Raw genomic sequence first — 57165 nt, 5'->3', positions numbered from 1 at the left:
GAACATCGGTGGTCAAGCATTAGTTTTGCAAACAATGACTGATAACGATGTTACTTTGGACCTCAACATTGCTCCATCAGGCGTTTCTTTGAATACAGAACTAGACGCGCAATGGAACTGGGGCTTCCAAATTGAAGGTTCTTACCATTTCAACACTGGAAACGACATTACTTTAACTTGGTATCACTTAGATACTGGTTGGAACAACCATGAATTTACTCCTGCTATTGACCCAGATACATTAATTGGTTTTGGTCATAAAAACAGATGGGATGCAGTTAACGGTGAATTCGGTCAGTTCGTTGATTTCAGCGCGAACAAGAAAATCCGTTTCCATGGCGGTTTCCAATTTGCTAGCATCAAGAGAAGCGTCCATGCATTTGGAACAGACTTCGATAATGGTGTTCCAGACTTCACAGTTGGATTTGAAGGAAACACTCAATACAATGGTTTCGGACCACGTACTGGTATCGACATGAACTATGTATTCGGTAACGGTTTTGGTATTTACGCTAAAGCAGCTGGTGCATTGTTAGTTGGTTCACAAAAACACAGCTACAATGTTGACTTCGTTGATGCTGATGGTTCTGTTCCTGTTCTTCCAAATGTGTTCACTGTTGATATCAGCGGAACCAGAACAGCAATCGTTCCAGAATTAGAAGCTAAGTTAGGTGCTAACTACACTTATGCAATGGCACAAGGTGATTTAACTCTGGATGCTGGATACATGTGGTTTAACTACATCCATGCGTTAAACACAACCGTATTGCCAGTTACAGCAACTGACTTCGCTGCTGCTGGTCCTTACTTCGGTCTGAAGTATGTTGGAAACATTTAATTTCTTAATTGATTAAGATCTTATAAAAGCCCGTCATTAGTGATGGGCTTTTTTTTTCTAATGGAGTATTCATGTTTAAGAAAGTAAGTATAGCTGTATTGGGATTGGCCGCAGGTCTAGCTACTGCTGGCAGTATGGGCCCAGTTTGTACGCCAGGTAATGTTACAGTTCCATGCGTAACAAAACTCTGGGACTTTAGCGCTCAAGCGCTCTATTTAAGATCCATCTATGGTAGTGAGAAATCGATACAATACGGTACATTACCAGTAAATAAAGAAATAAAAAATGATTGGAACTGGGGATATTTTTTAGAAGGGTCATATCATTTTAACACCGGCAATGATATTTCCGTTAATTGGATGCACTTCAGTACCTCAACAGATCCTACAGAATTTTTCGGAGTTTTGAACATACCCGTAACAAGTTTACCACCTATTCCAGCGCCATTTGAATTCATTAGCCGCAATAGAATAGACCAGGTTAACGTAGTAATGGGACAACATACTGACATAAGTATGCGTAAGAAAATGCGTTTCTATGCCGGTATGCAATATGCAAATATCCAATCTACATCTACAAATTATTATATAACAGAATTCATTCCCGCTCTTGTGACAAATCCCTTTAGTAAATTCGACAATACTGAATATAAAGGTTTTGGACCGGTAGTTGGAATTGACTATGCATACAACATTACTGACTCACTAAGTGTCACTGCGAATGGAGGCGGCTCAGTTCTCTACGGAACTAATCGATATCATGCAGGTTTTGTAGTATCCCCTACAGAAGCAATTATTGAGCAAGTATCCTTCCGTAAAAGGGGTATTGTTCCAAGCTTGGAAGCAAAACTTGGTATAAATTATGCCCATTCTACACCTATAGGTCTTGCAAATATTCAAGCAGGTTATCAAGTAGTAAATTATTTTCACGTTTTGGAAGAACAGCCATTTCCCAATTTATTTGGTCCAACTCGCCCAGTTGACTATGGCGTTTTTGGTCCATATTTTGGCCTGAAGCTAATTGGAAATGCGTAAGCTAAACTGAATTGTAAATTGCTCAATGAAACCCATAGATTTTCTATGGGTTTTTTTTTAATCAAAGCCAGTTAAGTAACAAATTTTAAGCAAATTTGTGAAAAAGAAGCTAGCCACTCCTTGTTTACCAAGCTATAATTTTCTGCCTTTCCGATGTGGAAGTAAAAATAATGAACAGGAGTACCGCATGCAATATAAAAAAATCATATTGGCCCTAGTCTGTTTGTCATCGCCACTCTATGCGGAACATGATCAGCAGTTGCAACGTCAAATAGCTCGTTTACAAAAGCAAGCACAACAATTACAAACTCAATTAGATTCGCTACAAAAAGAACTGGTGGCTCAGAAAGTAACTCATTCGAGCAAGTCGACTAAAAAGGAGTCGAAAAAGCCAGGGCCTGTTGTTCATAAAAAGCATGAGAAGAAACATGAACAGCAAAAACATGAAAAAATGGTTAAGTATCATTCCTCAACTATAACGGTACATACACCTGAGGAACATCCAGAATCAATAGGGTTTTATCCAACTGCTTTAGTGGCAGAAAATCGAGTTGTAACCTATATTGCAGGAACACCGGTTGTAACTTCTCCTTATTTAGGGGACAGACCTGCTTTTGATGGATCGGATTATATTGTGAATATTTCAAGTATTAACCGAGATATCCGTTTGATGCAACAGCGTCGGAAATTATATAGAGCCTATCGAAATATGGGGTACCCGATTCCTGAAAGGCCAATCATTGCACTTAGTGGAAAAGCAGAGCCTGTTGGCATGATCAATAGTGATTATGTCGGTGGAACAAATGTTGATTTGACTTTAGGCTCTAGTGAGGTAGATGTTGCAGCTGCATTAAATCAAAATGTCGAGGCATATATCGCACTGGCCTATGATGAAAGTCCACCTGATGTTGGCCCAAGAATTAACAATTCAGCGTTTAACCTCAATATGGGCTTCGTGAATATCGGTAACCTGGATAAAACGCCCTTTTACTTTACTGCTGGGCAGTTGTATGTTCCTTTTGGACGTTATTCAAGTTCGATGATCAGTGCTCCGCTGACTTTAAATTTAGCCCGGACTAAAACAAGGCCTTTTATTATAGGTTATAAATCACAAGAAGATACCGGACCATTTGCAGCTACATACATTTATCGAAGTGATACTACCTTGGGGCGCGCTGGCGTAGGTGGCGCGAACTTAGGATATGTCTTTGCATTTAATGAAGTCACTGGTGAAATAGGCGCAAGTTACATCAGCTCTATTGATGATTCTGCTGGAATGCAAAATACTGGCGGTAACCCAGGAACTTTTGGCGGATTTGGATCGCTACTTAACGGAAATGAGCTCGTGCGCAAGACAGAAGCTATGGATGTGTATGGCAACATGGCTTATGACCGATTTAACTTTGCTGCTGAATGGGTTGGTACAATTGAATCATTTAGAGCACAGGATTTAAGTTTTAATGGACGCGGTGCAAAGCCACAGGCATTACAAACAGAAATTGATATGACGTTTAAGGCATTTAATCGACCTGCATCTATTGGCGTTGGTTATCAAAGAACTAAAGAGGCGCTTGCGTTAAACTTGCCAGAGCACCGCTTTATTGGCGTATTTAATATTTCAATCTGGAAAGATACTGTAGAAAGTATCGAATATCGACATGAAATTGATTACGGTTCCAATGATTTTGCCAATGGTGCTTCAGCTCCAGGATTTGTAAACGCACCCACAATAGGTACCGGTGGTACTGCGGATACTGTTTCTGCACAAATCGGGGTTTATTTCTAAAAAATTATTTTTGTACCCTGGGTGAACGCAACTCAGTAACCCAGGGTTTTAGCGCATAAAGATTCTTTGGATTGGCTCGCAACGCTTATCAACCCTACACATAAATTATTATCGATTATAATCCGTTGACTTCCTTCGTGTCGCAGCAATAAATAATTCAAATTGTGCTATCTTTTAACATATAGCGTATTTCATTAGGGAAGGGAGCATGTGTAAAGCGTACATCATGCCAAAGTCCATAGTCACGCCAACGGGTCGAATAATATTGTTATTACGATACAGTGTTCTGTTTATTTTGTTACTCATTTACACTTCATGTTCCTATGCGACTAAAGTGATTGAACTTAATATAAAAGGAACAATTGGACCTGCGACAGCAGATTATATTATTCGTAGTATCGATAATTCACAACATGCAGATTTAATCCTAATTACTATTGATACTCCTGGGGGACTTGATGAAGCAACCCGAACAATAGTTCAAAAATTTCTATCCTCTAATATTCCTATAGTGACTTATGTAAGCCCAAATGGTGCACGTGCGGCAAGCGCTGGTACTTATTTGCTTTATGCCAGTACTTTGGCGGCTATGGCTCCAGGAACGCAACTGGGAGCAGCGAGTCCGGTTAATTTAGCAGCAACAGGTTTCGGCGATGTGGCCAACTCAGATAAACAAACTACGATGGATAAAAAAATTACCAATGATGCTGTAGCCACAATACGGTCATTGGCTCAATTGAGAGGGCGTAATCCAGATTTTGCACAAAAAGCGGTTTTGAATGCTGAAACACTAACCGCTACAGAAGCTTTAAAGGAAGGTGTGATTAATTTCATTGCAAATGATGAGAAGGAATTACTGACCCAGTTGAACGGCGTATCAGTAATGCAAAACAATCAAAAAATAATACTTCATACCAATAATTCACAGACTGAACTCATTAAACCTGATTGGCGTACACGGTTTTTATCGATAATTACGGATCCAACAGTAGCTTATCTTCTTCTTTTACTGGGTATATACGGTATTTTTTTCGAGTTGGTTAATCCAGGACATTTATTTCCCGGAGTGATTGGTGCGATATCAATGTGTATCGCACTTTATGCGCTGCAATTATTACCGATTAACTATGCTGGTTTCTTTCTTATTATATTGGGAATAGCATTTATTATAGGAGAAGCATTTGTTCCTGCTTACGGTTCTCTGGGAGTAGGAGGAACTATTGCATTTATTATTGGTTCTATTATGTTAATTGATGCCGATAATCAAATGTATCATATTGCTTGGTCGGCAATAGGAGCAATGGCCTTTGTGAATATTCTCTTTTTTGTGATCATTCTCGGGATGGTGGTAAAAGCAAGGCGACAAAATGTAAAACATGGGTTAAGCGTTTTGATGGGAGCCAAAGGTCATACCCTTGGCAATGTAAATCTTGAAGGACAGGCAATGATTCGCGGTGAGATTTGGAGCGTGCACTCCAAACAGCCCATTGCAGCAAACACGCCAATAAAAGTAATCGGGACTTCAGGACTTAAATTGGAAATTGAAGAAGATTTGGGTAATCAAGGAGGTTAAAATGGGACCATTTTTAACGGTGATCATCGTAGCAATTTTAATACTTTTGATCTCGGCAGTTAAAGTCTTTCGAGAGTATGAGCGCGGTGTTGTATTTATGTTAGGACGGTTCTGGAAAGTTAAAGGGCCTGGTTTAGTGCTTATTATTCCAGTGATTCAACAGGTAGTACGGGTCGATTTACGTACTATAGTTATGGACGTTCCGAGCCAAGATGTGATCTCTAAAGATAACGTTTCAGTACGGGTCAATGCGGTCTTATATTTTCGAGTGGTGGTTCCAGAAAATGCAATTATCCAAGTAGAAAATTACTATGAAGCAACCAGTCAATTGGCGCAAACAACGCTTCGTTCAGTGTTAGGACAACATGAACTGGATGAAATGCTTTCTGAACGCGAGCGCTTAAATAGTGACGTACAAAAAATACTGGATTCACAAACCGATAACTGGGGCATTAAAGTGTCTAATGTCGAAATAAAACGTGTCGATTTGGATGAAAGCATGATCCGCGCAATTGCCAGACAAGCTGAAGCTGAGCGTGAACGACGTGCTAAAGTGATTCATGCTGAAGGAGAGTTACAAGCGTCAGATAAATTACTGCAAGCATCTCAAGTTTTGGCTCAACAACCCCAGGCTATGCAATTACGTTATTTGCAAACATTAGCCGCTATAGCGGGCAATAATAACTCTACCATTGTGTTCCCAATGCCAATAGAGCTGGGTGATTTCTTGGCCAATATGGCGACAAAAAAATCATAGCTTCAATTAGAACCATCTCCTGGGTGAAGGCAAAGCCGTACCCCAGGGCCTTAGCCCAAAGGTTATGAATCATTTGGCAAATATCAATACAATCTTTCGTTTATCCGACTTTTATGATAGAACACTCCTTTTGAAGAATTCATGAGGTTTTTATTGTGTCGATTAAATCAGATAGATGGATAGAAAAGATGGCGCTTGAACATGGAATGATATCTCCATTTCAACCAGGGCAAGTGCGTGAAAATGAAAATGGAAGAATTATTTCATATGGTGTGTCAAGCTATGGATATGACGTGCGTTGTGCGAATGAATTTAAAATTTTTACGAATATAAATTCTGCTATTGTGGATCCGAAAGCTTTTGATGAAAACAGCTTTGTCGATGTGCAGTCCGACGTATGTATTATTCCTCCCAACTCGTTTGCCTTAGCAAGAACTGTAGAGTATTTTCGAATTCCACGAAATATCCTGACTATCTGTCTTGGTAAGTCGACTTACGCACGTTGTGGGATTATCGTGAATGTGACACCTTTGGAGCCCGAGTGGGAAGGTCATGTGACTCTGGAGTTTTCAAATACTACCACATTACCCGCTAAAATTTATGCACATGAGGGTGTGGCACAAATGCTGTTTCTGGAGGCCTCTGAAGTTTGCGCTGTTTCATATCGTGATCGTGGTGGAAAATATCAGGGACAAACAGGGGTTACTTTGCCTCGCACATAACCTAGCGAATAGGCAATAAATTTTGTGGCTCGAAAGGTTGGTAAGCCATCGCCACAAAGCTAAATAATAACGGTAGTTCCCATGAAGGCGCAAACCTATTTCTTGGAAGGCACAGTCCTGCTATAAGAATAGGTCCCCGCCTTCGCGGGAATGATGAAGATCATTACCTTAATGGGGCTTCCCCATCTGAGGTTTGGACATAACGCTCCTGGTCCAGTGCTCAGATTAATATAAGATATAAAACAAACTTACCTTATTCTTCATCAGGTAATTTATATTTATCACGCGAGGCATCAACACGTTCACGTAATTCTTTTCCCGGCTTAAAGTGCGGACTATATTTGGCTTTAGTCACTACTTTTTCACCCGTTTTGGGATTATGCGCATTACGTGGCGGTCTGTAATGAAGAGAAAAACTGCCAAATCCCCGAATTTCTATTCTTTGATTTTTAATGAGTGCTTCACTCATTAATTCTAATATTCTATTTATGCCATCAGCCACTTGCTTTTCAGTAAGATGCGTCATTCGAGCAGCGATGTGTTCAATGAGTTCCGATTTGATCATACCCACCTCGTGTTGTCGCGTGTATCAAAGTCTGCAACCAATACAGATTAGGTGCTGACAATTGTCCCTTGTTTTATAAGTATAGACTGGGAAAAAAATTATTCAATATTTTCAAGACGGTTAGTCAAAAGTTGTTTTTCGTGTATGAATATAGGCGAAAACTACGCCCCAGCTCATTTCAACTTTGGTACGTGCTGTTACCATAAAATGAGTACAGGATAGTGCTTTGCTGGTTGTAATTACGGTATTCAGATGCGGTAGTTGATCCAGTTTAATACAGAGGTTTTCCCATATTGGACCAAAAAAGGCAGTGGAATTAATAAAAACAAGCGTTGCATCACTCAGATTCGCTTCAAGAAAATCACCTAAAATAAACTGAATCTTCTTTGCTTGTTCGGTGTAGTCCTTCATTGCTGCCAGTTGCTCGGCACGTTTGCATGCATCGAAGTAGAGTTGGGGAAATAATTCGACTCCAGCACTTTTGCGGACGGGGAAAACCATGCTGCACGCTAATACTGCTTTGCCTACTCCCGAACCTAAGTCATAGAATACGGTGTTTTCATCTGGGTTGGTTAAGGACAATAGTGCGATAAATGATAAAAACTCAATTTCTCCGTAAGCATATTCCATCGCATCATGGTTCTGGCGAGCATTCTGAGAAAGCAGAAAGCCGTTGGCATCTGTATAAATTTGGCGAAATGCTTGGGCGTGCTTTTGTAGATTTAATGATTTTTGCCAACGGTTCACACTGCTCTGTTTGCTTTTGCACTTAAAATGAAGAAGTAACGTTAAGAGTACAAGGAGCAAACAAACAAAATAAAGTGTCGAGTGACCCAAGAGTAAATCCTTAATTAAATGTGCAGCTAATTTTAGCTATTGCTCCGGAACCTTATAGAATAATACCAGCATCAGGACGTACGAAAAATCTCAAGGTCGAGGCAAAAAATGTTTTTAATGAGGGAGTTTAGATAGACTAAATGACCGAATTAAAAACATTTTTTAACAAAGAGATTGGGGTTTTTCGTAAGTCCTGAGTATATCTTATTAGCATAGTGAGAGGCTATGTGTTTCCACTTTAAGAGTAAGCAAGACATGCAATTGATTTTTCTTTGCGCCTACATTTAATCAGTTTAAAGAAGGGAGACACCAGTTTGTGCGCATAAATTTGATATTGTGATGTATTTTCCCTCATTAATCCCATATAATCATCATGGATAAAAACGGATATATGTCTTATTGCAATATAATCGAGTAAAATTTCTGCATGTAGTATAGAATTATAGTGTTAAGTATTATTTTTGTTAAATGATTCTGTTTCTAGAAACGGGAGTAGCTGTTTAAATTATGTCTTATGATGTTTATAGTTAATATTTCCTTAATTTTGATTCATTAGAATGAAGTTATATTGAGGGGTAGGAGAGCATTATGGCTGGTTTTTTTAGTAATCGAGCTTATCTACATCATGAACCTAGGCCACGCGTAGAATATAATTTTATCAATGTTGGTAATGAACAATTTCATGCGGTTGCTGTAGCTCTGATCGACTCGTTACAAAGCATTTCCCAACGAGGCAATGATGCTACCTTGAAAAAAATTTTGGAGCGTTTTTATCTTCATTTCCCAAAATATGTTAGTAATCAACCTTATTTAACACTTTCAGAACGTATGGGTATGTTACTCAATACGTCTCGCAAGTCAGAGTTAGTGGAATGCATGGCTTATGTGCTACGCCAGCTTGCAGTGGATGAGATATATACGCATCCATTAATGTATCGTGAAGTATTTGATGGGTTAAGTGCTGACACGCCAAAAAGTTATTTGCGTGATCCAGAGGTCGAACTGCCATCAAGCGCTTTAAAGGCCTTGGCTCAGGTGCTGGGGGTTAGTATTACGCTATCTTTTAAAGAACTTGGAAAGGAACTGAGGAAAAGAGATGTATATGATGGAGAAGCATGATGTCTAATAAAATTAATTTAGTAATTCAAGTGCAAGGGGATCAGTATTTCCCCGCTGTAAAGCATAAAGCAGATTTTGCATATGTTGGTCAATTAGCCATTAATGCTCCTAAACCTGTTGAAAATACAAAAGAGCAGGGGGAAACTCTAAGCGATATTATGGCGCTGATTGCGGAGGACAATAAACAAATACTGCAGTCTTATGAACAATGGCGTAAGACTATTTTAAGCATGGTTGTTGCAGGCGAATTATCCCGTGAGCAATTAATGGGTCTCTATATTACCTTTTTACCTGCTCAAACGAACAATACACTAGCGGCTGTTCTTGAGCAATCAAACAGAAAATCTGTTATTGCTGGTGTTCCCCAAGAACGAGAACAACAAACGATCGAACTGTTAGCAAACGCTTTATCGAGTTGGATTAGCACAAAACAAGTTGAGCCTGATAGTTTATTTGAGCAAATAGAAAATCAATCTACTGTTGCATTGAGATAAATTTTTGAATATGCGAAGCAGAGTCCGGTTTATATACGCTACATTCCCTCGTCTGCTTCTAGGGTAAACATTCGTCCTTTATTCACTCAACGGCTGTATTTGGTACCTCTTAGGCGAAAATAAATCTTCGGAAGTCTCACATACGGATTTATGCTATGTTTTCTCTGAGTTATTTTCACGCAACCTGCGCTCAAATCCAACCGTTGCCTAAGATTCAAGCATCCTCCTGAACGCTTGCCTTCTAGGTTTGTGCAATTACAAAAATCCGTGCTCATTCATCCATTCATCATTAGCAAATTTAGACATATAATTACGAATTGAATCAGGCAAAATAACCAGGCATTTTTGGCCTTTACTTAAAGATTTGGCAGCCTGTAGAGCCGCCCACATTGCTGCCCCAGAAGAACCTCCTACCAGTAAGCCTTCTTCTCGAATTAAATCTCTTGCAGTTCGGAATGAATCCTGATCATTTGTTTTAATGTACTTATCAATTAAACTATTATCTAAAACTTGCGGGAAGAAATCATAACCTATCCCTTCCACATCATAGGATTTAACTTCAGTTCCACCACCAAGAATTGAACCTTCAGGATCAGCACCAATGATCTTAATCTCTGAATTATATTCTTTAAGTCGTTTTGCAATACCTGTAATTGTTCCTCCAGTGCCAACTCCCGCAACAACCATATGCAAGTCTTTGCCAAAATCATCAATAATTTCTTGTGCGGTGCCATAATAGTGGGCATTAGGATTATTGGGATTGGCATACTGATCAAGGATATAAGAATTAGGAATTTCTGCTTGCAGCCTTTTAGCTAAAGAAATATGGCTTTCCGGATCGTCATAAGCAGCTTCTGTTGGGGTACGATAAATCTTTGCTCCTAAGCGCTCAAGTACAGACTGTTTTTCCTGACTCATTTTTTCGGGCATAGTGATGATTACTTTGTAACCTAATACCGCACCTGCTAACGCAATGCCTATTCCTGTATTCCCGGATGTAGGCTCAATTAGTGTATAACCAGGCTTGATATGGCCATCTCGCTCTGCATGAATAACCATTTCATACCCAATACGATCCTTAACAGAGCCACCTGGATTAAAAAACTCACATTTTGCATACAGTTCGCAATCGAGAGCGCGTCCTAGGCGATTAATTTTTACCACAGGGGTCTGTCCAATGGTGGCAAGTATATTGGGATAAATCATATTAAGTCCTTTATTAAGAGTGGTTTGATTTTGATTATATGGTTTTTAAGTGAAAAAAAAAATTCTTGGTAGATTTGGGTGGTGATTTTGACTTTTTTAATTTATATTTATTTTTCGAACTAACAAAGCAGGGAGCTAAATATGATAAATTTAAAGTCACTTAAGTGGTGTTTGGGTATTGCTTTAACTTTGGGATTATGTGCATGCATGGATATGCAGCGTTCAGAGCAAATGAATGCCCAAGGATATGAACAAATGAATACCCAGAACAAGCCACAAACAGTAAATAAACCTAAAGCGCAAAAGACCTACGCTTCAAAAGATCCTACTCAAAAAGCAACTCCTGGGCCCAAACGCAATGCCGCACCACAAATTCCTGTAATACAATAATGTTGTGCATCTAAGTCAACTTTCCCGCTGTAAAAGCGGGAAAGCAGTGTTCCATATTTTAAAACGTACAGCTTCATCATCTCTGGCTATACGGTCCTGTTCCAGCTCTCTCTTGAATTTCCATTAAATCCAGTCCATCTTTAATCATTTCATCTCGTACAAATTGTCGAGAAGCATACTCCCCAAAGAAACTCATTTTTTTCTTATCAGCTTTTTCAATGCCTCGATGAGATGTTCTTGCATTTTTGTGATCCGGCGTTATTGTTTGAGCCGGACGAATAATTCTTTTTTCTTTCATACTTAAACCTTATTTTCCTATAAATTTTTAATAAGTCGTCCTTGAATTTTCAGAAGCAAAATCCATTTTTGCTTCAAATAATTTAATGCTTTTAATGGGGCATGATTATATAAATAAAAGAGACATACCCCAAATTAACAGAGCAACTATGCAATCGATTCACCTGGGTTTATCAGGCGAAAAGAATCACTCGGGTGCAATCATTTTTTCTGGTCTGACTAATTCCGCAAAACGTTCTGCTGTTAAAATCCCAAGTTTGACCGCTGCTTCTTGTAAGGAAGAATTGTCTTGATGCGCAGTTTTAGCAATTTTAGCTGCTTTGTCATAGCCTATGTGTTGATTGAGGGCTGTGACGAGCATTAAGGAATGATGCAGGTAATAGTCAATAACCTTGTGATTGGCTTCGATCCCTTCGGCACAAAACTCTTGGAATGAATGACACGTATCAGCCAGCAAGTTAAGTGAATGAAGTACATTAAAAATGATCACGGGTTTAAATACATTCAGTTCAAAATTACCCTGACTGTCGGCTATGCCCACAGTGGCATCATTTCCCAGAACTTGCGCACAAACCATGGTCATGGCTTCACATTGAGTGGGATTGACTTTCCCGGGCATAATGGACGATCCAGGCTCATTTTCTGGAATAACTAACTCACCAATACCACAACGTGGGCCGGAAGCTAACCAGCGAATGTCATTTGCAATTTTCATTAAGGCGCAAGCCAGTGTTTTCATCGCACCGTGAGCATTAACTAACGGTTCATGGGATGCCAGAGCAGCAAATTTATTATCTGCACTAATAAATGGTAATTGGGTAATTTGCGCGATATGTTGTGCTACTTTGGTAGCAAATTGAGGATGGGTGTTTAACCCCGTTCCTACCGCAGTGCCGCCGGCAGCCAATTCATATAATTCGGGCAATACACCTTCAAGTCGATGGAGGCAGGCATCAAGTTGGGCAACATAACCAGAAAATTCCTGCCCTAAAGTAATGGGAACCGCATCTTGTAAATGAGTGCGACCTATTTTGACTATATCCTTGAATGCAGCCATTTTGATAGCGAAGGCATCACGTAAGTTTTTTACTGCAGGGATAAGTTTCTTATTGAAGGCAATAGCAGCCGCAATATGCATGGCGGTTGGAAATGTATCATTTGAAGACTGAGACATATTCACATGATCGTTAGGGTGAACTGGTGATTTACTCCCCATGGTTCCGCCAGCCAATTCAATCGCACGATTGGAGATAACTTCATTGGCATTCATGTTGGATTGGGTACCGCTTCCTGTTTGCCATACATGCAAAGGAAAATGATCGTCTAACATCCCTTTGCTGACTTCATCGGCAGCTTGAATAATTAAATCCGCTTTATCTTTAGGTAATTTATCCAAATCCAGGTTGGTTAATGCGGCAGCCTTTTTTAAGATACCAAAGGCATGAGTGACTTCGCGTGGCATAATGTCCTTGCCTATATTAAAATGATGTAATGAGCGTTCAGTTTGTGCTCCCCAATACTTATCTGCAGGGACAGCAATTTCACCCATGCTGTCAGATTCTATGCGTGTTGTGCTCATGGTTTTTAATTTCCTTAATGCGTTTAGTGAAATAAAAAATTCTATCACATGGGGCAAAAATAAGTAATTTTTGTTATAGTATTGGCAATTATAGATACGCAGCCCGGATGCAACGACCTGCCTCTTGATCTCATCTGCACCTACGCTCCGCGACTTGTCCGCGACGTTGGAATAGATTTGGGCTGGTTCTTCAGCGATGTGTAGAAGATTCAGATGTAACGAAGTGGAACCCAGGCTACGTAAGAGAACCAATAAACACATGAGAGCCGTACGCATTTATCAATCTGGAAACTACCATCCAGGCCAGCTTTTAGAATTATCTCCTGAAGCCAGTCAGCATGTTGGTGTTGTTTTGCGCATGCAGGTTGGTGAGCATCTTACTTTATTCTGTGGTGATGATCGCGAGTTTGCAGCCACCATAGAATCAGTGAAAAAAAAGCAAGTTACTGTCCTTATTGAGTCGAGCAAACATGTAAGCCGAGAGTCGCCTTTAGCTATCCATTTAGCACAAGCTATTTCCAAGGGCGAGCGTATGGAATTTGTAATGCAAAAGGCGGTCGAACTGGGCGTAGCGAGCATTACTCCTATTATTACTGAGCGTTGTGTTGTCAAGCTGGATAAAGAACGAATGGCCAAAAAACTGCACCAGTGGCAGGCGATTGTCATTGCTGCGTGTGAACAATCCGGGCGTAATGCGGTTCCCATAGTACATGCACCAATGTCTCTAGAGGACTATATGCATAGGGCTCAAGCTGAATTAAGATTTATCCTGCATCCAGGTGAAGATAAAAACTGGAGCGATTATGCAATTGGCTCGCCTGCGATTGATTTGCTTATTGGCCCCGAAGGCGGGTTAAGCGATCATGAAGTGCAATTTGCTTGTGAGCACGGGTTTCAGCCTTTATCCTTAGGCCCAAGAATTTTACGTACGGAAACCGCTGCGATTACTGCGCTAAGTGTGTTGCAAGCCGTAGGTGGTGATCTATAATAGAACTTGTGGCGAGTTTCTCTTGTAGCAAAAATCGCGAAGAACTGAGTGTTTGAGTGTGGGTTGAATGAAAAATCTTTTGACCGTATCAAGATGATTTGAGTCGATTCAGAAGATTTCTCATTCAAGCTATGCCAAATATAGTTGACGCACAGGGCGATTTGGCAATTAACGAATTTTAAACAACAGAGGTTGAACATGAGTGATCTTATTAAAACGATAACAGATGCAAGCTTCGAACAAGATGTAATCCATGCAAATAAGCCTGTATTAGTTGACTTTTGGGCGGAGTGGTGTGGTCCATGTCGTGCATTGACACCTATATTGGAAGAAGTAGCTGCTACTCATGGTGAGCAAGTGACTTTTGCCAAAATTAATATTGATGAACATCCACAAACACCAGCAAAGTTTGGTGTGATGAGTATTCCCACATTGATTTTATTTAAAAATGGCCAAGTTGAAGCAGTTAAAATGGGCTTGCTTTCAAAATCTCAATTAAGTGCTTTTGTTGAGAGTCACGTTTAATTTTAATTTTTCTATATAAAAAATGTTGTATCTTTTACTAAAGCTGTGATAGCCTGTCTGCAATATGTGATATAATATAAATATATCACATAGGCAGCAGAATCCTTAGCTGCTATTCTTAATAATATTTTTCCCGGATACCCAATTCGATTAATCAACAAATCAAGTGAGAAGTATGAATCTTAGTGAACTTAAGCAATTGCCTATTGCCGATCTTTTTAACATCGCACAAGAGATTGGTGTCGAGAACCCTTCCCGTATGCGCAAACAAGAAATTATTTTTGCCATTCTTAAGGCTCATGCCTTAAAGGGTGAAGACATCCACGGTGACGGTGTTTTAGAAGTCCTGACAGATGGATTTGGTTTCTTGCGTTCTGCCGATGGTTCTTATTTGGCAGGCCCTGATGACATTTATGTATCACCCAGCCAAATCAGACGTTTTGGTTTGCGTTCTGGCGATACTATTTCAGGTAAAATTCGTCCTCCCAAAGACAGCGAGCGTTACTTTGCTTTGTTGAAAGTTGATGAAATCAATTATGATTCACCTGATAGTGCCAAAAGAAAAATTTTATTTGAAAACCTTACTCCTTTGTTTGCTTCAGAACGCCTGGTTATGGAGCAAGGAAATGGCAGTACTGAAGACTTGACCGCGCGGGTAGTTGATTTATGTGCTCCCTTTGGTCGAGGACAACGTGGTCTGATTGTTTCTCCTCCCAAAGCAGGTAAAACATTAATGTTGCAAAACATTGCGCGTTCTATAGAAAAAAATTATCCAGAATGTTACCTCATTGTATTGCTGATTGATGAGCGTCCTGAGGAAGTAACTGAAATGCAACGTTCTGTAAAAGGTGAGGTAGTTGCCAGTACCTTTGATGAACCCGCTAACCGCCATGTTCAAGTTGCTGAAATGGTGATTGAAAAAGCCAAGCGCTTAGTTGAACACAAACGTGACGTAGTTATTTTACTTGACTCAATTACTCGTCTAGCCCGTGCATACAACACCGTGATTCCTTCTTCCGGTAAGGTGTTGACTGGTGGTGTTGATGCGAATGCATTGCAAAGACCCAAGCGTTTATATGGTGCTGCACGTAATATTGAAGAAGGTGGTAGCCTGACTATTATTGCTACGGCGTTGGTGGATACAGGTTCTAAAATGGATGAAGTGATTTATGAAGAATTCAAGGGAACCGGTAACATGGAAATTCACTTGAGTCGTAATATTGCGGAACGTCGTGTTTTCCCTGCGATTAATATTAATCGCTCAGGTACACGTCGTGAGGATCTATTATTAAGTCCGGAAGATCTACAACGAACCTGGATATTGCGGAAAATACTACAATCTATGGATGAGTGCGATGCGATTGAGTTCTTGCTTGAGCGCATGAAAAATCATAAAACCAATGCTGAATTCTTCGATGCAATGAAACGTCAAGAGTAGCATCTGTTATAAAAATTGTAGCCTGGGTGAAGGCTGAGCCCAAACCCGGGAAGGTTTAATTCTTTTCAAAACTGTCATTTGTAACAATAAACCAGATAAAAACTGAGTTCACAAAGCAGTTTTGAGCTTTAAACGAAGGTTTATTTTTAGTTTTGCTATAAACTTTCTCCGGGTTACAGCTGTCTTTACTGCCATTATAGTTAATAAACTAAATGTTCTTCGTCCTGTGGCTTGCCCACCAGGACAAGCCAATGACAGAACAGTTGCGCCTTTACCCAGGCTACTCTAGGGGATAATTAATGAAATACTCTGATCTAAGAGATTTTATTGCACAATTGGAATCACGTAATTTATTAAAACGCATTACTTACCCTGTTTCGCCGTATCTTGAAATGACCACCGTTAGTGATCGGGTGCTACGTTCTGGTGGCCCAGCGCTTCTCTTTACTAACCTCCCACACCATCAAATGCCTGTTTTAACCAATTTGTTTGGTACGGTTGAGCGGGTAGCAATGGGAATGGGGGAAGAAAATATCAGTGCATTGAGGGAGGTAGGCAAATTATTGGCTGCTCTAAAAGAACCCGATCCCCCCAAAGGATTTAAAGATGCATTTAATAAACTTCCATTATTAAAACAGGCATTAAATATGGCACCCAAATATGTAAGCGGTGCAGAATGCCAAACTCATGTCTGGGAAAAAGATGAAGTGGATCTAACTTCCTTACCCATTCAAACGTGCTGGCCTAAAGATGCGGCACCACTAATAACTTGGGGGCTCGTAACCACCAAAGGACCTCATCAAACACGTGAAAATATGGGGATTTATCGACAGCAATTGTTGAATAAGAATCAATTAATCATGCGTTGGTTATCCCATCGAGGAGGGGCATTGGACTACCAGGCCTGGCAACAGGCTTATCCGGGAGAACGTTTTCCAGTTTCCGTGACTTTGGGTGCAGATCCTGCAACGATACTTGCAGCAGTAACGCCTGTACCTGATACCTTGTCTGAGTACGCATTTGCTGGATTATTACGAGGCCAGCGTACTCGATTAACGCGGTGCATTGGGAATGAGCTGCATGTCCCGGCGAGTGCAGAAATTGTTTTAGAAGGTTATTTAGAACCTGGAGTAGAGGCCCCCGAAGGTCCCTACGGAGATCACACAGGTTATTATAATGAAGTACAATCTTTTCCCGTGTTTACTGTGGAACGCATTACTCACCGAGATAATCCTATTTATCATAGTACGTATACTGGCCGACCACCTGATGAACCTGCTATTTTAGGGGTTGCATTAAATGAAGTATTTATTCCCTTGCTGCAAAAGCAATTCCCGGAAATTGTTGATTTCTATTTGCCACCAGAGGGATGTTCTTATCGTTTGGCTGTAGTCACAATAAAGAAGCAGTATCCTGGGCATGCTAAGCGGATTATGATGGCGGTGTGGTCGTTTTTAAGACAATTTATGTATACCAAATTTGTAATCGTCTGTGATGATGATATTGATGCGCGCAATTGGCAGGATGTGATTTGGGCAATGACTACGCGTATGGATCCTGCACGAGATACCGTTATGATGGAAAATACGCCGATTGATTATCTGGATTTTGCGTCTCCTGTTTCGGGTTTGGGTTCAAAAATAGGAATGGATGCGACCAATAAATGGCCAGGTGAGACTCAAAGAGAATGGGGTGAGCCAATTGTGATGGATGAAGAGATTTTAAAAAAGGTCAGTGGGTACTGGTCTTCTCTGGGGTTAGATGAATGAAGGAAAAAACAATTAAAGCTCTTGTAGAGGATATTTCCCCGTTGACAGACAGCATTATGCGTTTGATTTTAACTCCTGAAAAATATGTAGCCTATCAGGCGGGACAATATCTGCAGATACTCTTTGGTGAAGAAGCGTTTAGTTATTCCATTGCTAATGCTCCGTTAGGATCTCATAAATATGAGCTTCACATTCGCCATAGTTTGGAAAATCCTTACAACCAGCGATTATTTGCGCATATAAAGCAGCATGGTTCTGTAAACATCCGCTTACCTTTTGGCGAGTGTTCTATTGAACATTTGCACCCACAACGTCCGATATTGTTTATTGCTGGCGGTACCGGGTTTGCCCCAGTAAAAGCGATGATCGAGCAGTTATTATCTACTTCCGATACTCGGCCTTTTGAGTTATTTTGGGGGGCTCGCTTGCAAAATGATTTATATATGGATGAGAAAGTAACGAGCTGGCAGGAACATGTTAGCCATTTTACTTATGTTTCTTCTGTCTCAGAGGACAATGCAGTGCCTCTTGTTTCTCTTGTACTCGCGAAACATCCTCAGGATCTTGGTGAATGGCAAATAGTCATTAGTGGTCCTTTTGATATGGTATATAGTACACGTGATGCATTAGTAAATAGTGGTATTTCACCCACCCGCTTATTTTCAGATGCATTTAGTTTTGAAGCAAAATAAGGAAGAGTTTTATGGAGACTTTATATCAAATTCTAGGTCTTATTGGCGCTGGAATGATCATTTTTATTTTGTACCGTACGGTAAAAGGTAGTCCTGAACAATTTAGTAAGGAAAATCTAAATAAAAGTTTTTATACGATGGGGGTTTTGGCGCTTGTCTTAATTGGTTTTATAGCGCTTTTGGTTTTAATTTTAAAAAATACTTAGAAACATGCAGCTAAAGTGGAGCTCGGGAGCACTCAATCATTGATAACCCGGGTTTTGCTTTGCTGCATCTAGCCTAAAAATCAGTGTTAATGTGAGGGATTTGTATTCCTATAACGTCCTTCCATTTCTTTTAAATAAGATCCAATATGTGGATTATTAATTGGCATTTTGCTTGTGTCTGCAATCAGCATACACTCTTCAACATATGTAATTTGACTGCTGTCATCAACTAATAACCGATACCAAGGGTTTCGAGTGGCAAATTCGCGTTTAGGAGCTTGTGGATTATAGCGTCCCGAAGCCTGAAATAAGGGGTCAACATCCACTACAATTGCTCTGTAGCGGCTGTTTTTGTGAATCACTAAATCCCCAATGTTGAATTGTGCAATTTTATTCATATAAGCCTCTTTGTTGGGCGTCTTGAATAATATATCGGTAGAAGTTAAAGAAGCTTAACAGTGTATAGAAAGGGAAAACCATAGTGCATCAGGACTTACGAAAAAAACCAATCTCTTCGTTAAAAAATGTTTTTAATTCGATCATTTAGTCTATCTTAACTCCATCATTAAAAACATTTTTTGCCTCGACCTTGGGGTTTTTCGTAAGTCCTGTTCATATATCAAATTGAATTTTATTGAAAGTAAAAATCGTAGCCTGATTTGAAGTGAAGCATAACTAACCCGGGTAACTCCATATGGAATAATGAAGTCCCGGGCTAGGGTAATAGCACTAAAGGTTATATATTTCCTTGTATTATATTAGCCGGCTAAAAATGTACCCAGATTCTCTAGGGCTAGATCAACAGGGGCTTCTATTTCTTTCTGATCTTCAGTTTTATCAAAGAATAAAGAAGCTCTGCCGGTTCTTGCTTTTGAACAAATCAATTTACCTAGTGTAATGACGCTAAGCAGCAGATTGATAATGATGTCTGGCCATGAGGTGTGTCCACTCATAAGGTCATCGTGACTATGCAATCTTGCTTTAATTGTCAATTTAAATTTTTGATATGATTCCTTGCTTGGAAAATGTTTCGAATTTTGGCAGACAAATTGATCGACATCTCTTTTAAGAGCAGTAACAAGTTGTTTAATTACTTTTTTTTCACGCTCAGGTAGCGTGTTTGCATAAGCGTTGATTCCCTCAATTTGGGTATATATGTTTTTCATTTTTAGAGCATATTCTAGAGACTTGCCCTTTTTTCCTTCAAATAACGACAGTACTTGCTTGGCCTTTGCAGGGAGATTTTCTATTTCTACCGGTTTGGCTTCAGCTTCTATGAGCTTAACTACCATTCGGTTAAGGGTGGCTTGCATTTTGATGCCGTTAAAACTGCTTATTTCAGCGGTAATGGTATTAAGCATTTTATCAATATTGCCGGAATCTACATATTCTTTTAATAACCCGTCTTTTGCATTGACAATTTGGCCAATGAATTGTTCGCGCGCCCTTTTATCTCCGGGAAGAAATACATCTTTAATAGAATAATGTTGTTTTCGACCATCGATATACTCGATCAGCACCTTCTTAAGTTCGGCGGCGAGTGCGCCCCGTTCCTTCATTTTTTGTTCTCGTCTTTCTTGTTTCCGATGTTCTTTCTCTTGTTCTCGTTTCTCTTCTTCGCGTCGTTCTCGTTCCCGTTGTTCTTTTTCTTGTTCTCGTTTCTCTAGTTCTCGTCTTTCTCGTTCTCGTTGTTCTTTCTCTTGTTCTCGTTTCTCTTCTTCGCGTCGTTCTCGTTCCCGTTGTTCTTTCTCTTGTTCTCGTTTCTCTTCTTCGCGTCGTTCTCGTTCTCGTTTTTCTTGCTCTTGCTGTTCAAGCTCTTTAATTTGTCGCTCCAGATCTTCTGCTTGAGCTGTCAGTTCTTTAACTGTAACCGTTTCTATCTGACTTATCTGTTCCTCCAGTTGCACAATTTCCACAGAAAGTTTATCGTGTTCATCATAGTTGTTAACCAATTTTGTTTGAATTTGTTCCAATGCTTTTAAACCACTGGCCATTTCTTTTTTAGTTTGTTCGTCTACTGCAAGAGTAAAAGCTAATGCTTCAATTTTTTGGGGAACAACTTTTAGTAAGTTATCTCTATCTGTTGAGTCCAAGGTCCAAGTGTATTTGCTAGGAGGCTCTCCAAGTAGTTCCAGTAATAAGGCAAATCCAGTGTTGTCAGTATTTTTGATACTTACAATACCTGATTTATTAGTAAGATCTGTAAGTGTCTTTTTGTTATAACCCTTCTTTAGATGCTCGTGCACTTGTTCCAATAACTCATTTCTCTTCTTTGTATTCTCATGGAGTTTTTCACTGTGTTGCTTTTTCTCGCTTAGGTCGGTTAGTAGTTTTTGAATATAATCTAATACGTCTTGTTTTTTTTCCGTATTTAAATTTTCTACTGGTTGAAATTTAACTTTAGCTTCATTGAAAGCAGCAGGTACTTTATGTTCTATGATTGCCTTATTTTCTTGATTAATTGTTTCTACAGCTTTTTGCATTTCAGTTTTTAGTTGCTGTAATTGCAAACTTTTTTCTTTTTGTTCGTCAATTTGCTTTTGCGTATCTTCATGTTGACGGCTTAGTTCTTCTTTACTGTTCATTCTTACATCTCACATCTAAATGATTAAATCGGGTGCATTATAGGGCGTATTTATTAACTGATTATTAAGAAAATCTTAATATGTTTAAAATAAAGCCATAAAGATTTAAACAAAATAAATGGCTAAAATAATTCCTATTTCATAAAGAATGCAGAGGGGTAGCGCGAGCATGATTTGCGAAAAAACATCGGGTGGAGTCAGGAGCATGCCAACGATAAAAGCGCCAACAATGACATAAGGTCTGATTTTTTTTAAGGTGATTACCTCAATAATTTTTAAGCGCACCAGGACAAAACAAAGTAAGGGTATCTGGAAGCAAAATCCGAAGATCATCAGCATTCTGGTGATAAAATCCAGAGCATATGCCATGTCAGGCATATAACGCACTCCCTTAGGTAAGGCATGTGCAAAAAAATGAAACATGAATGGCAAAACCAGATAAAAGCAAAACAAAGCTCCTGCAAGAAACAGTAGAAGACTAAAAATTAGGGCAATACGTAGCGTAGTTTGTTCTCTTTGATAAAGGCCGGGACTGATAAAACGCCAAATTTGAAACAAAGTAAAGGGAGCGCTCAGTAACATGGCCGCATCAGCAGCAAGTTTAAGTGGGGTAAATATGGGAGATGTCACATGGGTAGCAATTAAACCTTCTTGAGCTGAAAGTGTATGAAGTAGTGGATTAACCAGCGCTTGGTACAAATCATTCGCGAGGAAAAAGAAAATGAAAAATAAGCAGCCAAACCAAATGAGGGTTTGTAATCCACGCCGTCGTAGTTCTAAAAGGTGATTTAACATGGGATCTGTATGAATATAAATGGAAACTTTCTTTCACCCTCTCTAGTACTGAGAGAGGGACGTTCCTAAGCTTCGGCAGCTTCTTGAATTCCTGTGTTTTTAATTCCAATCTTCTCGGGGCGAATTTCCCTTAACCGATTGAATTGATCGACAAAAACTACGGTGGGAACCAGGCTTGCGCACTCTTCTTCTAATACCTGAGTAAAGGAGGCAATAATGATTAAATCTCCGGGGGTTACCAAATGTGCTGCAGCTCCATTTACACAAATTTCAGTAGATCCTGGTCTGCCGGTAATTGCATAAGTCTCAAAGCGTGTACCTGCAGTGATATTCCAGACATTGACTGCTTCATAAGGTAATATGTTTGCTGCCTTAAGCAGCTCTGGAGAAATAGTAATGCTTCCTTCATAATCCAAATCAGCTTCAGTGACACACGCACGATGGATTTTGGATTTTAACATTTTTCGATAAGCCATAGTGATTCCAGCCTTGTTCATAGTGGGCGAATTTTACACCAAATTTTGAAGTTTATGCTATATAAATTTGTCACTTGGATTCAAAGCATATTGCGCACTGGTTGGGGAAAACCGGAAGCGTTCTTCTCTTTATTCAGGCTACTTTTTATTGAGGATGCACGTTATAATTGGCTTTTAGTTTTATGGGGATAAATGGTGAGGCATAGCCCGCGCAAGCGTTTTGGCCAGAATTTTTTACAAAATCGACATATTATTGATGGCATTGTACGCGCCATTAATCCACACGCAGACGATAATATGCTGGAAATTGGGCCTGGCCTGGGCGCTTTAACTGAGCCATTGTTACGTCATTTAAATCATTTGACAGCAGTTGAGATTGATACCGATTTACAAAAATATCTCGCAGCGTTGCCTATTGCACAAGGTAAATTGCATTTGATTGCTGCCGATGCGTTAACTCTTGATTATAGCCAATTTGGTTCTCGATTACGTGTGGTAGGTAATTTACCTTATAATATCTCCACACCGTTACTTATTCATTTATTGCAGTACGTGTCATATATCGAAGACATGCATTTTATGTTGCAAAAAGAAGTAGTAGAGCGAATGGCGGCACAACCGGGTAGCAAAGCTTATGGACGATTAACGGTAATGTTGCAATATCATTGTGCTGTAGAGCATTTGTTTGATGTTCCTCCTGAGTCTTTTGAGCCACAACCTAAAGTAGACTCAGCGGTAGTTCGTCTTGTGCCCCATGGCGTTTCTCCCTTTGAAAAAGTTTCTGTTACGCAGTTAGAGCGTTTGGTGGCTAGTGCATTTTCCATGCGTCGCAAAACGTTGAATAACAACTTAAAAGGAATCCTAACGGCTGAGCAATTAAGCACTTTGGGTGTTGATGGAAGTAAAAGACCAGAACAGATTTCTGTTACGGAATATGTTCAACTAGCGAAATTTATTTCTAATTAGTGTAAAATTAATCATCATGGATATAAATTTTCCAACTTGGAGTTATTAAATTATTATGGAGATGGCTTTGTTTCATCGTCAACGTCAGCGTAAAGGTTCTCTGTCCTCACAAGGTAAATCTTTTAAAGATTTAACTCGTATCGTCAATACGAACCTCCTCTTGTCGGAAGACAAGAGACAGACATTATTGAAAAGGATGCGAATGTTATCTGGTTTGGAAACAGCACGATATGATAGTTTATGTGGCATTCTTATCGATAATTTAGTTCATTATTGTCAAAATTTGCCCGAGACAGCGAACAGTTATTACTCGCAGCAAGGTGGTTTGATCGATTATGCTCTGAACCGTACAGAAGCGGCATTGAGTCTTTTTCAGGAATTCATGGTGCAGGAGCAGCCTGAATTATTATCCGAAGAACAAAAGCTTTGGCAATATGCTCTTTTTTCAGCAGCTCTTCTTCAAGGTATAGGCAAGTTATTTGTTGATTACCGCGTTAGTTTTTATGATGCGAACGGCCAGTTTTTAAAAGAATGGAATCCTTTGCTTGAAAGTATGACCAGTATAGGGATTTATTACTTTTACGAGTTTCAAAAAGAACCTGAAATCGAATTTCGACGCCGTCTGAATTTATTGTTGGCAAGAGCAATAATGCCAGGGAGTGGCTTTGCCTGGCTCGCTTCTAATCCTGAAGTTCTCGCAGTATGGCTTGCATTATTGAATGAGGATGAACGCTCTGCTGGCACCTTGGGGGCCATATTAATTCGAGCGGAAGCAATAGCGATTCAGCGTTATTTACTTGAATTTATGACACGAGGTATTGCCGCAACTGCTGGTGGCGGGCGTTATCGTACCGGTACTTTTTCTGATGGCCAGCCAGAAACTTTGTTAGAAAAGGAACAGGCAGTTGGCATGGAATTTATTCAATGGATGATTAAGGCTTTAGACGCAGGCCGGATTATGATCAATAAAGCCCCATTATTCATGGTACCTGGAGGTATGTTGATGTGTGCGGAAATGTTTCAATTATTCGTACGCGAACATCCGGAGTATAAAAATTGGCAAGCGGCACAAAATGGGTTTTTATCTTTGGGTTTACATAATCGTGCAGCTGATGGTGGAGTATTAAGTCGATTTGAGACTAAAAATCAAATGGAGACTGGAGTTGTATTTTCCAAGTATGCACTCGCTCTGCCTGAATCAGTAAAAGTGGTTAATCCAAATACAGGAAAAGTAGAGTCCATGTCTGCAACCGAATTGATTCATAAAGCACAATTTAGCAGTCAGTTTATCCAGCAACAAAATATTGGTTTAACAAACTCGTTGCAAAAACTGGATGCCGCTGGAAAATGGCATGCGATTGAAAACGTAGGAAGTGCATTAAGGCCAGGAGCAAAAAACAGTGCCTGATTATGCAATTGGTGATGTGCAGGGTTGTTACGAGCCGTTACAACGACTGTTGGAATTAATCGATTTTGATGAAAAAACGGATCGTTTATGGTTCGTTGGCGATTTGGTGAATCGTGGACCTGATTCTTTAGCGGTATTGCGTTTTGTCAGTTCCTTACCGGTTACGCCAAGAGTGACTTTAGGCAATCATGATTTACATCTCTTAGCCTCATTATTTGGTGATAAGCCGTGGAAAGGTCATGATGACACATTACACGAAGTAATGCAGGCGGGCGATGGTGAAGATCTAGGTCATTGGTTGAGAAAGCAATCTATTTTGTATTACTCACCAGAACTTAATGTGGTGATGTGTCATGCTGGAATTTGTCCTTTATGGGATCTGTCACACGCAAATCCGATTCGCTAAAGAGCTTGAAGAAGTGCTTGCAGGTGATAGTTACCGCGATTTTTTATCGCATTTATATGGTAATCAGCCGGATATATGGTCTGATGATTTAAAAGGGATAGACAGACTTCGGGTAATTACTAACTATTATACACGCATGCGTTTTTGTGATGCACAAGGAAAACTCGAGTTGAGTTATAAAGGCACTATTGCTCAAGCGCCTGCAAATCTTTATCCTTGGTACGAAGTACCTCATCGTAAAGAAATTGATGTGGATATTGTTTTTGGGCATTGGGCTGCTTTAATGGGGAAATGTTCTCATCCTAAAATTCATGCAATAGATACTGGATGTTTGTGGGGTGGCCAATTAACTGCATTGCGCTTGCAGGATATGCAACGATTTGCAGTGTGGAACAAAAAATGATGTTACTAAAAAAACTTAACTCCATATGTTCATTCTACATCCCATGGCTAGTTTCGGGGAGCCTGAACGATATTCCATACGACGTCCCGCGGCTTGTCCGCGAGATCCAGGAATCTTACAACGAATTTAGATCCCGTGTACAAGTCGCAGGACGCAGGCAAAGAAGGGCAGTTATGTTGTTTTCACTCTGTTGGCTTTTTGGAGCTAATGCCTGGTCACTCCCTACAGCAGAAGATGTAAACGTAAAACAAGCAGAAGAACGCTTACAAAAAGCGATAGAGAATCCAGAGTTTATGCTGCACAACTGGATAGAGTTGCCAACATCTCCTGCATCTCGGAATAAAACCATCCATCAGTTGAGCTTAAGAGAAGCAATTTTATTGGCTTTGCGATATAACCCCAATATTCAAAATGCTGAATTGGATCGCATTGTACAGCGTTATCAATTGCGTTTGGCACACAATCAGTTTGAATTGCAATACGCTTTGGGTGCTTCTGGAGTAATTCAAAAAAGTAAGTTTAATGGTGTGGGTAGCGATACAACACGTACGCTCTTAGGTAGTCCTGAATTTAATTTGAAGACAAAGCTAGGCACAGAAGCTAATTTATCGATAAATAATAACGTCAACGAAAATAACAATTACAATCCTGTGTTGAATTTTTCTTTGACCCAGCCTTTATTGCGTGGTTTTGGAAAAGCAGTGAATGAAGCGGCTCTTTTAGATGCTGAGGACAATGAATGGCTGAACAAATTGAACTTGCAGCAATCTGTTGCGGATCAAGTCACCCAAGTGATTGTGGCTTATCGGATGCTTATTTTAAGTGGGAATAATTTACAGAATCAGCGTTTGCAATTAAAAGAGGCAAAAAAATCGTATGAAATTAATGAGAAAAAAATAAAGGCAGGTCAATTAGAACCGACGGGTAATATCCAGCAATCGTACCAAATTGAATCTTTAAGTTTGATGGTAGAGCAGGCAGAAAATGATTTTTTAACTTCCGCTCAGGATCTCTTGCAGACTATTGGCCTAGATCCGGAAATGCATATATCTGTTCCTAGTGATGTCGCGCTAGATAAGCTTGCCGTTCCTGATTTGCAACAATCTATCGAACAAGCATTGAGTCATAATACCGTGTATTTAGCACAAAAGATGACATTACGTGCTGATGAGCGAGCTTATAAAGTGGCTAAGAATCAGCAATTATGGCAGTTGGATGTGTCGGGTAATATACAAAGTGGGGTTGTAAATGATGTGAGTGGTGTGAATGGGGGATTTAATGGCATTTATAATGGAAATAACATAACGGAGGCCGCCCGTGTGACATTAACGGTCCCTTTGCATGACATCAGCCGCCGCAGTCAATTAATTAATGCTAAAGTCCGCTTGGAAAAAGACCGATTAAACTTACTTGCTACAAAACGCGCATTAATAACCAATGTAACCAATACCATTAATAACATAAGAAGTTTAGCAAAACGTTATCAGTTAGCTCTAAAGCAAGTGAAACTAGCGGAGCAATCTTATGCATTGGAGAAGAAAAAACAACAAGCGGGTATATCCAGTGCGTTGGATGTAAATAACACTCAAAATCAACTGATTCAAGCTCAATCTGGATTAATCAATGCAAAAATTGCCTATCTAAATCAGATATCAAACCTGCAAAGAATTTTGGGAACAACGCTGAATCATTGGCAAATTAAATTAAGGTATGGTGGATGAATAGGTATTTAAACACGTCAAAAATCATCATTTTATTAATAATCGGGTTTCTTTTGTCTTCATGCGGTCATCATGAGAAGCAAAAAAAAGTGGCGTTACATCAGTATAAAGTTGAAGAACAGACTTTGCATAAAACGCTGCATTTTACTGGAACAGTGCAACCTTTACATGAAAATACCATAGCCAGTCCAATGGAGGCGGTGGTCGAAACAATGAATTTTCATTATGGACAATTGATCAAAAAAGGCGATGTGATTTTAACTTTAAACTCAACCGAGTTGCAGAGACAGTTTAATGATACCCTAACAGAATACTTAAAAGCCAAAGACAGTTACACCATAGCTAAAGCCAAATTTGTTGGTACTCAGGATTTATGGGACGCGGGTTTATTGTCCAAAAATAATTATATGAGCGAGAAATCAAATGTGGATACGGGGCGGGTTACTTTAATGCAATCCACGCGTAAACTGACGGAAATGTTGGAAAAACTTGATGAAAATAGCCCTAAAAATTTATCTGCATTAAGTTTGGCTGATTTCGATAAGATAAAAAAAATTTTAGCCTCAAATCATAATGTGATTCGTTTAAAATCACCGCGAGATGGAATCCTGCTATACCCACCTAAAGCAGGTGAGGATAAGAGTGTGCGTGTTACCGTGGGCTCGACAGTTAAGTCAGGACAAGTCATTGGCTTGATCGGTGATTTATCCGGAATCAGTATTGAAATTGACGTCCCAGAAATCGATATAACCCAAATCCAAACGGGAATGGATGCCATAGTGAGTGGAGTTGCCTTTGGTAAATATCAATTAAAAGGACAATTGGTCGCTGTGAATGCACAAGCATCAAATAATAATGGGTTACCCTTTTTTACCGCAGTTGTAGAAGTTAAGAAATTAACCCCTCAAGAGCAACAATGGATCAAAGTAGGTATGAGTGCATCCATCGAATTAAGTGTGGATAATGGTAAGCAGCTCATTATCCCCATTGCTGCGATAAAGCGAGAAAAAGGGCAAAGTATAGTTAGCATACAAACCAAGTCAGGTGCTTTAGAGAAACGAGTAATTACAACAGGGGCGGCACAGGCAGACTCAGTGGTTGTCGAGACCGGTTTAAAAGCTGGTGACGTGGTGGTTTATGAGTGATCTTGTTATTAATTCCAGTAAAAGTAATGCCTCATCTCATGATGTGTCAGAGGATTCAAATATTCTTGAGCGGTTATTAAGCCCCACAATGACATCGAACCTTAGTCATGCGAAAAAGACTCAGCAACCGCTTATGATGCTTACGGATATTGTAAAGACTTATCATCTCGAAGGAATTAGCACCACAATATTAAAAGAAGTATCCCTGACGGTTTATGAGGGCGATTTACTTGCGATTGTCGGCGCTTCTGGTTCAGGTAAATCTACTTTGATGAATATTCTGGGACTCCTGGATAAAGCAGATAAAGGAACTTATCTATTGAAAAATCGTAATGTTGCCGCTTTGACAGATGATGAAGCAGCTGAATTACGCAATCAAAATATTGGCTTTGTTTTTCAGCAATTCAATTTATTACCAAGATTTAGTGCCATGCAAAATGTGGCTTTGCCGTTAATTTATCGCAGTGTAGGGGCTGCTGAAATTAAGGAAAGGGTGTTTGCTGCCCTTGAACGAGTAGGAATGCATCAATATGCACAGCATCGGCCCACCCAATTATCCGGGGGGCAACAGCAACGTGTTGCCATTGCTCGTGCATTGGTAACCGAGCCACAAGTAATTTTGGCTGATGAACCAACAGGTGCGCTTGATTCACGTACCGGTAATGAAGTAATGAATTTATTTTTAAGTTTACACGCGCAAGGGCGCAGCATCATTATGATTACCCATGATGAACAGATCGCTGCATTGTGTCAGCGAAAAATTACTCTTGTGGATGGTGTTGTCATGGCGGAGACTGGCGCATGAATTTTTCCGGACATTGCCAGCAAGCTTTAGTGAATTTGACTGCCGCCAAGTTACGTTCGTTTTTGGCAGTTTTGGGCATTTTAGTGGGAACTGCCGCGGTTGTTGCTTTAATTAGCTGTGGTCAGTTGGCTACAGAAAAAGCATTAGCTCAATTTAAGGCCTTAGGTACGGATTTATTAGCAATAGCCGTTTATCCCAAAACCACAGATAAATCTTCCGGCAGTATGGAATCAATCTCTGCTGCGCAATGGGAGCAGATGTCTGAGCGTATACCTTATATTATCGACATGGCACCCTATAGCACTGCATATCAACCCTTAAGTTTCCAAGGAAAATTAATGCAAGGAGCAGTCATTGGGGCCAATGAACATTTGCTAAAAATTGTTCATATCAAATTAGCCGCGGGACATTTTGTTTCTTTTGTTGAATCGTATGAGCACTACTGCGTCATAGGTGCAGGTTTAGCACGGCAAATCAAAGAGATCAGTTTTGATGATCCCATAGGAAAGCAATTACGAATAGGCCAATCTTTGTACACAATCATTGGTGTGGCTAAACCCTGGAAGGAAAATGGGTTTTTCAATGAAGACATCAATCAGGCTGCGATTGTTCCATTGGCTGGTATTGGTCTGATTAGCAAAGAAGCCAAGGTAAATAATGTGGTTCTGGAGTTGAAACCCGATAGTCCCATAGATGAGGTAATTGAGGAAATAAAGCAAATTGTTGGTTCAATCGCTCCCAAATTAAGTGTTTTTACACGTAGCGCAAAGCAAATTATTGCCAGCATGGAAAATCAGGGGCAGATTTTTACTTTATTACTGGCTGTAATCGGAGGAATTTCGCTGTTGGTAGGTGGAATTGGGGTGATGAATGTGATGTTGGTTTCTGTAAGTGAGCGGAGAAAGGAAATTGGTATTCGTAAAGCGGTTGGAGCCAAAAATAGTGAAATTCAAGCTTTATTTTTAGTCGAATCAGTCATGCTTTCTTTGGTAGGAGGCGTACTTGGGGTTATTTTAGGATTAATCTGTACCCGTATTTTGGCTTATTTTAGTGATTGGAATTTTTCAATCTATCTTTTGCCGCCTGTCGCAGGCTTTTTGGTATCAGCTGCCACTGGGATTTTCTTTGGTTTTTATCCTGCGCGGCGTGCTGCAAAATTGGAACCTGTAGTATCTTTGCGTAGTGAGTAATATGTAAGCGTTCACGCCCTATTCATTGAACGACTCGGCCGTATTTGACTCATCTTGCGCTCAAATCCCCCAGAGATTCAAGCATGCTCCTTGAACGGTAACAATAATGTGTAGCAATGTAGCTCGAGTTTCGTTTCGCAGCACCCAGGCTAAACGTTAGATGTCCAAAATTTAGTCTCTATTGCGCTGAATTTATAAGTACTTTATGATGAAAAAAAATCTTTTCATCTAAACGGATTTATGTATGGTAAAAAAATCTTTAGGAGTAATAGTCCTCACGGCAAGTATAGTTTCTTTGGCTTTTGCTGATACACCTCAGCCACAACTTGCTCCTGCAACTACCTCAGTGCCTTCAAGTTATATGCCAGTGGTGATTCACGAAACGTTTCAAAGTATTTTGCAACGCATGAGCAGTGAAAAGCAGGCAATTAATGAGCGGCAACACGAACTGTTAAAGAAGCGTTATGATTTAAGCAATAACCCTTCTAAAACGGCAAAAATGTCCAATGGAAAACCCATACAAGAAGGTGTTCGTGTGAAACTTCCTGCGGGGGTGACCTGGGAGCAATTGGCCAAAATGAGTCCTGAGGATGTTAAGAAACAAGGCCTTTTTCCACAGGGCTTCTTGCCGTTACCTCATCCCAATCATCCAGAAGGTGGAATGTTATTTCCTAAATTTGCTATTGATGAAATTAAAAAACAAGAAGACAGGGATTTGACCCGTTTTGATTTGGATTTTGATATTCCAGATCATTTTTTACCTCCTTATCCTGCTCCTATTTATTTGACTACCCGGCCTGATCTCGGGGACATTTCTCAAGGTAAATTGGTTACCATCGAGAATTATTATGAATTGTTCAATGGTTTATTGAATCCAAAACAGCTGGAAGGGTTACGCCTGTTAGTTACCCCATTTCCGCAACAACAATTTAACCAAACTGAAGATCGACGTACTGTAAAACCCAGTCGGGGAGTCGCTTGCTTTGATTGTCATGCGAACGGGCATACTAATAAAGCAACGCATTTGGTTGGCGATATAAGACCCCAAGAGTTTCGTCATCGCATCAATACTCCAACATTACGAGGCTTAAATATCCAAAGGTTATTTGGATCTCAGCGTGCATTAAAATCAGTCGAGGACTTTACTGAGTTTGAACAAAGAGCAGCTTATTTTGATGGGGATCCTGTAATTGCAACTAAAAAGGGCGTCAATATTTTGGAACGTGGTAGCCAAGTTCATTTCATGGCTGAATTCCAAGAAATTTTGGATTTCCCTCCCGCTCCCAAATTGACTTGGGAAGGAACGCTAGATCCTGCCAAGGCAAGTCCAGCAGAGCTACGCGGACAGGAATTATTTTTTGGCAAAGGAAAATGCTCTAGTTGTCATACTCCTCCTTACTATACTGACAACACCATGCATAATTTACAGACCGAGCGATTCTATCAGCCACAAATGATTAACGGTATGAAAGCAGTTGGTGATGGACCTATAAAAACATTTCCTTTGAGAGGAATTAAAGATTCTCCACCCTATTTACATGATGGTCGTTTGTTAACTTTGGCAGATACGGTAGAATTTTTTAACCTGGTATTGCAATTACAGTTAACGCACGAAGAAAAGGCTGATTTGACAGCATTTATGGAAGCGCTTTAATACTCACTGTATAATTCTTTACATTGGTAGCCTGGACAAAGGCCAGAGGAGCCGCTACAACTTAGATTTTTTGCATTCCCGCCAAGGCGGGAACCTATTTCTAATCAAGTTCAACGCGTGCAAGAAAAAATTTCTGCCTTTGCGGGAATGACAATAATTCATGCGTCAATGGTGGTGAGGTACAGTGGCAACTTGGGTTTTCAGTCTTTTGCTGTTCGACCAGGCTGCTTGTTTATATGATAAATGGTCTATCTTAAATATTGGGATGGCAATTAAGTAACAAAAAATCAGGGGGAAAGGCTATGAAAAAATGGGGACTTGCGATAATCGCATACGTTCTGGTACATCATGTTGCCTTCGCACAACAGAATTGGAATGATTGGGTCGCTGGTGTTCGAGAGGAAGCTTTGCAACAAGGAATTTCGCCAGAAGTTTTTGATAAGGCGTTTGCAGGTATCCATGAGCCAAGCCATCAAATTAAGGGTTTTTTACGCTCCCAACCAGAACATCGACTCACGTTCATTAAATACCGTAACACACGCGTTGATAATTACAGAATTGCTATAGGGCGTAAAGAATTTAAAAAGAACCAAGAGGTCTTGGAGGCTGTGGCCAAAAAATATGGGGTAAATCCCTGCTTTATCGTTTCATTTTGGGGAATGGAAACCAGTTACGGTACTTATATGGGTAATTTCCCTGTAGTGAAAGCTTTAGCCACCTTAGCGTATGATTCCAATCGTAAAGAGTTTTTCCGTAAAGAATTATTCATTGCTTTGCATATATTGGATGAGGGACATGTAGATTTAGCTGATTTCAAAGGTGAGTGGGCAGGTGCCTCAGGTCAGCCCCAATTTTTACCTTCAAGCTGGGTGAAATATGCTGTTGATTATGATGGTGATGGACGAAAAGATATCTGGAGAAGCAAACCGGATGTCTTTGCTTCAATTGCAAATTACATGAAGCAAAATGGGTGGCAAACAGGTGAGCCTTGGGCTATCCAGGTCAAGCTACCTCGTAAATTCGATATGGCTATGGAAGGCAAAAACATCGTGAAGCCTGTGAGTGAATGGAATGCGCTGGGTGTGCGTACAGAAAATGGTGAGCCATTGCCTTATCAGAATCTGCAAGGCAGTATTGTTCAACCATTAGGCGGCCCTACCTTCTTAACCTTCCCTAACTATAAGATGATTTTGCACTATAATAATTCAATATATTATGCAGGAGCTATAGGTTATTTAGCGGATAAAATTTGCCAAGGGCAACAAAGGTAGCAGTATGGACGATTATCTTGATAAAACAGCCAGTTTAACCCCTTTAGCCAAAAGGATAATCTGTGATAAAGCCACAGAGTATCCTCACACCGGAGCATATAATTTTGTCATGACCAATGGCACTTATTTATGCAAACGTTGTGGTTTAGCCTTATTTCGCGGCTCAAGTCAATTCAGTTCCGGGTGTGGCTGGCCAAGTTTTGATGATAATATTGTTCATGCAGTAAAACAGATCCCTGACCGTGATGGGCAACGAATGGAAATCCTTTGTGCGCGCTGCGATGCTCATTTGGGGCATGTCTTTACCGGAGAGTACTTTACCCAAAAGAATTTACGCCATTGTGTGAATTCCGCCTCAATTGATTTTGTTGCAGACAGTCAGGTATTGGATACCGAAGAAGCGATAATGGCTGGCGGATGTTTTTGGGGCGTAGATCATTTTTTAAAACAAATACCCGGTGTGCTGCGTGTTGAAGTAGGCTATACAGGCGGTGTTACTTTAGAACCAAGTTATGACCAAGTCTGTCAGAGCAATACTGGGCATTATGAGGCAGTACGTGTTATTTATGATAAAACCAAGACCGATTATCATCATGTATTAAAGCGTTTTTTTGAAATCCATGATCCTACCCAGAAATCGGGACAAGGCCCTGATATAGGCCAGCAGTACCAAAGTGCCATATTTTATTATGATCAGGAGCAATTAGCTGAAGCAGAAACTTTAATCCAAATGTTGCAAAAAAGAGGCTATAACATTGTGACTCGCCTTTTTCCAGTACAAATATTTTGGCCGGCAGAAGAATACCATCAGGATTATTATGCCAAACATCATAAAGCACCTTATTGTCATCAACCAGTAAATCGTTTTGGTTAGGATCTTGGGGTGTGAGGGGTACGAATATGGAATTTACTTTTCGAATTGCTAAGAAAAAAGATAAAGAAGAAATTTTTGGCTTAGTCAAGAAACTCGCTGAATATGAAAAAAAGAAACCGGAAGAGATTCATTTAACCCTGGACAAAATTGAAGCACATGCTTTTGGCCGAAATAAATATTTTTATGTTTTATTAGCTGAATATAAGAAAAATCCAGCGGGTTTTGCTTTATATTTTTTTTCTTATTCCGTCCCAGCAGGAGCACCTGTTCTTTATGTTGAGGAGCTTTTTGTTGATGAGCTTTATCGTAATTATGGCCTGGGTACGTCATTGTTATCTAACCTTGCACAGTTGGCACTTGAGAAGGAATGTTGTCGCATGGAGGGGCATGCATTTACCTGGAATAAAAAAGCCATTGAATTCTACGAATTTATCGGGGCTCATCCACGTACGGATTTGTTGCAATTTCGCTTATCGGGCGAGCAATTGCAGAAATTAGCCGCACAAACTTAGTTCAGTTTTTCAGGACTGTACCTAAGAAAGCAAATCGCATCGCTTTTATAGCCCATACGAAGATATAGCTTGCTGCCATTAAATTAATGATTTTTTACCATTTCTCGAAGACAGGAAGTACTATCAGCACTATGCACACTAAAAGTGGATCTCCGCCTTCGCGGAGATGACACAGGTCTTTCATCGGGTGGTTATTTTCTGTTTAATCCATTTTTATGATGACGCCAATCAGGACATGTGAACGTTCATCCAAGGTATCGTAAATCAAAGTTCTAAGGAAAATCTGAGTTGGCTTAGCAAGGCCATCTCTTGAATAGCACTCTTAGATAATGACCGTTTATTAATAGGTTAATGTGGATGGCTGATGTTTCAAGGCGTCGCTATTTGATTTTCCTTGTTGTTTAAATACATCATGCTGCAAAGGCTGGCTAATGTCTCCTGTTAGAGTCCCTTGGGAACCTGGCATGAGTTGCATCATGGGATTATATGAAGCAGCGGTATTATTCCATTTACCTAATTCTTTTTGAAACGCAGAAAAATTAGCATCAGTACCATTTCCTTTGATCGCAAAAACAATATTTTTGAAAAAGTATTTATATTTTTCCTGGTTTAAGATTTCATGATATAAACTTGCTACTTTATCAGGGGGATTGCAAAAAGCACCGCAGCCGAAGGCGCCTAATATGATATTTTGTTGGTTGTTTTCAATAAGCGTATCCAGCTGGGCATGTATTTTTTTCCTCATACTTTCCTCATTAAACGGACGTGGAAAAAAAGGAATAGGAATTCCAAAAATTCTGCGGCGTAAATCATCTGCAGCAACACGCAATTCATAAAAAGGAAAAATTTTTTCTTGATCTTTTTGGGGATCAAGAAGCGTACTATTACTATCTCGAATCAATATAAGGGGTGTTAAGTTAAAATAAACCCTGCCTTTTTCGGCATTAATTAAAGAAGACATGCGAGCCGAATAATGGCGGGAATCTTGTAAATCTTCTTCTTTAATTGTAAAAGACCAATTTGTTCTTCGAGCGATATCCTCTTCCTGGCTTCCTTTCCGGTATTGAAAAACACCTCCTACATCATAAGCATTTGCAAAATTAACAACGGTTTGAATTTCACCTGTTTTTTTTGTCTGAATACGTGCTTCGGTTAAAGAATCATTTGAGGACACAAAAATTTTGCAAGCTGAATGGCCACGGTTGAAGGATTTTTTCCAAGCATGGAGATTTTTTTTCGCAGTTTCCTCGTAACGAGAGCGGTGTTGTTCATAATTTTGAACAACTTCTGCTAACTGAGTTCGATAGATTTTATCTTTGCCTTGAAGAAAAAAACTCATTATTTTTACATGGAGGGGTAAATCTTCTTCTTTAATATAACGTTGCCACATCTTCGTGCTTCTATAAGTTAAGTTGTTTGCCTTTTAACACATATATTTGATGAGATCAAATGTATGCCTACAATCCAGTTAGGCAACTTTCATCCCGTCACACCAGACAATTGTTGCTAAATCGATGATAACAAATTCGTCTTCGATTGGTATGTTCGGGAGATCACTCATCACCATCATCTGGTTGACCACTTTAAAAAAATCAGTAATTAGCGACAAATTCATCTCGGGCATGCGTGAAATAAAAAAGGGTGTGCGGTCGCAAGTAGAATCCTCGCGTGTGAGAATCTGCTTGGCTAATTTATAGGAAGTAATCACGAAGAACTTACCGGGTTTCCACCAAAACAACGCACCCATTTCTCGTAGATGATTGCTGAAGTAGTCGTTTGCTTTAACTGCATTAAAGTATAGGGTTTCATAATATTTGGATCCTTTTTTGTATGGAAACAGTCAAAGCTTAAAAGTTGAATTATACTTAAACAATATGAGCTTTTGGTCAAAATAACTATATTTTTAGAGGATATGTATTATGGCTCAATCAAAAGATGAGGAAGAAGATATTCCATTAGTTCCCCCGCAACAAACCGTGCAAAGTACAACTCGAATGGACAATTTACCAGAAGATGAAGAAGAGCTGGAGAGCAAAAAGAAGAGCGTTCGTATTCAAAGCGAACAGGCTGAAGCGCTCCTGGCGGCCTATAAAGAACATTGTGGGGCGAAATGGCTTAAAGATCATCCGCCCGAGAAAGATGAGAACGGTCGATTGACTTTATCTTTTAAATCAGAAGAAGACATGGCATCGTTTTTTGAAAAGCAGGCAAAATCAGGGCAAAGTTTTATTATGATCGATGCAGAAACCAATAAAGTGATTGCCTATTCAAATGGTGACGGGAAGCTCTATCAAACAAGCAAAGATGGCCCCAAAGAATATACAGGAGGTCCTTTGGCACCCAACAAAGAAGCGATGAAAGACCTTCCAGATTTCGATGGGTTTACAATGCCTGCAAAAGGTGAGCCCCAAGAGGAAATGGGGGCTAGGCTTCAACAATAAGGCTTAAGGCAACGGTTCTTTCTTATAATGCTCGTCGGCTTCTTTTGCTTTGCGCTGATTTTCTTGTAATTGCAGCGAATTAAGTTGTTGTTGCCAGAGCATAGCGGCCTGTGTTTTAAGCTGGTTAAACTTTCTTACCAATAATCCTAAATGAGCCGCCAGCATAGGGAGTTTTTTGGGACCAAATACAATGAGGGCAACAATAAAAATGACCAGAAGTTCACCGCTGCTCATGAGGGTTTGTTATCCTCTTTGGAGGGCTCGTTTGCTTGATTATCATTTAAGGCATTGCGGAAATTTCTAATCGCTTCGCCCAGATCTGTGCCTATGGTTTTTAATTTGGAAGTACCAAAAAGAGCAATAATAATGACTAGAATTAACAATAAAGAAAGAGGGCTGATTCCACTTAGTCCCATGTTTAGTTCCTCGTGTTATGGTTAATAAGCACAAATAGCCCCGTCAAAATAGCTCCCGTAAGGGCAAGAGGGGTGAGCTGTTTGTGATGGATAAGATGCAAATAGTCGAGCAGGCTGACTAAAAGAAAAGAAAGTCCCGCCCCGATTGCAATACTGTTCCAATGGACTGCTGGTTTTTCATTTTCAGGCTGAGCATTAGCACGTTCTTTATTTATTATTAATTCTTCTTTTTTAAGCTCTAGAAAATCAAAGAGCAGTTTTGGCATATGCGGCAATTGTTCCGCAAGAAAAGGCAGATTTCGTTTTAATTGGGTGAAAAAAGCTTTAGGGCCTATTTGATCTTTGACCCATTTTTCAAGAAAAGGTTTGGCAGTAGCCCATAAGTCCAGGTCTGGATAGAGTTGGCGTCCTAAGCCTTCTACAGCAAGCAGAGTTTTTTGCAATAAAATCAGTTGTGGTTGTACCTCCATATGAAAACGGCGAGCAACTTGAAAAAGGCGCAATACCACTTGTGCAAAGGAGATGTCTTTTAAAGGTCTTTCAAAAATAGGCTCACATACAGTACGAATAGCACTTTCAAATTCATCAACGCGGGTATTACGTGCAACCCAACCGGATTCAACATGCAGCTCGGCTACCCGCCGGTAATCCCGATTAAAAAAGGCCAAGAGATTTTCTGCTAAATAACGTTTGTCATTATCATTTAAAGTACCCATAATGCCAAAGTCAATGCAGATATATTGTGGGTCCTTGGGATTATTATAAGAAACAAAAATATTTCCTGGATGCATGTCTGCATGAAAAAAACAATCACGAAATACTTGGGTAAAGAAAATTTCTACCCCGCGCTCAGCCAGTTTCTTTATATCAACCCCATGTGCTTGCAGGCTTTTGAGATCGGACACCGGGATGCCATGAATTCGTTCGAGCACCATCACATTGGAGCGTGAGTAATCCCAATATATCTCTGGAATATACAAGATAGGAGAATGCTCAAAATTACGTCTTAATTGAGCCGCGTTAGCTGCTTCTCTTAATAGATCGAGCTCATCAAGTAAGGTATGTTCAAATTCTGTTACAATTTCTTTTGGTTTTAAACGTCTAATCTCCGGCCAATAGCGATCAGCCCATTTTGCAATAGTATGCATAATGCTCAAGTCTTGCTCAATGATGCGGCGCATGTTGGGTCTAAGCACTTTGACAATCACTTCTTCGCCCGTTTTCAAAGTCGCAGCATGCACTTGCGCCATAGAGGCCGATGCCAAGGGAATGGAATCAAATTCAGCAAAAACTTCATATGGAGACAAGCCATAGGCTTTTTCAATAATAGCCATTGCCTTCTCGCTAGGGAATGGCGGGACTTTATCTTGTAATTTGCTGAGTTCAATCGCTATATCCATAGGCAGAATATCAGGGCGAGTAGAAAGTGCTTGACCGAATTTAATAAAAATAGGCCCTAATTCTTCCAATGACTTACGAAGTGCCTCGCCATGCGATATCGGCTCCTTACGAAACCAATTCCATGGATTTAAATAGACAATGAAGCGTAACGGGGCAAATAATCTCAATGACACGACTACATTGTCTAGCCCGTTTTTGGCAAGAATATAATTAATATGAATAAGACGAATGAGCTTTTTAATTGGTTTCATAGCGGCTTATTAGTTGATTAACATGAGCTTGCAAACGTTCAACGCTCAAAGATAACTCGTCGACCGCAACAAAAAAATCTTCTAATTCGTATTTTGTCGGCATGACTCGTAATTCTTCTTGCAGATATTCCGATACATTTTGCTGCAAGGATTCATTCAATTTCTTTTTGAATGCCATTCCTTTGCGTACAAAAGAACCAATTTGATGGGCAACTACATCACCAGTAAAATGGGCCAGATGCCCCTCCCAATCAATATCCATTTCGTCAAACAGTTTTTTTACTTGTTGTCCTAATTCAGTATCCCCGGTCATGCGAATTTTATCATTAAACAAAGAGCGGGCCTTGGATGCTGGTAATAAACTTAAGCGGATTAAGCCTAAAGGGTTACTGTGAATTACCGTATCTGCTTCTCTGTCGTAGCAATCCAGTAAGATAATTTCTCCATCTTTAAAATGAATGAAAAAATTAACGTTCAATGGGCTTATAATTATTTCAATGGTTTTATTATCAAGCGCTTTCAGCCTGGCTGGCATCAGTTCATCCAGTTTGGCAGCTTTGTTAATGGCAATTTGAAGGGCCTTTAAGGAGTATTTTTTTAACATAATGCACTCAATATTTATAGGCAATGTGCAAGGCAACGATACCACCACTGAGATTATCATAGTGACAGTCTTCAAATCCCGCTCGCTCAATCATTTCTTTTAGTTTAGTTTGATTGGGATGCATGCGAATGGATTCAGCAAGGTATTGGTAACTGGCTTTGTCTTGCGCAATAAGCCCCCCTATTTTAGGTAAAATATTAAACGAATACCAGTCATAAATAGGTTTTAAGCCAGGGAATGTGGGGGTTGAAAATTCAAGAATCATCACTTTTCCGCCGGGTTTGCACACACGATACATCGAACGAAGTGCCTCTTCTTTGTCGGTTACATTTCTTAAGCCAAACCCCATAGTAATACAATGAAAACTATTATCAGCAAAAGGAAGGCATTGAGCGTTACCTTGTACGTAATCAATATTTTTATATAAGCCTTCATCTAATAAACGATCACGTCCTACATTAAGCATGGCTGAATTAATATCAGCGAGAACAACTCGGCCTGTATCGCCGACTTTTTTACAGAGTAAACGTGTTAAGTCGCCACTGCCGCCGGCTAAATCTAAGACAAATTGTCCGGCACGTACTTGGCTATGAGCTACCGTGTAGCGCTTCCAGAGGTGATGGATGCCCAAAGACATTAAATCATTCATCAAATCATAATTTTTTGCCACAGAATGAAAAACTTCAGCTACTTTCTTTTCTTTCTCATCCCAGCCAACAGTAGAGTAACCAAAATGGGTTTTTTTTTCTTGCTCAGTCATCAGGGAACACGGAGTTGTTATTTAATGCCCCATATTAACTGATCTTTGCCAAGATACCCAGCCCTGCATCGATACTTTTCAATTTAGGCTCAGTCACAATAAAAATATATCAACTTGATGTTATGGTGTTTGATTGCGTTTGGTTTATTAATTTCTACGATCTAATTATCAACAAATAATAGCTATTTATTAATATAAATTTATTGCAAAACAATAATTATCGGTGTAATCTTGGCGAATTCTCACTAAAGGGTATTTATCATGCAAAAAATAAAAAATACAAGCCATATACTTTATTTACTATTTCGTGGCCTTTGTTGGCTTATTCCATTAACAACAACCCTTTTGATTTTATTTAAACTCGATTGGATGTGTTCTATCGGAGCTTGGTCTTCTTTGATTTCTACCGAACAAATCCATAATCCTTCTCAATTTTCTTGGCTGCATCGAGGTATCTTGTTGGCGATTGAATGGATGCCCATGACCATTACTATTTTGATCTGCCATAAATTAGCCAAACTATTCAGGCTTTTTGAAAATGGGTATTTATTTGAAGAAGAAAACATCAAATTAATTAAACAGGTAAGTATTTATATGATTTTGGGTGAGCTGGTGCAGTTATTTTATCAACCTTTAATGACCGCCGCGCTTACTTTTAATAATCCTAAAGGCGAGCGTATAGCCAGTATTACCTTGAATTCAGCAAACTTATCTACTTTAATTACGGCGTTTATTATCTTGGTTGCTTCCTGGATTGTTCAAGAAGCAAATCAACTGAAATCAGAAACACAATTAACAATTTAAGGAATATTCTCGTGTCGATTATTGTTAATTTGGATGTGATGATGGCAAAACGCAAATGCAGGCTTAAGGAGTTGGCAGAGGCAATAGGGATTACTGAAGCGAATTTGTCTATTTTAAAAAATGGTAAGGCTAAGGCGATACGTTTTGCGACATTAGAAGCAATCTGTTCTTATCTAAAGTGTCAGCCTGGAGATATCCTTGAATATCAAGCGGAGTATTCATGTAAGACTGTAGATAGCTAGAAAGTACTTCAGGACTTACAAAAAAACCAATCTCTATGTTAAAAACATTTTTTGCCTCGACCTTGGCATTTTTCGTAAGCAACTCAAGGACAAGATCCTCTACATCAGAAAATAACTTCAACTACCAAAAATCAATGGGTTAGGTTGAAGTTATATAGACGTCCTGTACTTTTAAAGACATCGTTAATGTTTGTAGATACTGATGTTGATCAGAGGGATCGTATTTTTTTGTAAGAGCCTCAAACACTCGTCTAACTGTCCCATCCCTAATCAATTACTTACTAAAGTTCTATCTGTATTTCCTGTGTAGTCTTGGCAATTTCAACAACATTAAGGGAGTTTACAATAGAAGCTAGCTCTCCATTTTTTGCTGCCTCGGGAATATTTTTGATGTCGAAGGTTCTATCGTTTAACGAATTAACAATGCTATCAACGGCATTAAGTTTTGCTGTTCTTGAGCGAGTTTCACTTCCAAACCATGAGGCCCAGCAAGTATAGTACTCGCGTTTATCATTTTGCCGTTTATCTCTATATTCCATTAACTTTACTATTGCCTCATAGTAATTACTAAGAGCGTCATTCTTTACTTTATCACAATGATCTGGATTTTGCTTAAATGCTTGTACAATAGGCTTTATTGCAAATAGCTGCCTCTCAGGGAGTAAGGCTACTTTTAAATAAGCGTCTGATGGAGGGGCTGAGTGATCAATTTGACGGGGTACTTGAATATGCACAACGCCATCCGAACTGTCGTCAATAGAGGTACTATCATCAACAATAATAACGTTTTTAGCCTTATGTGATGTTTTATATTCAATAGCAGTTTCTAATTTTGTCTTTTTAATTGTCTGTACAATTTTAATATCTTTATAATCAATCTTTGCCTTTGTTAAAGCAGCTTCAATTTCCCGCACCCGAGCATATTTAGAGAAAATAATGATTTGATCACCGCGATTCTGCAGATCTTCGAAAACCTTTTTGGTTGTATCTGGAAAAAACAAAACTCTGTTGGGATTTCCCAATTGATTGTCTGAGCTTAGCGTGTCGCCCATATCAAACAAGACAATATCAGGCATAAAGTAACCTCAATATGAAAAACAAAAATTGTACTGTCAGTCGCTTATTTGGTCAATATGAAATTGTGATGACCGGTATGTGGGGATAAAGTTCATTGCTTCACGTGATCGCATTTTTACCTCTGATTCACTGAAAAAATATTTCAAAGGTTTGTTAATGTTTGCAGATATTGATGTTCATCAGGGGGGATATTATTTTTTTGTGAGAGCCACAAGCACTCAGCCAATTGCTCCATCATTAAATGCTCTACTGCCAATGAGTCATTGTATTTCTTAATTAAATTTTTATAGATTGCATTAATGCCCGCAGGACGATCGGTTGTGATTTGTTCTCTTATTGCAAGATGGAGTCCCATGTGCAGGAATGGATTAGGTTGTCCTGACTCGGGAAAATAAGATTGCTGCTGAAATTTATTTTGATTCTCAAGTATCTTATGGTATTCAGGATGAGCCAATATCACTTGAACGATCTGATTTTCTAAAGGGGATAACAGTTGTTTCTGTTGGTATTTTTCCCAACTTGAAAAAAACATCTGTCTTGTTTCTTGGATGGTGTCGCCGTAAAACATGTCTGCTCAGTATTTGTAAAAGGCTGAGTTTAACTGAAGTGGGTTCGAACAACAATGGGGAAGGTTTTTGATGTCTAGTACCTGGTTGACATGGATAAGTGGTTATGAGATATTCACCTTGCGAGGTTGGACTTGCTATGTGTCATTCCACTGGGTCAATTGGCGACACACTGATTGACCCTTTCTATTAAATCGATTTTCCAATTAATTCTGAAACTAGGCTTAAACAATCTGTGCCGAGTTTAATACCTATAAAAGCCATCAATAAACCACTGAGTAATTCGATTCCTTTCCATACGTTTGCTTTTGTCAGAACATCAGAAAAATATCGTGCAGTGAAGGTTAATGAGCTAAACCAAATCAAGCTTGAAGTAAGTACACCCAATAGAAAAATATGTTCTTGTTCGGGATATCCGCTGCTGCCGCCACCAATGATAACTAAAGAATCAATAATGGCATGTGGATTAAGTATGCTAAAACCTAAAGCCAGGAGAATGATTTGAGTCCTGGTACGTGGTTGAAGTTGGGTATTTTCTTCGGCTTCTGTTGATTTGGAAAACGCACTGGATAGTGTTTTTGCAGAATAAAAAAGTAAAAAAGCGGTGCCTAAGAGCATCATCCAGATTTGTAGAACAGGACGTAGCAAAAGCAACTCATGTAAGCCTGTAATACTGGAACAAATTAGAATAAAATCACAGATAAAACAGATAACTGCGGAGAGCATTGCGTGATTTTTTTGTGCACCTTGTTTAATCAAAAAAATGTTTTGCGGCCCTAATGCAATAATTAGTGACAAGCCTAAAAGTAAGCCGTTAAGATAAACAAACATAATCACGATATAAAAATAATCAAAGATAGCGATTATAACATTGCAACTTATGCATTGTGGAGTATAAAATGCGTCGATTATTCTGTCTCCGCAAGAGAAGCGTACAAAATAAGAACAAATAGGAGGGAGCGTGGGCTCTTTGTTACTAAGAAAGCTAATCGTCACTGCAACTGTGGCGGTGCTTGGCCTGGCAGGTCAATTATTACATGCAGAAAATGAACCTGCACAAGAAAAATTATCAATTATTGATGGATATTATCCTGCTTATCCACCGACTGCCCCAGCTACCGGTGAGCAACAGAATTTAATTCAGCGTGGAGAGTATTTGGCAAAGATGGGAGATTGTATTTCCTGTCATACAAATGTTAAAGCAGGCACTCCTGCCTATGCAGGCGGATTACCCTTAGAAACTCCTTTTGGAACATTTTATAGTCCTAATATTACTCCGGATAAAGAAACTGGAATTGGTAACTGGACTGAAAAAGATTTTATTCGTGCGCTTAAAGAAGGCCGCGATCCTCAGGGTAGAAACTATTTCCCAGTATTCCCTTATATCTATTTTTCTAAAATAACGGATGAAGATGCACGTGCTCTATATGCTTATTTTATGAGCTTGCCTCCTGTTAATTTACCCAACAAATCATTACCTTTCCCATTTAATGTTCCAGGTTCACGTTTTACGCTTTGGGGCTGGAATCTATTATTCTTTTTCCCTGAAGGGCATGGATTTCAATATGAAAAAGGCAGATCTCCTGAATGGAATCGAGGGAAATATATTGTTGATGGTTTAGGTCATTGTAGTATGTGTCATACTCCATTAAATCCTTTCGGTGCACCAAAGAATAAATATTATCTGACCGGTGGATTCGTTGATGGTTATTGGGCTCCAAACATCACTAAGTATGGATTGGAATCAGGAACCCATCAGGAAGTCGCTGATGTATTCAAATTGAATAAACTTCTCAATAATGCAGGCCCCGTAGCCGGTCCAATGGCGGAAGTAAACCATAACAGCCTGATGTATTTAACTGATGCAGATAGAATGGCTATCGCTACATACATTAAAACAGTAGTAAGTGAAGAACCCTTAGGGCTACCTGCTTCAAATGAACCACCATCACTGGATCGTGGAAAGCAAGTTTATTTTACTGCTTGTGTGATTTGTCATCAAGACGGGGCAATGAGTGCTCCTTTGTTGGGAAGTTCAGCGAGCTGGTATGAGCGATTAAAGAGTAGCGGTTTAACAGGATTATATAGCCATGCCATTGATGGATATAACTCGATGCCTATAAAAGGTGCTTGTGTGACCTGCTCTGATAACGACATCATTTCGGCTGTTGATTACATATTAAATGAGTCATTAACTCGCACACAATTGATAAATCTCAAATCAGGAGGCGCAGCAAAATTCCCTGCAAGTGGGGAAACTGTTTATAACGAACATTGCGCTGCTTGCCATAATGATGGAAAACAAGGTGCGCCTAAAATTGGTGATCAAGAGGCATGGAAATCCTTGATTGCAAAAAATATGGATGTATTGATTGAAAACACCGTTCATGGGAAAGATCATCCTAAAAACGGAGGCTGTAATCAATGCACCACGAATGAAGTAATCGAAGCAGTTAAATACATAGTCAATAAGTCTAAAACTGAAGGAAATTACTCATTGTGGTAGTGTCGTATTGCTGAACAAGAACCCCTACATAATCGTAGGGGAGACCAAATTAAAAATATATAAAACAAAATTGGAGCCAGCTTAAACTGGCTTTCTTGACAAGACGAGGAATGGTGATGTTAAACAGGTTAAAGATCTGTAGATTATTAACGATGCTAGGTGCCTGGGTTGCGAGCCGACCACTATTCGCGGCTGCGGATCATTGGCAGTTAAATATGTACAAAGGGGTGACCCCCGTCAGCAAAGACGTATACTACCTGCATATGGTTTGTATGGCTATTTGTGCCGTTATTGGGGTCGTTGTATTCGGTGTGATGATCTATTCCATGATTCATCACAGAAAATCCAAAGGATATAAGGCCGCGAAGTTTCATGATAATCCTCGATTAGAAGTTGTCTGGTCGATCATCCCTTTTTTGATTCTTGTTGGACTGGCAGTACCTGCTACGCGAGTTTTAATCCGCATGGATGATACAAAGCAATCCGAAGTAACTATAAAAATAGTGGGCTACCAATGGCGATGGCAGTATGAATATCTTGATCAGGGAATTAGCTTTTTCAGTAATTTATCTACACCGTTTGAACAAATTCAGAATAAACAGAAAAAGAGTGAGTGGTATTTACTGGAAGTAGATAAACCAATGGTTGTTCCTGTTAATAAGAAAATTCGCTTTCTTGTGACTTCAAATGACGTCGTGCACTCATGGTGGGTTCCAGAATTAGGTATTAAACGCGATGCGATACCCGGATTTATGTATGAAGCATGGGCGACGATAGAGAAACCAGGAACATATCGAGGTCAATGTGCGGAGCTCTGCGGGGTTAATCATGGATTTATGCCCATAGTTGTTGAAGCGGTCAGTCAGGATGATTTTGATAAATGGGTTGCAGCACAAACAAAAGCAGAAGATCAGTCTGCTACAGAAGAGGTAAATGTTGCTGCTCAGAAAACGATGACCCGAGATGAGTTACTCGCACTTGGAAAGCAAAAATATGACCAATTTTGTTCTGCATGCCATCAACCCGATGGAAAGGGTATCCCACCAATGTATCCTGCGCTCAAGGGTAGTTCTGTGGCAACAGGTCATCCTATTTCACGGCACCTGGATATAATTCTTAACGGTATTGCTGGTTCTGCAATGCAGCCGTATAAAGATCAACTTACTGATGAAGAAATTGCTGCGATTGCGACTTATGAACGTAATGCCTGGAATAACAACACTAATGATGAAGTCCAAGCCGCGGAAGTTGCTGCACAACGTCAGAAAGCTAATCAACAACCAACCATGGTTAATAAAGTTCAAGCTGGAGGTTTGCAATGAGTAGTTATACATTAGCGCACGATGAAAAACATGATGATCATGGTCCAGAACAGGGTAAAGGTATCTTGGGATTTATAAAACGTTGGTTGTTTACTACAAACCATAAAGATATCGGTTCCCTATATTTGTGGCTTGCAATGATCAGCTTCTTTTTGGCTGGTGGCATGGCTTTAGTTATTCGAGCTGAGTTATTTCAACCAGGTCATCGTTTTGTTGATCCCAATTTCTTTAACCAAATGACAACAATGCATGGCTTAATCATGCTGTTTGGTGTGGTAATGCCTGCTTTTACTGGAATGGCAAACTGGCAAATTCCAATGATGATTGGTGCTCCAGATATGGCTTTACCGCGATTAAACAACTGGAGCTTTTGGATTTTACCTTTTGCGTTTGCATTATTGCTTTCAACAACATTTCATGCAGGTGGTGGACCTAACTTTGGTTGGACCATGTATGCTCCTTTATCTACCAAATATGCACCTCCCAGTACAGATTTTATGATTTTTTCGATCCATATGATGGGTGTTTCATCCATTATGGGCTCGATCAATATTATTGCGACGATCTTAAATTTACGTGCACCTGGTATGACATTGATGAAAATGCCGATGTTCGTATGGACCTGGTTAATTACCGCCTTTTTGCTGATCGCGATTATGCCTGTATTGGCTGGAGCAGTAACCATGATGTTGGCTGACCGTCATTTTGGCACCAGCTTCTTCGAAGCAGCAGGTGGTGGAGATCCTATACTTTTCCAGCACGTATTCTGGTTTTTTGGTCATCCTGAAGTATATGTTCTTGTATTACCAGCTTTTGGTGTGATATCGGAAGTTATTCCCACTTTTAGCCGTAAGCCATTGTTCGGTTATTATTTTATGGTGTACGCAACAGTCAGTATTGCAATCCTGTCATTTATTGTCTGGGCGCACCATATGTTTACATCAGGCATACCATTGGGTGCTGAATTATTCTTTATGTACACCACAATGCTTATTGCCGTTCCAACAGGTATTAAAGTATTTAACTGGGTAAGCACTATGTTTCGAGGTTCCATGACTTTTGAAACCCCCATGTTATTTGCGTTAGCTTTTGTATTTCTATTTACCATAGGTGGGTTTACCGGTCTTATGCTGGCATTGGTACCTGCAGATTTCCAGTACCAAGATAGTTACTTTGTGGTAGGTCATTTCCATTATGTTCTGGTTCCTGGTGTCGTTTTTGCTCTGTTTTCTGCTACGTATTATTGGCTGCCAAAGTGGACTGGGCACATGTATAGTGAATTACTGGGTAAATGGCATTTTTGGTTATCCGTGATTTCGGTAAATATTGCATTCTTCCCTATGCACTTCTTAGGGCTGGCTGGAATGCCCAGAAGGATTCCGGATTATGCATTGCAATTTACTAATTTTAATATGATCTCTTCAATTGGTGCCTTTATCTTTGGGTTTACGCAACTTCTATTTTTATATAACGTGATTGCTACTGTAAGGAAAAAAGGGACTAAAAAAGATATTGCTGCTGGAAGAGCATGGGAAGGAGCATATGGTTTAGAGTGGACGTTACCTTCGCCACCTCCATACCATACTTTTACAACTCCGCCCAAACTTGATTTATAGGTTTGTTGTATGAAAAAACAAAAAGGGCATCACAGGCTAATTGTTATCCTATCTGGTCTTGTGCTGGGGATGTTTGCCTTCGGATTTGCTTTAGTACCTATTTACAATAGTTTATGTAAATCACTGGGTATTAATGGAAAAACAAATCCTGAGGCGGTAGCCTATGATGCAGCCAAAGCGAAAGTTGACAAAAACAGAGAAATAACTGTTGAGTTTGTTGCGACAAATAACAGTGGAGTACCTTGGGCATTTTATCCCAAAACTCGAAAAATAACGGTACATCCCGGCGAAATAGCAAAACTTGCTTTTTATGCTGAAAATAAAACGGATCATCCGATGACAGTACAGGCAATACCTAGTGTCACACCAGGTATTGCTGCTAAGTATCTGAAAAAGACTGAGTGTTTTTGCTTTACCCGGCAAACATTAAATGGACATGAGGCAATGAATATGCCTTTATTATTTCATTTGGATGCTGATTTACCCGAAAAGGTGCATACAGTTACTTTGTCTTATACTTTATTTGATGTAACAGATAAGGGTTAGTATAAACCTGGCAATCCTGATTGTACGCAGACGCGCGATAATCGCAGGGTAATCATGCAGGTTTGGCAATTTTAGTAGGTTACATTCTCCCGATTATAGGGAGAGTGTCTAAAACAGATTAATGCCTGTTTATAATTATACTATCTTGGTCTTAAGACTTTGATTTTTTTGCTTTGATGCTCAAGAACAAAGCCCTACGGCTCAATCTAGACAATTCTAAATAGGCCCTATTAATACAGGAGATAAAAATATAATGGGAGCACATGGTACTTATTATGTCCCTAAGCCAAGCCATTGGCCTTTGGTTGCATCATGTGGGTTGACTACTACTCTTGTGGGAGCTGCATCTTGGCTTCACCATGATTGGTATGGACCCTACATATTCGCTATTGGTCTAGGACTCATGATTTTTATGTTATTTGGTTGGTTTGGCCAAGTGATTTATGAAAACTCGAAAGGAGTCTATGACGAACAGGTTGATAGATCATTTCGTTGGGGAATGTGCTGGTTTATTTTTTCTGAGGTCTGTTTTTTCGGCGCATTTTTTGGTGCCCTATTCTACAGCCGACTCTGGTCTGTCCCTCTTTTGGGCGGTGAAGTACATCCAATTACACACTTTACATTATGGCCTGATTTCAATTCAACGTGGCCTATATTAGTTAACCCCGATAATAAAGTTTTTGCCGCAGCTCATGAAGGAATGGGGGCATGGGGGTTAGCTGCAATAAACACTCTGATTTTATTGACCTCTGGAGTCACCATTACCTGGGCACACTGGGCTTTAAAGTTAAGAAAGCAAAAACAGCTAATTACCGGTATGGTTTTAACCATTTTATTAGGATTGTTGTTCTTGGCCTTACAAGGCTATGAGTATCATGAAGCATATACAGAGATGAATTTAACGTTGTCTGCTGGTATTTATGGAACGACATTTTTTATGTTAACTGGATTTCACGGGTTACACGTAACTTTGGGTACAATTATGTTAATTGTTATCGCAGTTCGTTGTAAATTGGGTCATTTTACTCCAGAACGACATTTTGCTTTTGAAGGTGTAGCGTGGTATTGGCACTTTGTCGACGTAGTCTGGTTGTTCTTGTTTGTTTTTGTCTATTGGTTATAAGTAATACGATAGCGAGAGCCCGGGTGCGGCAAAGCGAGACCCGGGATTTCATCACACTAACCCATATCCTTCTTTACAGTACTTCGTATTGTTTCTATGGCAACTTCATAAGCGCGTATTAATCAACAAACCAGGTTGAAATTGAATTTCTTGAATTGATAATTGATAGGTAAAAAATGAGTGAGTGAATTGAATTTCCTCGATAATAGCCTGGCCACGAAAATGTTTGGCAAAAAAGGCAATCTCAATGTTCTTTTCAATATATGCTTCACATTTTAATTCCAGTTTTTCTTCGGACAAACTAAGTAACTGGCCAATATATTCATTCTCGCCAATCTTAATAAGTACATTAACAGGCTGGACAGGCTGAATTAACATTGCAGTCTCCAAGCAATATAACCAGCTTATAGTTTAATTGTAGTATAAATATTGAACTCATTTTATGTTTTGAAATAAGGAAACATTAATAGCTGGATTGATAGCAGATTTATATTAGTACTAATACTGTTATCCCAGCTATTATTAAGTATCTTTGAAACAATTTTATATGTCGACAATACGACAGTCCCTTCCATTTTTTATTTATTAAGATAATATATTGATCATATTAATATTTTTTTTAAACCCAAGTAAATTAATCGGTCTAATTAATTAATAAATAAGCAGTTTTTAATGTTTATTAATGTATAGCCCGTCTCTTCAAAAACAATAGATGCCATCCGATTTATGATAAGTAGGAACTACCATGAAAATACAAATAAGTTTAAAAGGTCAGACGAACAAGGAATATGCTCAACCCGATCAAGATGGGGATAGACTCGATTACCTCTCGTGGTGTCTGCATGCAGCAAATAAAGCCTTAGAACAAAAGAAACCTTTATGGGCAGTAGAAGAAGTGTTTATTAAATTGCTAGAAAAAAATTCTCAAACTAATATGCTCTATAATTTGGGACCAGCGAAGTACAAAGAGCTTTTGAATAGATTAGCTGACATTCAAAAAGGGAAAGTTCAATTTAGTTCGATGGTATTAAAAGGCTTAGACACTGATGGTCTTATTTTAATAGAGCTCCAACAGTCGGATAAAAGTTTGAAGATGGAAGATACTGAAGCAAATGCAAATGCATCTTTAATTTTCAAGTAAGTTTCTTGATGTATGGTACGCTAAAAAAAGACCGTACTTAATGCTTTTATTCCTCTAGCTTTCTAGGTTGATACTAAGTTGATGAACCTATCCGGTTCAACCTGGGTTTCACTAGCTAAACCCAGGTTGAGTACTCAAATTTGACTTTTCTTCAAGATTTCAACTCGTGAATAACAGACAGGAGCTTACTAACAGGCACTGGTTAACTGATCAATAATACTCTGCAGACTGTGTTCATCGTTATAATGAATAACTAATGAACCTTTACCTGCTTTTCCAGGTTTAAGTTTAATTGAAGCTTGTAAATGTTGAGAGAGATTTTTTAATTGATCGTGGTATACATGAGAAAGATCGCTCTGCGGTTGTTGCTCATTTGTTTTACCTAATTTAATTCGCTCAACCAATTTTTCTGTTTCACGTACAGATAAGTTTTTGGCAATGATAAGTTGAGCCACCTGATTTTGTTGTTCTTCTTCTAACATGAGCAATGCACGGGCATGTCCCATATCCAGATCACCATGTTCTAAAAGTTTTTTGACTCCGGCTGATAGAGCCAATAATCGCAAGAAATTGCTTACAGCCGCTCTTGATTTACATAAAAGATCAGCCACTTGTTGATGTGTTAAGGAAAACTCATGAGTGAGTCTATGCATGGCACGTGCTTGGTCCATAGCATTCAGGTCTTCACGCTGTAAATTTTCAACTAAGGCCATAGCCATTGCAGTTTCATCATCAACTTGCTTCAAAATAACGGGGACTTCTGTCAGGCCTGCTAATTGGCTAGCTCGCCAACGACGCTCACCTGCAATAATTTCATAACGACCATCACTTAGTTCGCGAACCAATAGCGGTTGTAGCAGCCCCTGTTTTTTGATTGATTGGGCAAGCTCCATTAAAGGAGCCTCTTCCATTTCACCACGGGGTTGATATTTTCCAGGTTGCAGAGAGTCTACTGCGAGTTTGAGACTTTCAGCTTGCGGTTTCTCATTTAAAATAGAGCTACTCGATTGGCTTAATAACGCGGATAAGTTACGCCCTAAACTACTACGCTTTACTGTCATAAATTACCCCATTTATCCTGCTACAGTCTGTTTATTAATCAACTCGGAAGCGAGTACCATATAGGCTGCTGCACCTGGTGACGTTTTATCATAGTGTAAAGCTGGCAGTCCATGGCTTGGTGCTTCAGCAAGTCTGACATTACGCGGTATTACGGTTCTGTAGACCTTACTTGGAAAGTGTTCTATGAGTTGTTTTGATACCTCTGAACACAATCGGTTACGAGCATCGTACATGGTTCGTAACAGTCCCTCAAGATGTAAACGAGGATTTACTGATGCTTTAACTTGCTCAATAGTTGAAAGCAGAGCAGCTAACCCTTCCAGTGCATAGTATTCACATTGCATAGGAATAAGCACAGAATCAGCAGCAACAAAAGCATTAATAGTCAGTGTATTCAAAGCGGGTGGGCAATCAATCAGGATAAAATCATAGTTATTTTGAATGGGCTGTAGTGCTTTATATAAAAAGGTTTCACGGTGATTGCGTTCCATTAGGCTAACTTCAGCTACCGTTAAATCATCATTGCCCGGAATTAAATCATAACCACTGGTTGTGGCAAGGCATGCTTGTTCTGCAAGACAATCATGCAGTAATACATCATTGGTTGTATGAACCAATTGGCTTTTATCGACACCACTACCCATAGTGGCATTGCCTTGAGGATCCAAGTCAATCAGTAAAACCTGTTGTCGATTTGCTGCCAAAGACGCAGCTAAATTAATCGCTGTAGTGGTTTTGCCTACTCCACCTTTTTGATTGGCAATGGCTATAACTTTTGCCATGATTTATTCCTTGGTTAAACTCGAATAAGTAGCGAGCATTCAGTATCTGTTCACATTTTAACCATCCTGGCCACACTATTCTGATTTTGGCTCAAGCAAGCGAAATGTTAACAGCTCTTAGGGTGTTAACTACTTTTTCTCGGTTGATTTTTAATAATGACGCAACAACGCTCGCCTTCAATACCTGCAACAGTATAACGCTCTACCGAGCAGTTTTGTTTTATCTCATTCAATTCAGAATCAGGATAACGTCCCTTCATTGCCAACCAAATTCCATCATCGGCAATAAGATGTTGTGTCCATTGGATCATTTGTTCCAGGCTACTAAAAGCGCGACTTACTACTGTATCAAAACCTTGAGTTGGGTGGTAGTTTTCGACCCTAAATTGTACAATCTCCACATTTTTTAAGTTGAGTTGCCGCTTCACTTCGTTTAAGAAACGAGTTTTTTTACCATTAGAGTCCAATAAAATAAAGTTAAAATCAGGCCTGGCTATAGCAAGAGGGATACCCGGCAAGCCGGCGCCCGTTCCTACATCTATAATGTGCTTGCCTTTAAGCCAAGGTAAAATTGCCAGGCTATCTAATATATGTTTACCAACCATAGACTCAAGATCTCGGATTGCAGTGAGATTATATGCTAAATTCCACTTGTTCAGTAAGAATAAATAATCCATCAAAGATGCACTAAGTGCATCCAGATCAAATTGTTGCAAACCTTCTTTAAGCTGCGATTGTATTCGCGTTATTTGTTGCTTCATACCTCAATTCGCTGTTTTTTTAAATGCACCAAAAGCAGGGACAAGGCAGCAGGAGTGACACCTGAAATACGGCCAGCTTGTGCTAAAGTAGACGGTCTTATCTTCGTCAACTTTTGAATCACTTCATTAGATAATCCTGTGACCTCGCTATAATCGAGTGATTCGGGAAGCACAGTGTTTTCTTGTTTACGCATTTTTTCTATGTCTTGTTGTTGTCTATCGATATAGCCTGCATATTTATTCTGAATTTCTATTTGTTCGCTAACTTCTGGTAACAGTTCAGGTAAATTTAAATCCTCGAGCATTAATAAATGCTGATAATTAATCTCTGGACGTTTCAGGAACTCTGATGCTCTATTATCATGCTGCATCGGATTGAGCAGAATATCTTTTAAGATCTCATTATGTCCTACACGAACCCAAGTCTGGTGCAGCAGTGCTTGCGTGGATTCTATTGCTTCACTTTTTGTAGCGAAGTGTTGCCAACGCTCATCGCCTACCAAGCCTAATTCTCTACCTTTAGCAGTTAAGCGTAAATCTGCGTTATCTTCTCGCAGAAGCAGGCGATACTCAGCACGAGAAGTGAACATTCTATAAGGTTCTTGAGTGCCGCAAGTAATCAGATCATCAATCAATACACCAATATAAGCTTCATCACGTCGTGGACACCAAAGTTCTTTATCTTGTACTTGTAAAGCCGCATTCATTCCGGCGATGATTCCTTGAGCAGCCGCTTCTTCATAACCTGTTGTGCCATTGATTTGGCCTGCAAAAAACAAGTTGGGGATTGGCTTGGTTTGCAAAAATGAAGTTAAGCCACGTGGGTCAAAGTAATCATATTCAATGGCGTAGCCTGGTCGGGTAATATGGGCATTCTCAAAACCTTTAATCGTACGTACGAACTGCACTTGTACCTCAAAAGGAAGGCTTGTCGAAATGCCATTAGGATAGATTTCTTCTGTAGTTAATCCTTCGGGTTCAACAAAGATTTGATGGGATAATTTATCAGCAAAACGAACAATTTTATCTTCTATAGAGGGACAATAACGCGGTCCCACGCCTTCAATAACACCCGCGTACATCGGTGATTGATGCAGATTATTACGAATAATTTCGTGCGTTGCTTCAGTTGTATGAGTAATATGACAAGGTACTTGTTGCGGATGATCGCTGGCATGACCTAAATAAGAAAACACCGGTATCGGTGTATCACCCGGCTGTACGGTCATTTGGCTGTAATCTAAGGATCGACGATCGATCCGTGGCGGTGTACCCGTCTTTAAACGGCCAACGGGCAAATCAAGATCTCGTAAGCTTTTTGCCAGGGCTACCGAAGGTGGATCTCCTGCGCGACCTCCTGCATATTGATTCATCCCTACATGAATTTTTCCTCCCAAAAAGGTACCAACAGTCAGTACTACTGCGCGCGCTCGTAAGACCAGGCCCATTTGAGTAACAACAGCAGTTACTCGGTCTCCTTCAATTAATAAATCATCAACAGCTTGCTGAAACAGGGTCAGGTTTTTTTGCGTTTGCAATTGCTCTCTAATTGCTTGGCGATAGAGGACCCGATCTGCTTGCGCACGTGTAGCACGGACCGCAGGCCCTTTCGATGCATTAAGAGTACGAAATTGAATCCCCGCCTTATCTGCAGCTTTAGCCATAGCGCCATCTAGGGCATCAATTTCTTTCACCAAATGGCCTTTTCCTATCCCACCAATGGCAGGATTACATGACATTTGACCGAGCAAATCCATGTTATGAGTAAGTAATAAGGTCTGCGCCCCCATACGTGCTGCTGCTAGAGCGGCTTCTGTACCGGCATGTCCACCACCTACAACAATAACATCATATATTTTTTCAAGATTCATGACTGATCAATATTTGCATAACAAAAAGAGGAATTATACACTTTTTTGTTCATTGTCCCAACATTAAAGATTGAGATGCCTGTGCGGAAACATCAGTTATTGAAGAATTCATTCATCATGATCAATCTTATATTACCTCAAAATGGTCAAATTCCTTCGATATGTATCGATTAGAGTATTAATTCTGTTTGATCAGGAGACAATAAAAAATTTGTTAAATGGTCAAAAAATGAACTGTCATCGTAATAATAAGACTTTCTCTGGTTTTTCTTATGTGGCGCGATGTGCCGAGTCTCAAAGATTGGGAAAAATTATGTGGAAAAAGTGGGTTAACTACAACTGAGATTAATACCTTTCTTGTTGCTATTACCCATGCATTGCAAAAATATCATTCAATTCCAAAAACAAAACTAGAGTTTTTTTAAGATCGATGATGAGAAATTAAAAATTATTCCCAAAGACTCTTTAGCGGAACTTCTACCCCTAAATACAATCCGCTTAAAAAACCTATCTTATAAACGAGGCATGGCGTTTGAGGGTGCGGCTTTTGTATGGGATAAATATAATGACAATTTATTCCATGTCCATCTTCATAAGGCTGGAATGTACCATCACTCGTCACTTTTTAATGGACGTAGGGTGCGTTGTGCTGGAATGTGGTTGGTTCAAGATGGGATGGTCGCGATGATTAGTAAAGCAAACCGAAATTAACTCCTGTTCACATCAGAGTGACATCGAGGAGATGCAATTTAATTCATTGGCACGGGCATGAGTGAGTATTTAGGCAGGGCGATTTCATCAAAGTTTAAGAATAGAACAGATTGATATGAGAATTCCCAGATGTTTA

General features: G+C 39.6%; 60 protein-coding genes and 1 pseudogene (1 of these 61 only partly in view). 37 read left to right on the top strand and 24 right to left on the bottom strand.

What is annotated here, in order from left to right:
* The 6 genes from DGG96_RS09815 to dcd form a co-directional block, all read left to right on the top strand.
* Positions 1-838 carry the 3' portion of an Lpg1974 family pore-forming outer membrane protein gene (locus DGG96_RS09815; RefSeq protein ID WP_110142495.1) on the top strand. Its footprint begins 125 nt before the window's first position, so the window shows 838 of its 963 coding nt (coding positions 126-963); the start codon falls outside the window, past its left edge; it ends in the stop codon at positions 836-838.
* A gap of 71 nt (positions 839-909) precedes the next feature.
* Positions 910-1872 (top strand): Lpg1974 family pore-forming outer membrane protein, encoded by a 963-nt coding sequence (locus DGG96_RS09810; protein WP_110142266.1) that lies wholly within the window; start codon positions 910-912, stop codon positions 1870-1872.
* A gap of 187 nt (positions 1873-2059) precedes the next feature.
* Complete coding sequence (locus DGG96_RS09805) at positions 2060-3658, top strand: LbtU family siderophore porin (RefSeq protein WP_110142265.1); 1599 nt, start codon at positions 2060-2062, stop codon at positions 3656-3658.
* A gap of 208 nt (positions 3659-3866) precedes the next feature.
* Entirely contained in the window at positions 3867-5231 is a 1365-nt protein-coding gene (locus DGG96_RS09800; protein ID WP_407656322.1) for an NfeD family protein, read from the top strand.
* 1 nt (position 5232) lies between these two features.
* The gene (locus DGG96_RS09795; protein WP_110142264.1) at positions 5233-5988 is read left to right on the top strand and encodes a slipin family protein; all 756 of its coding nucleotides are present in this window, start codon (positions 5233-5235) and stop codon (positions 5986-5988) included.
* Between the two features lie 155 nt (positions 5989-6143).
* Entirely contained in the window at positions 6144-6710 is a 567-nt protein-coding gene (gene dcd, locus DGG96_RS09790) for a dCTP deaminase (RefSeq protein WP_058468610.1), read from the top strand.
* Between the two features lie 253 nt (positions 6711-6963).
* Here the strand turns inward: dcd and DGG96_RS09785 are convergent, their stop codons facing one another.
* Together DGG96_RS09785 and DGG96_RS09780 are read right to left on the bottom strand one after the other, a co-directional pair.
* On the bottom strand, positions 6964-7275 hold the full coding sequence (locus tag DGG96_RS09785; protein WP_058459016.1) for an integration host factor subunit beta: 312 nt from the start codon (positions 7273-7275) through the stop codon (positions 6964-6966).
* 120 nt (positions 7276-7395) lie between these two features.
* The gene (locus tag DGG96_RS09780) at positions 7396-8112 is read right to left on the bottom strand and encodes a class I SAM-dependent methyltransferase (protein WP_110142263.1); all 717 of its coding nucleotides are present in this window, start codon (positions 8110-8112) and stop codon (positions 7396-7398) included.
* Positions 8113-8700: 588 nt separating this feature from the next.
* Here DGG96_RS09780 and DGG96_RS09775 point away from each other — a divergent pair.
* Together DGG96_RS09775 and DGG96_RS09770 are read left to right on the top strand one after the other, a co-directional pair.
* Entirely contained in the window at positions 8701-9231 is a 531-nt protein-coding gene (locus DGG96_RS09775) for a transposase (RefSeq protein ID WP_110142262.1), read from the top strand.
* Complete coding sequence (locus tag DGG96_RS09770; protein ID WP_233590527.1) at positions 9228-9725, top strand: hypothetical protein; 498 nt, start codon at positions 9228-9230, stop codon at positions 9723-9725. The genes DGG96_RS09775 and DGG96_RS09770 overlap by 4 nt, the downstream gene beginning before the upstream one ends.
* A 255-nt stretch (positions 9726-9980) precedes the next feature.
* On the opposite strand, the gene DGG96_RS09765 is transcribed toward DGG96_RS09770, so the two are convergent.
* The gene (locus DGG96_RS09765) at positions 9981-10931 is read right to left on the bottom strand and encodes a pyridoxal-phosphate dependent enzyme (RefSeq protein WP_110142260.1); all 951 of its coding nucleotides are present in this window, start codon (positions 10929-10931) and stop codon (positions 9981-9983) included.
* 141 nt (positions 10932-11072) lie between these two features.
* Between DGG96_RS09765 and DGG96_RS09760 the strand changes: the two genes are divergently transcribed.
* Positions 11073-11321: a hypothetical protein gene (locus DGG96_RS09760; RefSeq protein WP_110142259.1), complete on the top strand. Its 249-nt coding sequence runs from the start codon at positions 11073-11075 to the stop codon at positions 11319-11321.
* Between the two features lie 76 nt (positions 11322-11397).
* On the opposite strand, the gene DGG96_RS09755 is transcribed toward DGG96_RS09760, so the two are convergent.
* Together DGG96_RS09755 and fumC are read right to left on the bottom strand one after the other, a co-directional pair.
* Positions 11398-11619, bottom strand: coding sequence for a hypothetical protein (locus tag DGG96_RS09755; RefSeq protein WP_110142258.1), 222 nt, complete (start codon positions 11617-11619; stop codon positions 11398-11400).
* A 186-nt stretch (positions 11620-11805) separates the two neighbouring features.
* Positions 11806-13197, bottom strand: coding sequence for a class II fumarate hydratase (gene fumC / locus DGG96_RS09750; RefSeq protein ID WP_110142295.1), 1392 nt, complete (start codon positions 13195-13197; stop codon positions 11806-11808).
* Positions 13198-13456: 259 nt separating this feature from the next.
* Here fumC and DGG96_RS09745 point away from each other — a divergent pair, with 259 nt between their 5' ends.
* The 6 genes from DGG96_RS09745 (at position 13457) to DGG96_RS09720 (ending at position 18815) form a co-directional block, all read left to right on the top strand.
* Positions 13457-14185 (top strand): 16S rRNA (uracil(1498)-N(3))-methyltransferase, encoded by a 729-nt coding sequence (locus tag DGG96_RS09745; protein WP_110142257.1) that lies wholly within the window; start codon positions 13457-13459, stop codon positions 14183-14185.
* A gap of 198 nt (positions 14186-14383) precedes the next feature.
* Positions 14384-14710, top strand: a complete 327-nt coding sequence (gene trxA / locus DGG96_RS09740; RefSeq protein WP_110142256.1) for a thioredoxin — start codon at positions 14384-14386, stop codon at positions 14708-14710.
* A 175-nt stretch (positions 14711-14885) separates the two neighbouring features.
* The gene (gene rho, locus DGG96_RS09735; protein WP_110142255.1) at positions 14886-16148 is read left to right on the top strand and encodes a transcription termination factor Rho; all 1263 of its coding nucleotides are present in this window, start codon (positions 14886-14888) and stop codon (positions 16146-16148) included.
* A gap of 299 nt (positions 16149-16447) precedes the next feature.
* A complete protein-coding gene (gene ubiD / locus DGG96_RS09730) occupies positions 16448-17917 on the top strand; it encodes a 4-hydroxy-3-polyprenylbenzoate decarboxylase (RefSeq protein ID WP_110142254.1) in 1470 nt (489 codons plus the stop codon).
* Positions 17914-18609 (top strand): NAD(P)H-flavin reductase, encoded by a 696-nt coding sequence (locus tag DGG96_RS09725; protein ID WP_110142253.1) that lies wholly within the window; start codon positions 17914-17916, stop codon positions 18607-18609. The genes ubiD and DGG96_RS09725 overlap by 4 nt, the downstream gene beginning before the upstream one ends.
* A gap of 11 nt (positions 18610-18620) precedes the next feature.
* A complete protein-coding gene (locus DGG96_RS09720) occupies positions 18621-18815 on the top strand; it encodes a hypothetical protein (RefSeq protein WP_110142252.1) in 195 nt (64 codons plus the stop codon).
* A gap of 86 nt (positions 18816-18901) precedes the next feature.
* On the opposite strand, the gene hspQ is transcribed toward DGG96_RS09720, so the two are convergent.
* From hspQ to panD, 4 genes are all read right to left on the bottom strand, one after another.
* Positions 18902-19213 carry a heat shock protein HspQ gene (gene hspQ / locus DGG96_RS09715; protein ID WP_110142251.1) on the bottom strand — a complete coding sequence of 104 codons (312 nt, stop codon included), beginning with the start codon at positions 19211-19213 and terminating at the stop codon, positions 18902-18904.
* 360 nt (positions 19214-19573) lie between these two features.
* The gene (locus DGG96_RS20835) at positions 19574-21400 is read right to left on the bottom strand and encodes a coiled-coil domain-containing protein (protein WP_110142494.1); all 1827 of its coding nucleotides are present in this window, start codon (positions 21398-21400) and stop codon (positions 19574-19576) included.
* A 105-nt stretch (positions 21401-21505) separates the two neighbouring features.
* Positions 21506-22195 carry a twin-arginine translocase subunit TatC gene (gene tatC, locus DGG96_RS09700; protein ID WP_110142249.1) on the bottom strand — a complete coding sequence of 230 codons (690 nt, stop codon included), beginning with the start codon at positions 22193-22195 and terminating at the stop codon, positions 21506-21508.
* A 65-nt stretch (positions 22196-22260) separates the two neighbouring features.
* Positions 22261-22671, bottom strand: coding sequence for an aspartate 1-decarboxylase (panD, locus tag DGG96_RS09695; protein WP_110142248.1), 411 nt, complete (start codon positions 22669-22671; stop codon positions 22261-22263).
* Positions 22672-22866: 195 nt separating this feature from the next.
* Here panD and rsmA point away from each other — a divergent pair, with 195 nt between their 5' ends.
* The 11 genes and pseudogenes from rsmA to DGG96_RS09640 all read left to right on the top strand — a co-directional run bounded on the left by rsmA (position 22867) and on the right by DGG96_RS09640 (position 35026).
* Complete coding sequence (rsmA, locus tag DGG96_RS09690) at positions 22867-23637, top strand: 16S rRNA (adenine(1518)-N(6)/adenine(1519)-N(6))-dimethyltransferase RsmA (protein WP_110142294.1); 771 nt, start codon at positions 22867-22869, stop codon at positions 23635-23637.
* A 55-nt stretch (positions 23638-23692) separates the two neighbouring features.
* Positions 23693-25045: a conjugal transfer nickase/helicase domain-containing protein gene (locus DGG96_RS09685; RefSeq protein WP_110142247.1), complete on the top strand. Its 1353-nt coding sequence runs from the start codon at positions 23693-23695 to the stop codon at positions 25043-25045.
* Positions 25038-25854, top strand: a pseudogene (locus tag DGG96_RS09680) (symmetrical bis(5'-nucleosyl)-tetraphosphatase). The gene DGG96_RS09685 and the pseudogene DGG96_RS09680 overlap by 8 nt, the downstream one beginning before the upstream one ends.
* A gap of 173 nt (positions 25855-26027) precedes the next feature.
* A complete protein-coding gene (locus DGG96_RS09675) occupies positions 26028-27575 on the top strand; it encodes a TolC family protein (RefSeq protein WP_233590528.1) in 1548 nt (515 codons plus the stop codon).
* Positions 27572-28720 (top strand): efflux RND transporter periplasmic adaptor subunit, encoded by a 1149-nt coding sequence (locus DGG96_RS09670; RefSeq protein ID WP_110142244.1) that lies wholly within the window; start codon positions 27572-27574, stop codon positions 28718-28720. Before DGG96_RS09675 ends, DGG96_RS09670 begins: the two co-directional genes overlap by 4 nt.
* A 133-nt stretch (positions 28721-28853) precedes the next feature.
* Positions 28854-29525, top strand: coding sequence for an ABC transporter ATP-binding protein (locus DGG96_RS09665; protein WP_110142293.1), 672 nt, complete (start codon positions 28854-28856; stop codon positions 29523-29525).
* Positions 29522-30715, top strand: coding sequence for an ABC transporter permease (locus DGG96_RS09660; RefSeq protein ID WP_110142243.1), 1194 nt, complete (start codon positions 29522-29524; stop codon positions 30713-30715). Before DGG96_RS09665 ends, DGG96_RS09660 begins: the two co-directional genes overlap by 4 nt.
* A 244-nt stretch (positions 30716-30959) precedes the next feature.
* Positions 30960-32369 (top strand): cytochrome B6, encoded by a 1410-nt coding sequence (locus tag DGG96_RS09655; protein WP_110142242.1) that lies wholly within the window; start codon positions 30960-30962, stop codon positions 32367-32369.
* 302 nt (positions 32370-32671) lie between these two features.
* A complete protein-coding gene (locus tag DGG96_RS09650) occupies positions 32672-33640 on the top strand; it encodes a lytic murein transglycosylase (protein WP_110142241.1) in 969 nt (322 codons plus the stop codon).
* Between the two features lie 4 nt (positions 33641-33644).
* A complete protein-coding gene (locus DGG96_RS09645) occupies positions 33645-34514 on the top strand; it encodes a bifunctional methionine sulfoxide reductase B/A protein (RefSeq protein WP_110142240.1) in 870 nt (289 codons plus the stop codon).
* A 26-nt stretch (positions 34515-34540) separates the two neighbouring features.
* Positions 34541-35026, top strand: coding sequence for a GNAT family N-acetyltransferase (locus tag DGG96_RS09640; protein WP_110142239.1), 486 nt, complete (start codon positions 34541-34543; stop codon positions 35024-35026).
* A 340-nt stretch (positions 35027-35366) separates the two neighbouring features.
* On the opposite strand, the gene DGG96_RS09635 is transcribed toward DGG96_RS09640, so the two are convergent.
* Both DGG96_RS09635 and DGG96_RS09630 read right to left on the bottom strand, forming a co-directional pair.
* Positions 35367-36416 carry a poly(ADP-ribose) glycohydrolase domain-containing protein gene (locus DGG96_RS09635; RefSeq protein ID WP_110142238.1) on the bottom strand — a complete coding sequence of 350 codons (1050 nt, stop codon included), beginning with the start codon at positions 36414-36416 and terminating at the stop codon, positions 35367-35369.
* A gap of 78 nt (positions 36417-36494) precedes the next feature.
* A complete protein-coding gene (locus tag DGG96_RS09630) occupies positions 36495-36773 on the bottom strand; it encodes a hypothetical protein (RefSeq protein WP_240610444.1) in 279 nt (92 codons plus the stop codon).
* A 172-nt stretch (positions 36774-36945) separates the two neighbouring features.
* Here DGG96_RS09630 and DGG96_RS09625 point away from each other — a divergent pair, with 172 nt between their 5' ends.
* Positions 36946-37467, top strand: a complete 522-nt coding sequence (locus DGG96_RS09625) for a hypothetical protein (protein ID WP_199742189.1) — start codon at positions 36946-36948, stop codon at positions 37465-37467.
* Between the two features lie 3 nt (positions 37468-37470).
* On the opposite strand, the gene DGG96_RS09620 is transcribed toward DGG96_RS09625, so the two are convergent.
* From DGG96_RS09620 to ubiE, 5 genes are read right to left on the bottom strand one after another with little or no spacing between them, the layout of a single operon-like run.
* Positions 37471-37701: a Sec-independent protein translocase subunit TatA/TatB gene (locus tag DGG96_RS09620; RefSeq protein ID WP_110142237.1), complete on the bottom strand. Its 231-nt coding sequence runs from the start codon at positions 37699-37701 to the stop codon at positions 37471-37473.
* A complete protein-coding gene (tatA, locus tag DGG96_RS09615; protein ID WP_110142236.1) occupies positions 37698-37883 on the bottom strand; it encodes a twin-arginine translocase TatA/TatE family subunit in 186 nt (61 codons plus the stop codon). The genes DGG96_RS09620 and tatA overlap by 4 nt, the downstream gene beginning before the upstream one ends.
* Before the next feature lie 2 nt (positions 37884-37885).
* Positions 37886-39535, bottom strand: coding sequence for a ubiquinone biosynthesis regulatory protein kinase UbiB (ubiB, locus tag DGG96_RS09610; protein ID WP_110142235.1), 1650 nt, complete (start codon positions 39533-39535; stop codon positions 37886-37888).
* Positions 39522-40139, bottom strand: coding sequence for a ubiquinone biosynthesis accessory factor UbiJ (locus tag DGG96_RS09605; protein ID WP_110142234.1), 618 nt, complete (start codon positions 40137-40139; stop codon positions 39522-39524). Before DGG96_RS09605 ends, ubiB begins: the two co-directional genes overlap by 14 nt.
* Before the next feature lie 7 nt (positions 40140-40146).
* Positions 40147-40899 (bottom strand): bifunctional demethylmenaquinone methyltransferase/2-methoxy-6-polyprenyl-1,4-benzoquinol methylase UbiE, encoded by a 753-nt coding sequence (gene ubiE / locus DGG96_RS09600; RefSeq protein WP_110142233.1) that lies wholly within the window; start codon positions 40897-40899, stop codon positions 40147-40149.
* 261 nt (positions 40900-41160) lie between these two features.
* Here ubiE and DGG96_RS09595 point away from each other — a divergent pair, with 261 nt between their 5' ends.
* Together DGG96_RS09595 and DGG96_RS09590 are read left to right on the top strand one after the other, a co-directional pair.
* Positions 41161-41703 carry a DUF2975 domain-containing protein gene (locus DGG96_RS09595; protein ID WP_110142232.1) on the top strand — a complete coding sequence of 181 codons (543 nt, stop codon included), beginning with the start codon at positions 41161-41163 and terminating at the stop codon, positions 41701-41703.
* Positions 41704-41714: 11 nt separating this feature from the next.
* Positions 41715-41945, top strand: a complete 231-nt coding sequence (locus tag DGG96_RS09590; RefSeq protein ID WP_110142231.1) for a helix-turn-helix domain-containing protein — start codon at positions 41715-41717, stop codon at positions 41943-41945.
* 281 nt (positions 41946-42226) lie between these two features.
* On the opposite strand, the gene DGG96_RS09585 is transcribed toward DGG96_RS09590, so the two are convergent.
* The 3 genes from DGG96_RS09585 to DGG96_RS09575 all read right to left on the bottom strand — a co-directional run bounded on the left by DGG96_RS09585 (position 42227) and on the right by DGG96_RS09575 (position 44419).
* Positions 42227-43021 carry a hypothetical protein gene (locus DGG96_RS09585; protein ID WP_110142230.1) on the bottom strand — a complete coding sequence of 265 codons (795 nt, stop codon included), beginning with the start codon at positions 43019-43021 and terminating at the stop codon, positions 42227-42229.
* A 143-nt stretch (positions 43022-43164) separates the two neighbouring features.
* A complete protein-coding gene (locus tag DGG96_RS09580) occupies positions 43165-43590 on the bottom strand; it encodes a DUF1841 family protein (protein WP_110142229.1) in 426 nt (141 codons plus the stop codon).
* Between the two features lie 187 nt (positions 43591-43777).
* Positions 43778-44419 carry a LysE/ArgO family amino acid transporter gene (locus DGG96_RS09575; protein ID WP_110142228.1) on the bottom strand — a complete coding sequence of 214 codons (642 nt, stop codon included), beginning with the start codon at positions 44417-44419 and terminating at the stop codon, positions 43778-43780.
* Positions 44420-44549: 130 nt separating this feature from the next.
* Between DGG96_RS09575 and DGG96_RS09570 the strand changes: the two genes are divergently transcribed.
* From DGG96_RS09570 to DGG96_RS09550, 5 genes are all read left to right on the top strand, one after another.
* Entirely contained in the window at positions 44550-46094 is a 1545-nt protein-coding gene (locus DGG96_RS09570) for a c-type cytochrome (protein WP_110142227.1), read from the top strand.
* A gap of 116 nt (positions 46095-46210) precedes the next feature.
* Entirely contained in the window at positions 46211-47416 is a 1206-nt protein-coding gene (gene coxB / locus DGG96_RS09565; protein ID WP_110142226.1) for a cytochrome c oxidase subunit II, read from the top strand.
* On the top strand, positions 47413-49032 hold the full coding sequence (ctaD, locus tag DGG96_RS09560) for a cytochrome c oxidase subunit I (protein ID WP_110142225.1): 1620 nt from the start codon (positions 47413-47415) through the stop codon (positions 49030-49032). The genes coxB and ctaD overlap by 4 nt, the downstream gene beginning before the upstream one ends.
* 9 nt (positions 49033-49041) lie before the next feature.
* Entirely contained in the window at positions 49042-49578 is a 537-nt protein-coding gene (locus tag DGG96_RS09555; RefSeq protein ID WP_110142224.1) for a cytochrome c oxidase assembly protein, read from the top strand.
* A 253-nt stretch (positions 49579-49831) separates the two neighbouring features.
* Complete coding sequence (locus DGG96_RS09550) at positions 49832-50701, top strand: cytochrome c oxidase subunit 3 (protein ID WP_110142223.1); 870 nt, start codon at positions 49832-49834, stop codon at positions 50699-50701.
* A 105-nt stretch (positions 50702-50806) separates the two neighbouring features.
* Here the strand turns inward: DGG96_RS09550 and DGG96_RS09545 are convergent, their stop codons facing one another.
* Entirely contained in the window at positions 50807-51079 is a 273-nt protein-coding gene (locus DGG96_RS09545; protein ID WP_110142222.1) for a hypothetical protein, read from the bottom strand.
* A 367-nt stretch (positions 51080-51446) separates the two neighbouring features.
* On the opposite strand from DGG96_RS09545, the gene DGG96_RS09540 reads away from it, so the two are divergent.
* Positions 51447-51842 (top strand): hypothetical protein, encoded by a 396-nt coding sequence (locus DGG96_RS09540; RefSeq protein ID WP_110142221.1) that lies wholly within the window; start codon positions 51447-51449, stop codon positions 51840-51842.
* A 188-nt stretch (positions 51843-52030) separates the two neighbouring features.
* On the opposite strand, the gene DGG96_RS09535 is transcribed toward DGG96_RS09540, so the two are convergent.
* The 4 genes from DGG96_RS09535 to mnmG all read right to left on the bottom strand — a co-directional run bounded on the left by DGG96_RS09535 (position 52031) and on the right by mnmG (position 56318).
* Complete coding sequence (locus tag DGG96_RS09535) at positions 52031-52903, bottom strand: ParB/RepB/Spo0J family partition protein (RefSeq protein WP_110142220.1); 873 nt, start codon at positions 52901-52903, stop codon at positions 52031-52033.
* A 12-nt stretch (positions 52904-52915) separates the two neighbouring features.
* Positions 52916-53686 (bottom strand): ParA family protein, encoded by a 771-nt coding sequence (locus tag DGG96_RS09530; protein WP_058468562.1) that lies wholly within the window; start codon positions 53684-53686, stop codon positions 52916-52918.
* Positions 53687-53811: 125 nt separating this feature from the next.
* Complete coding sequence (gene rsmG, locus DGG96_RS09525) at positions 53812-54447, bottom strand: 16S rRNA (guanine(527)-N(7))-methyltransferase RsmG (protein ID WP_110142219.1); 636 nt, start codon at positions 54445-54447, stop codon at positions 53812-53814.
* The gene (gene mnmG, locus DGG96_RS09520) at positions 54444-56318 is read right to left on the bottom strand and encodes a tRNA uridine-5-carboxymethylaminomethyl(34) synthesis enzyme MnmG (RefSeq protein WP_110142218.1); all 1875 of its coding nucleotides are present in this window, start codon (positions 56316-56318) and stop codon (positions 54444-54446) included. Before mnmG ends, rsmG begins: the two co-directional genes overlap by 4 nt.
* 272 nt (positions 56319-56590) lie before the next feature.
* Here mnmG and DGG96_RS20830 point away from each other — a divergent pair, with 272 nt between their 5' ends.
* Together DGG96_RS20830 and DGG96_RS09515 are read left to right on the top strand one after the other, a co-directional pair.
* Positions 56591-56743, top strand: coding sequence for a hypothetical protein (locus DGG96_RS20830; RefSeq protein WP_165831593.1), 153 nt, complete (start codon positions 56591-56593; stop codon positions 56741-56743).
* Positions 56744-56843: 100 nt separating this feature from the next.
* On the top strand, positions 56844-57029 hold the full coding sequence (locus DGG96_RS09515; protein WP_110142217.1) for a hypothetical protein: 186 nt from the start codon (positions 56844-56846) through the stop codon (positions 57027-57029).
* The last annotated feature ends 136 nt before the right edge of the window (positions 57030-57165 follow it).

This window comes from Legionella qingyii (assembly GCF_003184185.1).
The sequence above is the reverse complement of the archived record's forward strand: the minus strand, read 5'-3'. Positions and strand labels throughout refer to the sequence as shown.

Excerpts from the sequence above, each read along its gene's own strand:
- DGG96_RS09595 (WP_110142232.1), top strand. The coding sequence starts at position 41,161 with ATGCAAAAAATAAAAAATACAAGCCATATACTTTATTTACTATTTCGT.
- DGG96_RS09645 (WP_110142240.1), top strand. The coding sequence starts at position 33,645 with ATGGACGATTATCTTGATAAAACAGCCAGTTTAACCCCTTTAGCCAAA.
- DGG96_RS09745 (WP_110142257.1), top strand. The coding sequence starts at position 13,457 with ATGAGAGCCGTACGCATTTATCAATCTGGAAACTACCATCCAGGCCAG.
- DGG96_RS09550 (WP_110142223.1), top strand. The coding sequence starts at position 49,832 with ATGGGAGCACATGGTACTTATTATGTCCCTAAGCCAAGCCATTGGCCT.
- DGG96_RS09800 (WP_407656322.1), top strand. The coding sequence starts at position 3,867 with ATGTGTAAAGCGTACATCATGCCAAAGTCCATAGTCACGCCAACGGGT.
- DGG96_RS09640 (WP_110142239.1), top strand. The coding sequence starts at position 34,541 with ATGGAATTTACTTTTCGAATTGCTAAGAAAAAAGATAAAGAAGAAATT.
- coxB (WP_110142226.1), top strand. The coding sequence starts at position 46,211 with ATGTTAAACAGGTTAAAGATCTGTAGATTATTAACGATGCTAGGTGCC.
- DGG96_RS09685 (WP_110142247.1), top strand. The coding sequence starts at position 23,693 with ATGGAGATGGCTTTGTTTCATCGTCAACGTCAGCGTAAAGGTTCTCTG.
- DGG96_RS09515 (WP_110142217.1), top strand. The coding sequence starts at position 56,844 with ATGGCGTTTGAGGGTGCGGCTTTTGTATGGGATAAATATAATGACAAT.
- DGG96_RS09765 (WP_110142260.1), bottom strand. The coding sequence starts at position 10,931 with ATGATTTATCCCAATATACTTGCCACCATTGGACAGACCCCTGTGGTA.
- fumC (WP_110142295.1), bottom strand. The coding sequence starts at position 13,197 with ATGAGCACAACACGCATAGAATCTGACAGCATGGGTGAAATTGCTGTC.
- DGG96_RS09630 (WP_240610444.1), bottom strand. The coding sequence starts at position 36,773 with ATGGGTGCGTTGTTTTGGTGGAAACCCGGTAAGTTCTTCGTGATTACT.
- panD (WP_110142248.1), bottom strand. The coding sequence starts at position 22,671 with ATGGCTTATCGAAAAATGTTAAAATCCAAAATCCATCGTGCGTGTGTC.
- tatC (WP_110142249.1), bottom strand. The coding sequence starts at position 22,195 with ATGTTAAATCACCTTTTAGAACTACGACGGCGTGGATTACAAACCCTC.
- DGG96_RS09545 (WP_110142222.1), bottom strand. The coding sequence starts at position 51,079 with ATGTTAATTCAGCCTGTCCAGCCTGTTAATGTACTTATTAAGATTGGC.
- DGG96_RS09580 (WP_110142229.1), bottom strand. The coding sequence starts at position 43,590 with ATGTTTTACGGCGACACCATCCAAGAAACAAGACAGATGTTTTTTTCA.
- DGG96_RS09755 (WP_110142258.1), bottom strand. The coding sequence starts at position 11,619 with ATGAAAGAAAAAAGAATTATTCGTCCGGCTCAAACAATAACGCCGGAT.
- DGG96_RS09720 (WP_110142252.1), top strand. The coding sequence starts at position 18,621 with ATGGAGACTTTATATCAAATTCTAGGTCTTATTGGCGCTGGAATGATC.
- rsmG (WP_110142219.1), bottom strand. The coding sequence starts at position 54,447 with ATGAAGCAACAAATAACGCGAATACAATCGCAGCTTAAAGAAGGTTTG.
- DGG96_RS09535 (WP_110142220.1), bottom strand. The coding sequence starts at position 52,903 with ATGACAGTAAAGCGTAGTAGTTTAGGGCGTAACTTATCCGCGTTATTA.
- rho (WP_110142255.1), top strand. The coding sequence starts at position 14,886 with ATGAATCTTAGTGAACTTAAGCAATTGCCTATTGCCGATCTTTTTAAC.
- DGG96_RS20830 (WP_165831593.1), top strand. The coding sequence starts at position 56,591 with ATGTGGCGCGATGTGCCGAGTCTCAAAGATTGGGAAAAATTATGTGGA.
- DGG96_RS09575 (WP_110142228.1), bottom strand. The coding sequence starts at position 44,419 with ATGTTTGTTTATCTTAACGGCTTACTTTTAGGCTTGTCACTAATTATT.
- DGG96_RS20835 (WP_110142494.1), bottom strand. The coding sequence starts at position 21,400 with ATGAACAGTAAAGAAGAACTAAGCCGTCAACATGAAGATACGCAAAAG.
- DGG96_RS09775 (WP_110142262.1), top strand. The coding sequence starts at position 8,701 with ATGGCTGGTTTTTTTAGTAATCGAGCTTATCTACATCATGAACCTAGG.
- DGG96_RS09650 (WP_110142241.1), top strand. The coding sequence starts at position 32,672 with ATGAAAAAATGGGGACTTGCGATAATCGCATACGTTCTGGTACATCAT.
- hspQ (WP_110142251.1), bottom strand. The coding sequence starts at position 19,213 with ATGAATAAAATTGCACAATTCAACATTGGGGATTTAGTGATTCACAAA.
- DGG96_RS09795 (WP_110142264.1), top strand. The coding sequence starts at position 5,233 with ATGGGACCATTTTTAACGGTGATCATCGTAGCAATTTTAATACTTTTG.
- DGG96_RS09555 (WP_110142224.1), top strand. The coding sequence starts at position 49,042 with ATGAAAAAACAAAAAGGGCATCACAGGCTAATTGTTATCCTATCTGGT.
- DGG96_RS09655 (WP_110142242.1), top strand. The coding sequence starts at position 30,960 with ATGGTAAAAAAATCTTTAGGAGTAATAGTCCTCACGGCAAGTATAGTT.
- DGG96_RS09785 (WP_058459016.1), bottom strand. The coding sequence starts at position 7,275 with ATGATCAAATCGGAACTCATTGAACACATCGCTGCTCGAATGACGCAT.
- ctaD (WP_110142225.1), top strand. The coding sequence starts at position 47,413 with ATGAGTAGTTATACATTAGCGCACGATGAAAAACATGATGATCATGGT.
- trxA (WP_110142256.1), top strand. The coding sequence starts at position 14,384 with ATGAGTGATCTTATTAAAACGATAACAGATGCAAGCTTCGAACAAGAT.
- ubiD (WP_110142254.1), top strand. The coding sequence starts at position 16,448 with ATGAAATACTCTGATCTAAGAGATTTTATTGCACAATTGGAATCACGT.
- DGG96_RS09675 (WP_233590528.1), top strand. The coding sequence starts at position 26,028 with ATGTTGTTTTCACTCTGTTGGCTTTTTGGAGCTAATGCCTGGTCACTC.
- ubiE (WP_110142233.1), bottom strand. The coding sequence starts at position 40,899 with ATGACTGAGCAAGAAAAAAAAACCCATTTTGGTTACTCTACTGTTGGC.
- DGG96_RS09530 (WP_058468562.1), bottom strand. The coding sequence starts at position 53,686 with ATGGCAAAAGTTATAGCCATTGCCAATCAAAAAGGTGGAGTAGGCAAA.
- DGG96_RS09670 (WP_110142244.1), top strand. The coding sequence starts at position 27,572 with ATGAATAGGTATTTAAACACGTCAAAAATCATCATTTTATTAATAATC.
- DGG96_RS09635 (WP_110142238.1), bottom strand. The coding sequence starts at position 36,416 with ATGTGGCAACGTTATATTAAAGAAGAAGATTTACCCCTCCATGTAAAA.
- ubiB (WP_110142235.1), bottom strand. The coding sequence starts at position 39,535 with ATGAAACCAATTAAAAAGCTCATTCGTCTTATTCATATTAATTATATT.
- DGG96_RS09725 (WP_110142253.1), top strand. The coding sequence starts at position 17,914 with ATGAAGGAAAAAACAATTAAAGCTCTTGTAGAGGATATTTCCCCGTTG.
- DGG96_RS09760 (WP_110142259.1), top strand. The coding sequence starts at position 11,073 with ATGATAAATTTAAAGTCACTTAAGTGGTGTTTGGGTATTGCTTTAACT.
- DGG96_RS09805 (WP_110142265.1), top strand. The coding sequence starts at position 2,060 with ATGCAATATAAAAAAATCATATTGGCCCTAGTCTGTTTGTCATCGCCA.
- DGG96_RS09770 (WP_233590527.1), top strand. The coding sequence starts at position 9,228 with ATGATGTCTAATAAAATTAATTTAGTAATTCAAGTGCAAGGGGATCAG.
- DGG96_RS09810 (WP_110142266.1), top strand. The coding sequence starts at position 910 with ATGTTTAAGAAAGTAAGTATAGCTGTATTGGGATTGGCCGCAGGTCTA.
- DGG96_RS09660 (WP_110142243.1), top strand. The coding sequence starts at position 29,522 with ATGAATTTTTCCGGACATTGCCAGCAAGCTTTAGTGAATTTGACTGCC.
- DGG96_RS09605 (WP_110142234.1), bottom strand. The coding sequence starts at position 40,139 with ATGTTAAAAAAATACTCCTTAAAGGCCCTTCAAATTGCCATTAACAAA.
- DGG96_RS09540 (WP_110142221.1), top strand. The coding sequence starts at position 51,447 with ATGAAAATACAAATAAGTTTAAAAGGTCAGACGAACAAGGAATATGCT.
- DGG96_RS09625 (WP_199742189.1), top strand. The coding sequence starts at position 36,946 with ATGGCTCAATCAAAAGATGAGGAAGAAGATATTCCATTAGTTCCCCCG.
- mnmG (WP_110142218.1), bottom strand. The coding sequence starts at position 56,318 with ATGAATCTTGAAAAAATATATGATGTTATTGTTGTAGGTGGTGGACAT.
- tatA (WP_110142236.1), bottom strand. The coding sequence starts at position 37,883 with ATGGGACTAAGTGGAATCAGCCCTCTTTCTTTATTGTTAATTCTAGTC.
- DGG96_RS09620 (WP_110142237.1), bottom strand. The coding sequence starts at position 37,701 with ATGAGCAGCGGTGAACTTCTGGTCATTTTTATTGTTGCCCTCATTGTA.
- DGG96_RS09585 (WP_110142230.1), bottom strand. The coding sequence starts at position 43,021 with ATGCCTGATATTGTCTTGTTTGATATGGGCGACACGCTAAGCTCAGAC.
- DGG96_RS09665 (WP_110142293.1), top strand. The coding sequence starts at position 28,854 with ATGATGCTTACGGATATTGTAAAGACTTATCATCTCGAAGGAATTAGC.